Origin of the sequence: Halotalea alkalilenta DSM 17697 (assembly GCF_000621205.1) — a bacterium.
Taxonomy (GTDB): domain Bacteria; phylum Pseudomonadota; class Gammaproteobacteria; order Pseudomonadales; family Halomonadaceae; genus Halotalea; species Halotalea alkalilenta.
Genome location: NZ_JHYY01000042.1, coordinates 1 through 44386 on the forward strand (window position 1 = coordinate 1; position 44386 = coordinate 44386).

36 protein-coding genes, 2 tRNA genes and 2 rRNA genes are annotated in these 44386 nt (G+C 64.0%); 19 read left to right on the top strand and 21 right to left on the bottom strand.

Features of this window, described 5'->3' with window-relative positions; genetic code table 11:
* The 6 genes from Q376_RS0108460 to sdhC form a co-directional block, all read right to left on the bottom strand.
* A partial coding sequence (locus Q376_RS0108460) for a biotin/lipoyl-containing protein (protein ID WP_027349958.1) occupies window positions 1-1004 on the bottom strand: 1004 nt, incomplete at its 3' end.
* A 141-nt stretch (window positions 1005-1145) separates the two neighbouring features.
* Window positions 1146-3977: a 2-oxoglutarate dehydrogenase E1 component gene (locus tag Q376_RS0108465; protein ID WP_043446937.1), complete on the bottom strand. Its 2832-nt coding sequence runs from the start codon at window positions 3975-3977 to the stop codon at window positions 1146-1148.
* 296 nt (window positions 3978-4273) lie between these two features.
* The gene (locus tag Q376_RS0108470; RefSeq protein ID WP_027349960.1) at window positions 4274-4984 is read right to left on the bottom strand and encodes a succinate dehydrogenase iron-sulfur subunit; all 711 of its coding nucleotides are present in this window, start codon (window positions 4982-4984) and stop codon (window positions 4274-4276) included.
* 16 nt (window positions 4985-5000) lie between these two features.
* On the bottom strand, window positions 5001-6773 hold the full coding sequence (sdhA, locus tag Q376_RS0108475; protein WP_027349961.1) for a succinate dehydrogenase flavoprotein subunit: 1773 nt from the start codon (window positions 6771-6773) through the stop codon (window positions 5001-5003).
* A gap of 4 nt (window positions 6774-6777) precedes the next feature.
* Entirely contained in the window at window positions 6778-7125 is a 348-nt protein-coding gene (sdhD, locus tag Q376_RS0108480; protein WP_027349962.1) for a succinate dehydrogenase, hydrophobic membrane anchor protein, read from the bottom strand.
* The gene (sdhC, locus tag Q376_RS0108485; protein ID WP_027349963.1) at window positions 7119-7517 is read right to left on the bottom strand and encodes a succinate dehydrogenase, cytochrome b556 subunit; all 399 of its coding nucleotides are present in this window, start codon (window positions 7515-7517) and stop codon (window positions 7119-7121) included. Before sdhC ends, sdhD begins: the two co-directional genes overlap by 7 nt.
* Before the next feature lie 608 nt (window positions 7518-8125).
* Here sdhC and gltA point away from each other — a divergent pair.
* The 7 genes from gltA to hemN all read left to right on the top strand — a co-directional run bounded on the left by gltA (window position 8126) and on the right by hemN (window position 16797).
* On the top strand, window positions 8126-9418 hold the full coding sequence (gene gltA / locus Q376_RS0108495) for a citrate synthase (protein WP_027349964.1): 1293 nt from the start codon (window positions 8126-8128) through the stop codon (window positions 9416-9418).
* 161 nt (window positions 9419-9579) lie between these two features.
* Complete coding sequence (gene gltX / locus Q376_RS0108500) at window positions 9580-11064, top strand: glutamate--tRNA ligase (protein WP_027349965.1); 1485 nt, start codon at window positions 9580-9582, stop codon at window positions 11062-11064.
* A gap of 97 nt (window positions 11065-11161) precedes the next feature.
* Window positions 11162-11237: transfer RNA gene (locus Q376_RS0108505), tRNA-Ala, on the top strand.
* Window positions 11238-11245: 8 nt separating this feature from the next.
* Window positions 11246-11321 (top strand) — tRNA-Glu (locus tag Q376_RS0108510).
* 449 nt (window positions 11322-11770) lie between these two features.
* Entirely contained in the window at window positions 11771-13597 is a 1827-nt protein-coding gene (cydD, locus tag Q376_RS21925) for a thiol reductant ABC exporter subunit CydD (protein ID WP_081803456.1), read from the top strand.
* Window positions 13590-15362: a thiol reductant ABC exporter subunit CydC gene (gene cydC / locus Q376_RS21930; protein ID WP_052365081.1), complete on the top strand. Its 1773-nt coding sequence runs from the start codon at window positions 13590-13592 to the stop codon at window positions 15360-15362. Before cydD ends, cydC begins: the two co-directional genes overlap by 8 nt.
* A gap of 49 nt (window positions 15363-15411) precedes the next feature.
* Entirely contained in the window at window positions 15412-16797 is a 1386-nt protein-coding gene (hemN, locus tag Q376_RS0108525; RefSeq protein ID WP_027349966.1) for an oxygen-independent coproporphyrinogen III oxidase, read from the top strand.
* A gap of 470 nt (window positions 16798-17267) precedes the next feature.
* Here the strand turns inward: hemN and Q376_RS0108535 are convergent, their stop codons facing one another.
* From Q376_RS0108535 to Q376_RS0108560, 6 genes are all read right to left on the bottom strand, one after another.
* A complete protein-coding gene (locus Q376_RS0108535; RefSeq protein WP_027349967.1) occupies window positions 17268-18557 on the bottom strand; it encodes a carbohydrate porin in 1290 nt (429 codons plus the stop codon).
* A 185-nt stretch (window positions 18558-18742) separates the two neighbouring features.
* Complete coding sequence (locus Q376_RS0108540) at window positions 18743-19345, bottom strand: hypothetical protein (protein ID WP_027349968.1); 603 nt, start codon at window positions 19343-19345, stop codon at window positions 18743-18745.
* 41 nt (window positions 19346-19386) lie between these two features.
* Complete coding sequence (locus Q376_RS0108545; protein WP_027349969.1) at window positions 19387-20664, bottom strand: MFS transporter; 1278 nt, start codon at window positions 20662-20664, stop codon at window positions 19387-19389.
* A 61-nt stretch (window positions 20665-20725) separates the two neighbouring features.
* Complete coding sequence (locus tag Q376_RS21935; protein WP_052365082.1) at window positions 20726-21817, bottom strand: lactonase family protein; 1092 nt, start codon at window positions 21815-21817, stop codon at window positions 20726-20728.
* Window positions 21814-22542 carry a deoxyribonuclease V gene (nfi, locus tag Q376_RS0108555; RefSeq protein WP_027349970.1) on the bottom strand — a complete coding sequence of 243 codons (729 nt, stop codon included), beginning with the start codon at window positions 22540-22542 and terminating at the stop codon, window positions 21814-21816. The genes Q376_RS21935 and nfi overlap by 4 nt, the downstream gene beginning before the upstream one ends.
* A gap of 622 nt (window positions 22543-23164) precedes the next feature.
* Window positions 23165-24910, bottom strand: a complete 1746-nt coding sequence (locus Q376_RS0108560) for a DEAD/DEAH box helicase (RefSeq protein ID WP_081803457.1) — start codon at window positions 24908-24910, stop codon at window positions 23165-23167.
* 495 nt (window positions 24911-25405) lie between these two features.
* On the opposite strand from Q376_RS0108560, the gene Q376_RS0108565 reads away from it, so the two are divergent.
* Window positions 25406-25867, top strand: a complete 462-nt coding sequence (locus Q376_RS0108565) for a YaiI/YqxD family protein (protein WP_027349972.1) — start codon at window positions 25406-25408, stop codon at window positions 25865-25867.
* A gap of 26 nt (window positions 25868-25893) precedes the next feature.
* Here Q376_RS0108565 and Q376_RS0108570 read toward each other — a convergent pair whose 3' ends face one another.
* Complete coding sequence (locus Q376_RS0108570; protein ID WP_027349973.1) at window positions 25894-26916, bottom strand: glutathione S-transferase family protein; 1023 nt, start codon at window positions 26914-26916, stop codon at window positions 25894-25896.
* Window positions 26917-26976: 60 nt separating this feature from the next.
* Window positions 26977-27882 (bottom strand): LysR family transcriptional regulator, encoded by a 906-nt coding sequence (locus tag Q376_RS0108575; RefSeq protein WP_027349974.1) that lies wholly within the window; start codon window positions 27880-27882, stop codon window positions 26977-26979.
* A 455-nt stretch (window positions 27883-28337) separates the two neighbouring features.
* Here Q376_RS0108575 and Q376_RS0108580 point away from each other — a divergent pair, with 455 nt between their 5' ends.
* Window positions 28338-29816 carry a peptidoglycan DD-metalloendopeptidase family protein gene (locus Q376_RS0108580; protein WP_052365083.1) on the top strand — a complete coding sequence of 493 codons (1479 nt, stop codon included), beginning with the start codon at window positions 28338-28340 and terminating at the stop codon, window positions 29814-29816.
* An 86-nt stretch (window positions 29817-29902) separates the two neighbouring features.
* Here the strand turns inward: Q376_RS0108580 and Q376_RS0108585 are convergent, their stop codons facing one another.
* The 3 genes from Q376_RS0108585 to Q376_RS25030 all read right to left on the bottom strand — a co-directional run bounded on the left by Q376_RS0108585 (window position 29903) and on the right by Q376_RS25030 (window position 31193).
* Entirely contained in the window at window positions 29903-30319 is a 417-nt protein-coding gene (locus Q376_RS0108585) for a CoA-binding protein (protein WP_211266627.1), read from the bottom strand.
* Window positions 30312-30644: a hypothetical protein gene (locus Q376_RS0108590; RefSeq protein WP_027349977.1), complete on the bottom strand. Its 333-nt coding sequence runs from the start codon at window positions 30642-30644 to the stop codon at window positions 30312-30314. Before Q376_RS0108590 ends, Q376_RS0108585 begins: the two co-directional genes overlap by 8 nt.
* 120 nt (window positions 30645-30764) lie before the next feature.
* Window positions 30765-31193 carry a copper resistance protein NlpE N-terminal domain-containing protein gene (locus Q376_RS25030; protein ID WP_162177895.1) on the bottom strand — a complete coding sequence of 143 codons (429 nt, stop codon included), beginning with the start codon at window positions 31191-31193 and terminating at the stop codon, window positions 30765-30767.
* A gap of 262 nt (window positions 31194-31455) precedes the next feature.
* On the opposite strand from Q376_RS25030, the gene Q376_RS25035 reads away from it, so the two are divergent.
* From Q376_RS25035 to Q376_RS0108640, 9 genes are all read left to right on the top strand, one after another.
* Entirely contained in the window at window positions 31456-31809 is a 354-nt protein-coding gene (locus tag Q376_RS25035; RefSeq protein ID WP_162177896.1) for a hypothetical protein, read from the top strand.
* Window positions 31809-31961 (top strand): GNAT family protein, encoded by a 153-nt coding sequence (locus Q376_RS24730; protein ID WP_155834230.1) that lies wholly within the window; start codon window positions 31809-31811, stop codon window positions 31959-31961. The genes Q376_RS25035 and Q376_RS24730 overlap by 1 nt, the downstream gene beginning before the upstream one ends.
* A 956-nt stretch (window positions 31962-32917) precedes the next feature.
* Window positions 32918-34264 (top strand): MFS transporter, encoded by a 1347-nt coding sequence (locus Q376_RS0108610; RefSeq protein WP_211266628.1) that lies wholly within the window; start codon window positions 32918-32920, stop codon window positions 34262-34264.
* A 313-nt stretch (window positions 34265-34577) separates the two neighbouring features.
* The gene (locus Q376_RS0108615; protein ID WP_027349979.1) at window positions 34578-34958 is read left to right on the top strand and encodes a DUF6152 family protein; all 381 of its coding nucleotides are present in this window, start codon (window positions 34578-34580) and stop codon (window positions 34956-34958) included.
* Between the two features lie 7 nt (window positions 34959-34965).
* Window positions 34966-35469 (top strand): hypothetical protein, encoded by a 504-nt coding sequence (locus tag Q376_RS21945; RefSeq protein WP_211266629.1) that lies wholly within the window; start codon window positions 34966-34968, stop codon window positions 35467-35469.
* A 372-nt stretch (window positions 35470-35841) separates the two neighbouring features.
* Window positions 35842-36429: a hypothetical protein gene (locus Q376_RS21950; RefSeq protein WP_155834232.1), complete on the top strand. Its 588-nt coding sequence runs from the start codon at window positions 35842-35844 to the stop codon at window positions 36427-36429.
* Window positions 36430-36581: 152 nt separating this feature from the next.
* On the top strand, window positions 36582-37502 hold the full coding sequence (gene lpxO, locus Q376_RS0108630; protein WP_043446951.1) for a lipid A hydroxylase LpxO: 921 nt from the start codon (window positions 36582-36584) through the stop codon (window positions 37500-37502).
* Between the two features lies 1 nt (window position 37503).
* The gene (locus Q376_RS0108635) at window positions 37504-38265 is read left to right on the top strand and encodes a 4'-phosphopantetheinyl transferase family protein (protein WP_052365085.1); all 762 of its coding nucleotides are present in this window, start codon (window positions 37504-37506) and stop codon (window positions 38263-38265) included.
* Window positions 38266-38299: 34 nt separating this feature from the next.
* The gene (locus Q376_RS0108640; RefSeq protein ID WP_027349982.1) at window positions 38300-40306 is read left to right on the top strand and encodes a RecQ family ATP-dependent DNA helicase; all 2007 of its coding nucleotides are present in this window, start codon (window positions 38300-38302) and stop codon (window positions 40304-40306) included.
* Window positions 40307-40314: 8 nt separating this feature from the next.
* On the opposite strand, the gene Q376_RS0108645 is transcribed toward Q376_RS0108640, so the two are convergent.
* On the bottom strand, window positions 40315-40983 hold the full coding sequence (locus Q376_RS0108645) for a DedA family protein (protein ID WP_027349983.1): 669 nt from the start codon (window positions 40981-40983) through the stop codon (window positions 40315-40317).
* Window positions 40984-41437: 454 nt separating this feature from the next.
* Here Q376_RS0108645 and Q376_RS0108650 point away from each other — a divergent pair, with 454 nt between their 5' ends.
* Entirely contained in the window at window positions 41438-43129 is a 1692-nt protein-coding gene (locus Q376_RS0108650) for an NAD-dependent malic enzyme (protein ID WP_027349984.1), read from the top strand.
* Window positions 43130-43198: 69 nt separating this feature from the next.
* Here the strand turns inward: Q376_RS0108650 and Q376_RS0108655 are convergent, their stop codons facing one another.
* The 3 genes from Q376_RS0108655 to Q376_RS0108665 form a co-directional block, all read right to left on the bottom strand.
* Complete coding sequence (locus tag Q376_RS0108655) at window positions 43199-43843, bottom strand: Bax inhibitor-1/YccA family protein (protein WP_342665963.1); 645 nt, start codon at window positions 43841-43843, stop codon at window positions 43199-43201.
* Window positions 43844-44060: 217 nt separating this feature from the next.
* Window positions 44061-44176: ribosomal RNA gene (rrf, locus tag Q376_RS0108660) — 5S ribosomal RNA — on the bottom strand.
* A gap of 122 nt (window positions 44177-44298) precedes the next feature.
* Window positions 44299-44386: ribosomal RNA gene (locus Q376_RS0108665) — 23S ribosomal RNA — on the bottom strand; the annotation flags it as partial.

A 44386-nucleotide genomic window follows, 5' to 3' on the forward strand; every position in this document is an offset into this window, starting at 1 on the left:
ACGTCGCGGTACTGCGCGCGCAGCGCCATCACCGCGCTCATGTCCACCTCGTTGTAGGTGGTCAGCATCGCCGCGGTCTGCTGCGCCTGGACCAGGCGCTTGGCGATGGTCTGGCGCAGCCGGCTCATCGGCACGCGCTGCTCCGGACGTGCGCCCTCGAACACCGGCGCGGCAGGCGCCGCCGCGGGCTTGGCCGCCACAGGCGCAGCCCCCTTCTTCGCCGAGCCGGATTCCACCGCGGCGAGCACGTCCTGCTTCAGTACCACGCCGCTCTTGCCGCTGCCGTGGAGCTTCTCGATGTCGAGATCGTGCTCGGCGGCCAGCTTGCGCGCGGCCGGCGAGAGCCACTTGCTGCCGACCTGCTGGGCCTCGTCTTCCTCGGCCGCGGCCGGCTCGTCGCCGGCGGCCTGGGCGGGAGCCGCTGCCGCCCCGCCTTCTGAGAACAGTGCCAGCACCTCTTCCGAGGCGACCTGGGCGCCCTCCTCGACCTTGATCTCGCTGAGCGTGCCGTCGGCGGGAGCGACGACCTCGAGCACTACCTTGTCGGTTTCGATATCGACCAGCAGCTCGTCACGCTTGACCGGCTCTCCCGGCTTCTTGTGCCAGGTGGAGACGGTGCCCTCGGCGACCGACTCAGGGAACGAGGGTGCCTTAACCTCATGCACCTTGCCGCTCGCCGCGGGGGCGTCGACCGGCCGCTGCTGCGGCTCTTCGGTAGCGGTCTCGGTAACGGGCGCCGGCGGTGCACTGCTCTCGAGCTGCGCACCGGCCTCCCCGAGCACGCCGAGCACCTGTTCCGAATCGCAGGTTTCGCCTTCGTTGACCTTGATCTCGCTGAGTACGCCATCGCTCGGCGCGACGACTTCGAGTACCACTTTGTCGGTTTCGATCTCGACGATCAGTTCATCGCGCTTGACCGCATCGCCCGGCTGCTTGTGCCACGCGGCCACGGTGCCCTCGGCCACGGACTCGGGAAAGCTGGGCGCTTTGATATCGGTTGCCATGTAGGTTCCTTAAGTATCTCTTCTCTCGATAGCCGGCCTGTGGGGTGCCACCCATGACACGTGACGGTGCCGCGATGCGAAGGCGCCGTCCACCGGCGCAAGGCGGTGCGGTCATGCTGCCGCCCGCCTTGCGCCAGTGCTTCACGCCTTGAAGGCGTTCTCGACCAGCGACTTCTGCTGCTCGACGTGAACCGCCATGTATCCCGCCGCCGGAGCCGCTGAAGCGGCCCGTCCGGAGTAGCCGAGCCGCGCGCCCAGGCCGGGCCGGTGGGCCTCGACGACGCTTCTCAGATCGCTCTGGGTCGAGTACCAGGCACCTTGGTTGCGCGGCTCTTCCTGGCACCAGCAGACCGACTCCAGCTGCTCGAAGGGCGCCAAGGCCGCAGCCAGGCTCTCCTCCGGGAAAGGATAGAGCTGCTCGATGCGGATGATCGCCACGTCGTCGCGCCCCTGCTCCTCGCGATAGGTGGCAAGGTCGTAGTAGACCTTGCCGGAGCAGAGGATCACGTGCTTGACCGCGGAGGGATCGCGCTCCCCTTGGTCCTCGATGACCTGCTGGAAGCGCCCGGTCGCGAGCTCCTCCATGGTCGAGGTCGCATCCTTGTGGCGCAGCAGGCTCTTCGGCTGCATCACCACCAGCGGCTTGCGCAGCGGGCGCACCACCTGGCGGCGCAGCAGGTGGAACATCTGCGCCGGGGTGGTCGGCATCACCACCTGCATGTTCTGCTCAGCGCACATCTGCAGGAAGCGCTCGGGGCGTGCGGAGGAGTGCTCCGGCCCTTGGCCCTCGTAGCCATGCGGCAGCAGCAGGGTCAGACCGCAAAGACGTCCCCACTTGGTCTCGCCGGAGGAGATGAACTGGTCGATCACCACCTGGGCGCCGTTGGCGAAGTCGCCGAACTGCGCCTCCCAGGCGATCAGCGCATTGGGCGTGGTGGTGGCGTAGCCGTACTCGAATGCCAGCACCGCCTCCTCCGACAGGAAGGAGTCGTAGATCTCGAAGCTGGGCTGGCCTTCCTTGAGGTGCTGCAGCGGAATCCAGGTGCTGCCATCGGTCTGGCTATGGATCACCGCGTGGCGGTGGGAGAAGGTGCCGCGGCCGCTGTCCTGGCCGGTGATCCTGACCGGATGGCCCTGGTCGATCAGCGTGGCGTACGCCAGCGTCTCGGCGAAGCCCCAGTTGATCGGCGCCTGCCCGGTGATCATCTTGCGCCGGTCGTCGTAGATCTTGGCGACCTGGCGCTGGGTGCTGATGCGCTCGGGAATCAGGCACATCGCAGTGGCCAGTTCACCCAGGCGCTTGGCATCGAACGAGGTGTCGTAGTCGCCCGACCACTCGTGGCCCAGATAGGGCTTCCAGTCGACGAACAGCGATGGATTCGGCTGCTGGACCAGTGAGTTGACCACATGGCTGCCGCTGTCCAGGTGGCCTCGATAGTCGTCGATCAGCCCCTGCGCGTCGGCTTCGGAGATCACCCCGTCGTCGATCAGCCGGGCGGCATAGAGCTCGCGGGTGGTCTTGTGCTTCTTGATCTCGGCATACATCAGCGGCTGGGTGCCGGAAGGCTCATCCGCTTCGTTGTGTCCACGACGGCGGTAGCAGATCAGGTCGATCACTACGTCCTTGTGGAACTGCTGGCGATAGTCGATCGCCACCTGGGTGACGTGCTGCACCGCCTCCGGGTCGTCGCCGTTGACGTGGAAGATCGGCGCCTGGACCATCTTGGCGATGTCGGTGCAGTACTCGGTGGAGCGTGCATCGTCGGGGCGCGAGGTGGTGAAGCCGACCTGGTTGTTGATCACGATGTGCACGGTGCCGCCGGTCTTGAACGCCCGCGTCTGCGACATCTGGAAGGTTTCCATCACCACGCCCTGGCCGGCAAAGGCGGCGTCGCCATGCACCGCGATCGGCAGCACCTGGTCGCCGCTCAGGTCACCGCGCCGCTCCTGGCGGGCGCGCACCGATCCCTCCACCACCGGCGAGACGATCTCGAGGTGCGAGGGGTTGAAGGCGAGCGCGAGGTGGATCTCGCCCCCCGGGGTCATCACGTTGGAGCTGAAGCCCTGGTGGTACTTCACGTCGCCCGAGCCGCGCTCGATCATCTTCTTGCCGTCGAACTCGTCGATCAGCTCGGAGGGGCTCTTGCCGAGGATGTTGACCAGCAGGTTGAGGCGGCCGCGGTGGGCCATGCCGATCACCACTTCCTTGGTGCCGTAGCCACCGACACGCTGGATCATCTCGTCGAGCATGGGAATGAACGACTCGCCGCCCTCGAGGCCGAAGCGCTTGGTGCCCGGGTACTTGCTCGCCAGATAGTTCTCCAGCCCCTCGGCGGCCGAGAGCCGCTCGAGGATGTGCAGGCGCACGTCGGCGGAGTAGTTCGGCTTGCCGCGCACCGACTCGAAGCGCTGCTGCAGCCAGCGTTTCTCCTCGGTGTTGACGATGTGCATGAACTCGCAGCCGATCGAGCGGCAGTAGGTCTGCTCGAGCGCCTCGACGATCTCCGAGAGCTTGGCCTTGTCCTTGCCGATGAACAGCGAGCCGGTCTGGAACTCGGTGTCCATGTCCGCTTTCGACAGCTGGTGGAAGGAGAGATCGAGATCGGGCACCGACTCCGGCACCCGAAGGCCGAGCGGGTCGATGTCGGCGCGCTGGTGGCCGCGGAAGCGGTAGGCGTTGATCAGCTGGAGCACCCGCACCTGCTGCTTGCCTTCGTCGCTCTCGCTGCCCGCGGCGATCACGCGCTGACCCTGGCGGCCGAGCTGCTCGAACTGATTTCGTACCGGAGCGAGGGGGACGTCTTGGGCCGGGCTGCCCTCGTAGCTGGGAAGGGAATCGAAATACTCGCGCCATTCGGCGGGGATCGAGGCGGGGTCGGCGAGATACTGCTCGTAGAGCTCCTCGACGTAGTGAACGTTGCCCCCACTCATGTGGGAGGTGCGCCACATCAAATCCATTGTGCCTTCTTGCATATCTCATCACCCTACATTTTGAGGGGTGGATCCGCGTCACGGCGGGCAGGCCGCTGCGACGCCTCTCTCGAACAGCCTAGCATCGTGCCAGCCACGGGGTGTGATCCGTATCACGCGCCGATGCCAGTGCGTTTCACTACGAGCGAACCGGCAATTGCCCTTTATCCTGACGGGCGAAAACGGAACTCGCCATATGCCGCTTTGCCGCAGTCGGGTGTCGATCCGCTCGACACCTCGCTGCGGCAAATTGTCGCACTCGCCAACGACCCCCATGGTACCAAAGGTCACGCTGCGACTTAAGTGGCGTTGCTCATCAACATCTCGCGGATCTTGCCGATCGCCCGGGTGGGATTGAGCCCCTTCGGACATACGTTGACGCAGTTCATGATCCCACGGCAGCGGAACACGCTGAACGGATCGTCGAGACCGGCGAGACGCTCACTGGTCGCGTCGTCGCGGCTATCGGCGAGGAAGCGATAGGCCTGCAGCAGCCCGGCGGGACCGACGAACTTGTCCGGGTTCCACCAGAACGAGGGGCACGAGGTCGAGCAGCAGGCACAGAGGATGCACTCGTAGAGCCCATCGAGCTTGTCGCGCTCCTCCGGTGACTGCAGCCGCTCGATCGCAGGCGCTGGACCAGTGGTCTGCAGATAGGGCTGGATCCGCTCGTACTGGTGGTAGAACAGCGCCATGTCGACCACCAGGTCGCGAATCACCGGCAGGCCGGGCAGCGGCCGCAGCGTGAGCTTGCCGTTCTTGGTCACTTCGGAGACCGCGGTCACGCAGGTCAGCCCATTCTTGCCGTTCATGTTCAGCCCGTCGGAGCCGCACACGCCTTCGCGGCAGCTGCGCCGGAACGCGAGGCTCGGGTCCTGCTCCTGGATCAGCTGGATGACGTTGAGCACCATCAGGTCGCGCCCGTGGGTATCGACCTGGAAGTCCTGCATGTAGGGTTTGTCGTCCGTTTCCGGGTTGTAGCGATAAACCGATACGTTGAGCATTGACATCTGACTCGCCTCCCCCTCAGTAGGTCCGGATCTTGGGCTCGAAACGTTCGACCGTCTTCGGCGCGAAGTTGACCTCGCGCTGACCGAGTCTCTTCTCGGTCGGGAAGTAGACCGAATGCTTCAGCCAGTTCTCATCGTCGCGATCGGGATAGTCTTCGCGGGAGTGCGCGCCACGGCTCTCGCGGCGGTTGAGCGCGGCGATCGCGGTGGCTTCGGCGACCTCGAACAGGTTGTCCAGCTCGAGCGCTTCGACGCGCGCGGTGTTGAACACCTCGGACTTGTCGCTGAGATGCGCCTCGGCGATGCGCCCGCGCAGCTCGGCGAGCGCCTGGACGCCCTGCTGCATGGTCTCTTCCTTGCGAAACACGCCGAAGTTGTTCTGCATGATGGTCTGCAGCTCGCGCTTGAGCTCGGCGACCGACTCACCGCCGCTCGACTCGTTCCAGCGGCTCAGCCGCTTCATCGAAGTCTCGACGTCGGAATCGCTCGGCTCGAGGGCTTCGACCCCGTCGTTGAGCGCGTTCTCGATGTACATCCCCGCCGCGCGGCCGAACACCACCAGGTCGAGCAGCGAGTTGCCACCCAGGCGGTTGGCGCCGTGGACCGATACGCAGGCGGCTTCGCCGCAGGCGAACAGCCCGTTGATCACCCGGTCGTTGCCGTCCGCATCCACGGTCAGCGCCTGGCCGTGAACGTTGGTCGGGATGCCGCCCATCATGTAGTGGCAGGTCGGCGTGACCGGAACGGGCTCCTTGACCGGGTCGACGTGAGCGAAGGTCTTGGACAGCTCGACGATACCGGGCAGGCGCTTCATCAGCACGTCCTCGCCGAGGTGGTCGAGCTTGAGCAGCACGTGGTCGCCATTCGGACCGCAGCCGCGCCCTTCGAGCACTTCGAGCACCATCGAGCGAGCGACCACGTCCCGACCGGCAAGGTCCTTGGCGTTCGGCGCATAGCGCTCCATGAAGCGCTCGCCGTCTTTGTTGATCAGGTAGCCGCCCTCACCACGACAGCCTTCCGTGACCAGCACCCCGGCACCATGGATACCGGTCGGGTGGAACTGCCACATCTCGATGTCCTGGACCGGAAAGCCCGCGCGCAGCGCCATGCCGATGCCGTCGCCGGTATTGATCAGCGCGTTGGTGGTGGAGGCGTAGATACGGCCCGCGCCACCGGTCGCCAGCACCGTGGCCTTGGACTTGATCATCACGGTCTCGCCGGTCTCGATGCAGATCGCGATCACGCCGACCACGTCGTTCTTGGCATTCTTGACCAGATCCACCGCGTACCACTCGTCGAGGAACACGGTGTGGTTCTTCAGGTTGTTCTGGTACAGGGTGTGCAGCAGCGCATGGCCGGTACGGTCGGCCGCCGCGCAGGTGCGAGCCGCCTGGCCGCCCTTGCCGAAGTCCTTCGACTGCCCGCCGAACGGGCGCTGGTAGATGCGACCGTTGTCGAAGCGCGAGAACGGCAGGCCCATGTGCTCGAGCTCGAACACCGCCTTCGGCCCCTCCTGGCACATGTACTCGATCGCGTCCTGGTCGCCGATGTAGTCGGAGCCCTTGACGGTATCGTACATGTGCCAGCGCCAGTCATCGTTCGGGTCGGCGCTGGCGATCGCACAGGTGATCCCGCCCTGGGCGGACACGGTGTGGGAACGGGTGGGAAAGACCTTGGACAGTACCGCTGTATTCTTGCCCGACTTGGCCAGTTCAAGGGCCGCACGAAGGCCCGCTCCGCCGCCACCGATGATGATCGCGTCGAAATTCATGCTACGCATTTGTGCCATCGAATCAGGCTCCCCAGAGAACTTGTACGGACCACACCACGAAGACGAAAAGCGCCAGGATCACGAACGCCTGGAGCGCCAGGCGCAGATTGGTCCACTTGATGTAGTCGGTGACCACCGTCCACAGGCCGATCCAGGCGTGAGCCGCGATGGAGAGCAATGCGAGCAGGGTGAAGACGCGCATCGAGGTACGCTCGAAAAGCCCAGACCAGGTGAGGTAGTCAAGCTGGGGATGGAGCAACAGGTAGCCAACGATGAAGACGGTGTAGAGCGCCAGGATCACTGCGGAGGCGCGCTGGACCAGCCAGTCGGAGAGGCCGCTGCGCCCGAGGTTGGTGACGTTGGTTACCATACCCATACCCCCGCGAGCAGGATCAGCACGGCACTCGCGATGATCACGATCTTCGAGGTGCGGATGCCGCCCTCGCGGTCGTCGGCGAAGTGCAGGTCCATCGCCATGTGGCGGATGCCGGCGACGAAGTGCAGCGACAGCGCGGAGAGCAGACCCCAGGCGACCAGCTTGGCGAAGAAGTTGTGCGCCAGGGCATCACGCACCGCCTCGAAGCCGCGCTCGGAGGAGAGCGATGCATCGAAGGCCCAGAGCGCGAAGACGAGCCCAACGAACAGCATGACGCCGGTGATGCGGTGGGAGATCGAAACGAGGGCGGGGAGCGGCTGCTTTATCGTACTCAAGTCCAGGTTGACCGGACGCTTTGCAGTCTGTAGCGGCTTTTGGGTAGTCACGGTTTTCTTTCACTCTCTCGACCCGACCTGCGCATGACTGCGACGCCGGGGTTGGTTTTGGAAAGCCTTTTACGGAATCCGCATCCAACGCCCCCGTATCGCTGCGCCTAGCTTCGCCAACAAACGCTGAACGCCAGTGAAATAGGGAACCTGGCACGGCTCCTTTGTCTTGATTTAACGGGCAAAAATTATAGTCCCGAGAAAGCAAGATGACAAATTGACGCACTTTCGCGCACACTACCGCGGAGCTTGACAACACTCCGTGTACGCGACGCCGTATTCGCCATGCGCATCCTACGCCCGTGATGCCGACCGCGCCACCGCCCGAGCCGCCTTCCGGCCCCGAAAGCGGCGAGGTGGAACACGACGCCTGCGCAACGACGCATACGCGTTCGAAGCCTTGCGAGCGAGGCGGCCGGCCGGGCGCTAGACTTGCGTCACCAGGCGATGATCGATCGATGTGGAGTGGCACGATCGAACCGGCTGCGCTGCCAGCGGCGAGATGATCCGGGCACGGTCAGCGCGCAGCATCGACGCGACGCTCCCCGGCACCGGCATGGAAGACACTCCCTAACAAGGACCTAGCATCCGCAAAGAGGAGGCCTTGAATGGCTGACAAGAAGGCACGCTTGACCATCGATGGCTCGGACGAGTCCATCGAACTGCCGATCTACTCCGGCACCCTGGGCCCGGACGTCATCGATGTGCGCGCTCTGGGCGGCTCCGGCTACTTCACCTACGACCCGGGCTTCGTCTCTACCGCCTCCTGCAATTCAGAGATCACTTACATCGACGGCCAGAAAGGGGTGCTGCTGCACCGCGGCTATCCGATCGAGGAGCTGGCCCAGCATTCCAACTACCTGGAACTCAGTTTCCTGCTGCTCAACGGCCATCTGCCGAGCCCGCAGGAGTACGATGAATTCTCCAAGACGATTCGTTACCACACCATGGTCCACGAACAGTTGGTGAATTTCTTCAAAGGCTTTCGCCGCGACGCCCACCCGATGGCGGTGATGTGCGGCACCGTAGGCGCCCTCGCCGCCTTCTACCACGACAGCCTGGACATCACCGCGGAGCGCGACCGGCAGATCTCCGCGCATCGGCTGATCGCCAAGATGCCGACGCTGGCGGCGATGTGCCACAAGTACTGCATCGGCCAACCGTTCGTCTATCCACGCAACGACCTGAGCTTCGCCGAGAACTTCCTTTACATGATGTTCAGCACGCCGTGCGAGGAGTACGTGCCGAACCCGATCTTCGCCAAGGCGATGGACCGGATATTCATGCTCCATGCCGATCATGAACAGAACGCCTCCACCTCGACGGTGCGCCTGGTCGGCTCCACTGGCGCCAACCCGTTCGCCTGCATCAGCGCCGGGATCGCCGCGCTCTGGGGCCCCGCCCACGGCGGCGCCAACGAAGCGGTGCTGACCATGCTCGAGGAGATCGGCGACGACTCCGAGGAGAACATCCAGCGCTTCGTCGACCGCGCCAAGGACAAAGACGATCCGTTCCGGCTGATGGGCTTCGGCCACCGCGTCTATCGCAACTTCGACCCACGCGCCAAGGTGATGAAGGAGACCTGCGACGAGGTGCTCAGCGAGCTCGGCCTCGGCGACGATCCGCAGCTCAAGATCGCCAAGCGGCTCGAGCAGATCGCCCTGGAAGACGAATACTTCGTCGAGCGCAAGCTCTATCCCAACGTCGATTTCTACTCCGGGATCATCCTCCGCGCGATCGGCATCCCGACCAACATGTTCACGGTGATCTTCGCCATGGCCCGCACCATCGGCTGGGTTTCGCACTGGAACGAGATGATCGCCAACGGCACCAAGATCGGCCGTCCCCGCCAGCTCTACACCGGTCCCGAGCTGCGCCACTACCCGGCGAAACAGGACTGACCCCTTCACCGGCGCCGCACGGGCGCTGAGTGCAGAGCGCCGGCGAACCACGCCGGCGCCCAGACTTCCCTCCAGACATACCGCCGCAAAGCGATATACTATTCGCCGTTACCGCGGCACCCCCGCCGATACCGTCACCGTAAGACAAGGCGCACCCTGCAATGACCGTACGCACCCGCATCGCCCCCTCTCCCACCGGCGACCCCCACGTCGGCACCGCCTACGTGGCGCTGTTCAATCTCTGCTTCGCCAAGCAGCACGGGGGCGAATTCATCCTGCGCATCGAGGACACCGACCAGACCCGTTCGACCCGTGCCTCCGAACAGGTGATCTTCGATTCTCTGCACTGGCTCGGCATCGAGTGGAGCGAAGGACCCGACGTCGGCGGACCGCACGCGCCTTACCGCCAGAGCGAGCGCGGCGACATCTACGTCGAGCACGTCCAGCGCCTGCTCAACGCAGGCCACGCCTTCAAGTGCTACCGCACCACTGAAGAACTGGAAGCACTGCGTGAGGCGCGCCGCGCCGAAGGCAACTTCAGCGCCCTGAAGCAGGACGATCTCGCCCTGCCCAGCGACGAAGTCGCCCGCCGCGAGGCGAGGGGCGAGCCCTACGTGGTGCGGATGAAGGTGCCGAGCGAAGGGGTCTGCGTGGTCGAGGACCTGCTGCGTGGGCCGATCGAGCTCGATTGGACCCAGGTCGACGCCCAGATCCTGATGAAGTCGGACGGCATGCCGACCTATCACCTCGCCAATGTGGTCGATGACCACCTGATGGGCATCACCCACGTGCTGCGCGGCGAAGAGTGGATCAACTCCGCCTCCAAGCACAAGCTGCTCTACCAGTACTTCGGATGGGAAATGCCGGTGCTCTGCCACCTGCCGCTGCTGCGCAATCCGGACAAGACCAAGCTGTCGAAGCGCAAGAATCCGACGTCGATCAACTACTACCGCAAGATGGGCTATCTCCCCCAGGCGCTGCTCAACTACCTCGGCAGGATGGGCTGGTCGATGCCGGACGAGCGCGAGAAGTTCAGCCTCGAACAGATGCAGGCCCATTTCGACATCCAGCGCGTCTCGCTGGGCGGCCCGGTGTTCGATCTCGACAAGCTGACCTGGTTGAACGGCGTCTACCTGCGCGAGGATCTGAGCGACGAGCAGTTCATCCAGGCCATGCGCGAGTGGGCGTTCAACGATGACTACATCGCCAAGCTACTTCCCGAAGTCCGCCCCCGGGTGCAGACGCTCTCGGAGGTCATCCCCCTCGCCGGCCATTTCTTCTCCGGGGTGCCCAAGCTCGAGGCGGACGACTTCCAGGCGATCGCGATCGACCAGGAGCGCCAGGTCGCACTGCTGCAGTTCTTGGCCTGGCGGCTAGAAACGCTCGATGAGTGGAGCAAGGATGCGCTAATGGCCCAGGCCAGGACGCTTGCCGAGCACTTCGAGCTGAAAATGAAGGTGTTCCTCGCGCCGGTGTTCGTCGCCATAACCGGCAGCCTCACCTCCACCTCGGTGCTCGATGCGATGGCGATCATCGGCTCCGATCTGACCCGGGCGCGGCTGCGCAACGCGATCGAGGTGCTGGGAGGGGTGTCGAAGAAGCGGGCCAAAGCGTTGGAGAAGGAGTATCGCTCGATCACCCCCTGAGGGGTTGACGAGCCGCGGGGTGCTGCGTATCATGCGCCCCGTTCTCGAGCGACTCTCGTTCGAAACTCCTTTCTCGGTCGATAGTTAGTTCGACTCTGGGGCCTTAGCTCAGCTGGGAGAGCGCAACGCTGGCAGCGTTGAGGTCATCGGTTCGATCCCGATAGGCTCCACCATCCATTACGTCCCGTTCGTCTAGTGGTCCAGGACACCGCCCTTTCACGGCGGTAACAAGGGTTCGAACCCCTTACGGGACGCCATTTCCCGCCTAGTCGTCGCCTTGCGATGGTCATTTTTCGCCCTGAGCGGATTAACGGACCCTTGACTTTTCCACCGCGTCTTCACTGTTACTGTTTTTTTCCTCACGCATCGACGCGGCAGCAGCACGACCCCATTCCCTGGGAATATATTCTTAAAAATCAATATGTTATACGTGGTCAAAAAACAGACAATCTGTCTTCAGCCCTTGTCTTTCGGCGATTAGCGGGCTTCCAGGACAGCTTTTTCACAAGGTTATCCACAGAAAGTGTGGACAACGGCATCCGTCTTCGCGAATACAGCTTCGACGTCATTCGTCAAGCTTGGCGTCAGTCACCTTGGTCCAACGGGCTGACTGAAAAACGTCCCACCAGGGTGAGCGTGCGACAGTTGGTCGCCTGCTCTACATCACCGTGATCGCCTACCATGTCGGCGACGCATTGGAGTACCCATGGCCTCCGTTAACCCGAGTTCACCCGCCGCGCCCATCGGCTCGCCCTCTTCCGCCTCCCCCACGCCGGCACAATGGCTGCGGGCCAATGCTGCTCGCTCGGGCTACTGGCCCCGCGTGGCGATCCTGGCGGGAGCCTTGTCCACGCTGCTGCTGCTGGTCCAGGCCTGGGCGATCGCCACCATCGCCCAGCGAATGGTGATCGACGCGGCCGACTTCTCCACGCTGCTGGTGCCGCTGCTGGTGCTGCCCTGCGCTTTCATCGCCCGCGGCCTCTGCGCGCGGTTGAAGACCCTGGCCGGCACCCGAGCAGGCATCCTGGTACGCCAGTCGATCCGCGCCGAACTGCTCCAGCGCCTGGGCGAGCGCGGCCCGCTGTGGGCACGACGCCAGCACAGCGCGACGCTGGGCAACCGGATCTGGGACCAGGTCGACGCGCTGCACGGCTACTACGCAGACTACCGCCCACAGATGATGCTCTGTGCGCTGATTCCTCTGATCATCCTGGTCGCGGTGTTCCCGCTCAACTGGGCGGCCGGCATGATCCTGCTGATCACCGGTCCGATGATCCCGCTGAACATGGCGATGATCGGCTGGGGAGCGAAGAGCCTGCAGGAGGCTCAGTTCCGTGAAATGAATCGGCTCGGCCGCCATTTCCTCGACACTGTGCGCGGGCTGCCGACGCTCAAGCTCTTCGGCATCGGCCGCGCCCAGGCGGCCAGCGTCGAGCGGGTCTCGGAGGACTTCCGTCGCCGCACGATGAAGGTGCTGCGGCTCGCCTTCCTCTCCTCCACCGCGCTCGAATTCTTCGCCTCGGTATCGATCGCGCTGCTGGCGATCTACATCGGCTTCAGCTACCTCGGCCACTTCAGCTTCGGTACCTGGGATCATGGCCTGAGCCTGTTCATCGGGCTGTTCATCCTGGTGCTCGCACCCGAGTACTACCAGCCGCTACGCGACCTCGGCACCCACTATCACGCCAAGGCCGAGGCCGAGGCCGCGGCCGAGGACCTGATTTCGCTGCTCGCCCGGGACGCCGCCGACGGCGAGAATCCGCCCGCCCGCGGCTGGCGCCCGCCCGAGCGCCTTGGCCTGCGTCTGCACCAGGTAGTGGCACGCTATCCCGGCCAGCAGCGCCCGGCGCTCGATGGCCTCGATCTCGAACTCCGTCCCGGCGAGACGCTCGCGGTGATCGGGCCCAGCGGGGCCGGCAAGAGCACCCTGCTCAACGTGCTGCTCGGCTTTCTTCCGATCGAGTCGGGAAGCCTTGCGAGCGATGCCGGCGAGCCACTCGCCGACCTCGCCCGCGAGGAGTGGCAGCGGGGTCTTGGCTGGGTGGGTCAGCGCCCGGCACTGATCAAGGGCAGCCTCGCCGACAATCTGCGCCTGGCCGCGAACCGCGAGGTGGACGACGCCGCGCTCTGGGCGGCCCTCGAGCAGGCCCAGCTCGAGCCCTGGGCACGGGCGCTGCCCTGGGGACTCGATACCGCGATCGGCGAAGGTGGCCAGCCGGTCTCCGGCGGCCAGGCGCGGCGCATCGCGCTGGCCCGCGCGTTCCTGCGCGATGCGCCGCTCACCCTGCTCGACGAGCCGACCGCGAGCCTCGACGTCGAAAGCGAAGAGCTGGTGATCGACGCGCTCGACCGTCTGCGGCGAGGACGCACGCTGGTGATGCTCACCCACCGGCTGGAGCTGCTGCGCCTCGCCGACCGTATCCTGGTGCTCGAGAACGGCCGCGCCTCGGCGTGCGCCGATTTCGCCACCCTCAGCGCGCCGGACGGCCCGCTCGCCTACCTAGCGCAGCCAAGAGGGCTCCAGCATGTCTGAATCGCGCCCGTCCCCCACTCGCGGCACGCTGGCCGAACTCGCCCCCTATCTCGCCGAGATGCGCCCCCACCTGCTGCTGCTCGCCACTGGGCTTGCGCTCAACCTGGTCGCGGTCGCCTCGAGCATCGGGCTGATCGCGCTCTCGGGCTGGTTCCTCAGTGCTTCGGCCTTCGCCGGCCTGAGCGTGGCTACCGCCACCGTCTTCAACTACATGCTGCCTTCGGCAGGCGTGCGACTGTTCGCCACCACCCGCACCCTCGGACGCTACGGTGAGCGGGTCGCCACCCATGAAGGCACCCTGCGGCTGCTGTCGCGGCTGCGCCGCAAGGTGTACCTGGCGATCGAACCGCTCTCCCCGGCCGCCCTGCAGCGCATCGGCAGCAGCGAGCTGAGCACCCGGCTGACCGCCGACGTCGACGCCCTCGATGCCCTCTACGTCCGCGTCCTGGTGCCTTCGCTGGTAGCGGCGCTGGCGATCGTCGGCTGCGCGGTACTGGTCGGCGTTTTCGCGCCGATGATCGGTCTGTTCGTCGCCGTCGCCCTGTCGATCTCGGCACTGCTCGGCCCCTGGCTCGCCTGGCGACGTGGCAGCCGCCACGCCGACCGCTGGCAGCGCCTCGACACGAATCTCAGGGCACGCTTGCTCGAGCGCCTGGAGACCTTCGCCGAGCTGAGTCTCTATGGCCGCTGGGGAGCCGAGCGCGACGAGCTGTTAAGCCGCCAGCGCGAAAGGGACGACGAGCAGCTGACCCTTGCCCGCCGCTGGGGGGACGCGCAGCTGCTCTCGCAGCTGCTGCTGGGCGTGAGCGTCACCGGCGCCCTGGCGCTGGCGGCCTGGTGGTCGATTCACTACGGTCTGAATGCAAGCCTGGTAGCACTGATCGGCCTCGGCGTACTCGCCGCCTTCGAAGCGCTGATGATGCTGCCACAGGCTTGGCAAGAGCTCGGCAAGGTCAACCGCGCCGCCCGCCGGCTCAACCAGCTGAGCGAATCGGTACCGACGATAGATTTTCCCGACCATGATCTCGCCGAACCCAGCGACCAGCGCCTCAGCCTGCGCGGCGTCGAGCTCGCCTACGACGGCCACCCTGTCCTCCGGGGCGTGGACCTGGAACTCGCCGTTGGCGAGCACCTCGCCCTGATCGGCCCTTCCGGCGGCGGCAAGACCACGCTTTTCAACCTGCTCACCCGGTTCATCGACCCCGATGCGGGCAGCCTGCGGATCGGCGGCGTACCGCTCGCCTCGCTGAGCGAAGCGAGCCTGCGCAAACGCTTCGCCGTCGCTCCTCAGGAAGTGCAGATTTTCAGCGCCACCTATCGCGACAATCTGCGCCTCGGTGCCCGGGACATTGACGACAGGGCCTTGGTCGAGATGCTCGAGGCGCTCGGCCTCGGCGGCTGGCTGCGCGACCAGCCGGAGGGCCTCGACAGCTGGCCCGACGAGGGCGGAAGCTCGCTGTCGGGTGGCCAGCTGCGCCGTTTCGGTCTCGCCCGAGCGCTACTGAGCAAGGCACCGATCGTACTGCTCGACGAACCCACCGAAGGGCTCGACCGGGTCACCCAGGCGCAGGTGATGGCGCACGTCCATGCCTGCTGCCGGAATCGCTCGCTGATCGCGATCACCCATCGCCTGCAGGATCTCGATGCCTTCGACCGCTGCGTGATCGTCGATCAGGGCAGGATCATCGAAGCCGGTGCACCGCGTGCGCTGATGCTCGACCCGGATAGCCGCCTCAGCGCGCTGTACCGGGAGCTGCGGCTTTGAGTCGGTGCCGCGCGCGATGCGCGCGGCGACAATGGCAAGGAGCATCGAGATGCAGTCGTCCAACGCCCCATCGGAAGCCGCACTGATCGCCAAGTACGACAGTCCCGGCCCGCGCTACACCTCATACCCGACCGCGCTCAACTTCACCGCCGAGCATGGTGAACCGCTGCTGGCCAGCGAGGCGCGGCGCCACCCTTCGCGCCCGCTCTCGCTCTACGTCCACCTGCCGTTCTGTCGCAAGCTCTGCTACTACTGCGGCTGCAACAAACTGATCAGCCACGATCCAACTCGCGCGGATCGCTATCTGGATCTGATCGAGCGCGAGGTCACCACCCGGGCGCTACAGTTCGCCGGGCGGCAAGTGGTCCAGCTGCACTGGGGCGGCGGCACGCCGACCTATCTCGACGATCGCCAGGTCGCCCGGCTGATGGCGCTGCTGCGCGAGCGCTTCGACTTCGCCGCCGGCGCCGAGCGCTCGATCGAGATCGATCCACGCGGTTTCGCCGTCGAGCGGCTGGAAGCGCTGCGCGCGCAGGGTTTCAATCGGATCAGCATCGGCGTCCAGGACTTCGACCCGCTGGTCCAGCGCACGATCAACCGCGTCCAGGATGAGGCGCTGATCGAGGCGCTGATCGATCGGGCCCGCGCACTGGCCTTCGATTCGATCAATCTGGACCTGATCTACGGCCTGCCGATGCAGCGTCGCGAGGGCTTCGCCAATACCGTCGCCCGGGTGATCGCGCTCGCTCCCGATCGGCTGAGCGTGTTCGGCTATGCCCACCTGCCCTCGCGCTTTCCAGCCCAGCGGCTGTTCTCCGCCGAGAGCCTCCCCGACGCCGCCGCGCGGCTCGAGATGCTCACCGATACCGGGGCCGCGCTCGAGCGAGCCGGCTATCGCCATATCGGCATGGACCACTTCGCCCGCCCCAGCGACGAGCTGGCGATCGCCCAGCGCGAAGGGAGGCTGCATCGCAACTTCCAGGGCTACACCACCTTCGGCGACTGCGACCTGCTCGGCCTGGGGAGCTCCTCGATCAGCACCGTCGGCCACGCCATCGTCCAGAACCACAAGTCGCTCAAGGCCTACCGAACGATGATCGAACGCGATGGCCACGCGCTGTGGGGTGGCATCGCCCTCGATCGCGACGACTTGCTCCGCGGGGCAGCGATCCGCGCGTTGATCTGCAACCTGGGCGTGAACGTGGGCGAGTTCGAGACCAGCCAGCGAGCGCTGCTCCAAGGCGCAGGTTTCGTCGACTACTTCGCCGAGGCCCTCGACCAGCTCTCGCCGCTGATCGAGGATGGCCTGGTGAGCTGGGACGGCACCCGACTTGCGGTCGAGGAGCGCGGGCGACGTTTGGTAAGACGCGTATGCATGGCGTTCGACCGCTATCTGAGCCCCGAACGAAACCTGCGCTACTCGAAGGTGATCTGAGCGACGACGGCCGATTCGGCGCCGAAACGATACGGGCCGCCCGGCTCTGGGCGGCCCGTATCGTTCAGATTAATGACAAACCCCTTTTGACCCAGCGACGCTCTCGATCCTGGTGAGTCGAGAACCGTTTGGGTCCTAACGCGCCTCTTGCTCGCTTAGATGCGAGGGGCGGACCCCTCGCGCTCCCCCTTCAGGGGGACGCGCCGCCACAAGAGCGCGAAACCCTGGCCGATCAATCGCTTGCCCTCGGGTCGGCGCGCATGGACGTCCCTGTCCGGGCGCGCCTTTTGCGACATCCATGTCGCAAACCCCGGTGCAATCGATTGCCGGCCAGCGCCCTCTTGGAGGCGGCTACAAAGTATCGTGCCATCTTCAAAGACTTTGTCAGCAGTATGAAACGACGCGGGCCGCCCGGCTCTGGGCGGCCCGTATCGTTTGGCATGAAGCGCTCAGGACGGAGAAGCAAGGCGTTAGAAATGCGCCTGGACCATGGTACCCACCACCCAAGCATTCTCGACCGAGTCGACCGCCGAGGGATTCTTCACGTACTGCAGGTTGGGCCGGATGGTCAGGTAATTGGTCAGGTGGAAACCGTAGTAGAGCTCGACATCGATCTCGTGGCCCTGCTCCGGCAGCGGCGTCACTCGACCAGGCTGGGTGTCGTTGTAGTAGCGTACGTACTCGTTGACGTCGTCATTGACGTGCAGGTAGGCCACGCCGATCCCGAGATCATCCTGCGGACGGGCGTCGAACGGCCCTTTGTAGGTCGCGCCGACAGAGAGATAGCGATCGATCCCGGCGGTGTCGCCGTGGTTCACGTTGCCCATGCTGAACAGGGTAAGCCCGCGATCCGGGTTGCCGTCGTGCGCGGTGACCTGCTGCTGGGCCACGTAGTAGAGCCCTGAGTTGGTATCGTTGACGCTCTGCTCGCGGCCACCCCAGGACACACTGTCGACGTTGTTGTAGTAATAGCCAAGCTTGTAGGCGCCCGGCAGCCCATTGACCTGCGGGGTATAGCCGACTTCGATCGGAAACAGCGTGCCGTCGGTGCCGCTGGTGCGCAGGTCGAAGCCGTTGTCGTTGTCGAGGTTGCTGTCGTTGACGTTGAATGCGCCGACCTGGGCATAGACCTGGTCGGTGAAATTGACCCGCGCCACTGCGGCCCACTGGGCGATCGGCCAATTATAGATGTGGTTGCCCCAGTTGCCGGGCTGGCCACTGCCGAAAGCAAGGTTCTGGAAATTGCTATCGATGGTGGCGAAATCATCCCCGACCGGAATGCGCCCGAGCTTGAGTACCAGAGCGTCGTCGAAGAAGCGCTGGCGATACCAGAACTGGGTGAGACGAGTGACCGGTCCACGCCCCTGGACCTCCTGCACCGAGGATCCACCGACCGACGCACCCGGATGGTTGATCCGATCGTTGACGCTATGGCCATTGCGGTTGGTGACAGTGATCTGGAACTCGGCGTCGGGAATGCCTACCAGTTTGTCGAGGTCGAACAGTGCACCGACCGCGAACTGGTCGGCGTACTTGGTGGTGTTCGAGCTGTTGTACCCACCACCGACGTTGCTCGCTGCCTCGCCGACGTAGTCGAAGTCGAACGAGATGCCGGCTTGCTCGAGCGCGGTACGATTACCACCCCAATCGCCGAACATGTAGGGGGAGGCAGGATCGAACGCCGAGTATGCCTGGGCCTGCCCCGCCAGCGCGCAAGCGCCGAGCGTGGCGATGCAATAACCAATCTCTCTTTTCTTCATGCACGTTCCCTCACCGATGAATCGATCCTGCTCAAGAAATGCGTAGGACCCATACTGTATTCAAGCTGAGGGAATTTACGCCGCTGCTCGAGCGAGGTAAACCACGAGCACGCGGGCGAGCGACGGTTTACGACCAAAGAACGACCGAAAAAGCGGCGGACGAAGGCCGCCGCCCCAGAGAATGCTCACATCGCAAGCCAAGCGACCAGTGCCAGCAGCACGCAGAGCAGCAGGTAGATACCCACCCGCCACAGCGGACGATATTCGAGTCGAGGAATGGAGAGCAGACTGAGCCCAGTGCAGCGCAGGATGAACAACAGCGCACCGAGCACCACCAGGATGATCACGAACAGCGGCAGGCTACCGATGAACAGCTGCTGCCAAAGCGTGGCGTGCTCGATCGGCAAGACCGAACTAGAGAACGCATCGCGCAGCACGTAGAAGAGATAGCCGCCGAAGCCGAACAGGCCGATATCGAAAGTAGTGGCAAGCACCCGGGTGGCGATGAGACGCAACGCCTTGGCGAGCGGATTGGTGGCTGCCAAGTCACGAAGCATGAAAGCGAGCACGGTGAAGAACAGCGCCACCAGCCCCAGCGCACTCCAAAACGATCCACCCACCACCCCGGCAGCGGCGTCCAGCGGCAAGGTCGCGCTCGCCGGCATCAGCCACTGCACCAATATCCCGATCACAAGCCACAGCACGACGGTGAAGATGAACTCTCCGACCTGCCGACCGCGACCAGCCTCTCGCGGCCCGCCGGCGTAGTGCACCGATTGGCTTTCCATTTACGCTTCTCCTCGTCCATGCCTATCGTGGGTCACTGACTTCACTTTATTGCATTGCGATCGTTCGTGGTCACCTGTTCGAAACGATCGACCTCGCGCAGCGCCGGGAAGCGCCACATCCATAGCCCGACCACCGCCAAGGTGGTCACGCCCCCGAGCAGCGCCGCGCTCACCCCGCCCAGCCAGGCAGCGCTCATTCCTGCCCGGAACTCGCCGAGCTCGTTGCTCGAGCCGATGAACAGCATGTTCACCGCGTTGACCCGGCCACGCATTTCATCCGGGGTCGCGAGCTGAATCAAGGTGGTACGAACATAGACGCTGATCATATCGGCGGCACCGGCGATCAGCAGCGCCAGCCAGGAGAGCCAGAACAGCGTCGACAGCGCGAATACCAAGTTGCAGAGCCCGAACAGCGCCACCGCAGCGAACATCACCCGTCCGACCCGATGGTCGAGCGATCGCGCCCCCAGGTACAGCCCCATGCCCAGGGCGCCGATCGCCGAGGCGCTGCGCAAGGCGCCCAGCCCGGCGGGACCTACCTCGAGCACTTCTTGAGCGTAGATCGGCAGCAGCGCAACCACACCCCCGAGCAGCACGGCGAACAGATCGAGCGAGATCGCGCCGAGAATGATCGGCCGCGAGCGCATATAGCGCAGTCCGGCGGCGAAGCGTCCCCAAGCGGACGCTTCCTGCGCCTTCGCACCGCTGGCATGGCGAACCGGCACCCGTGCGAGCAGCGCGATCGCACCCAGGGTGCAGCCGAAGCAGACCGCGTAGGCCGCAGCCCCCCCAAAGGCATAGAGCAATCCTCCGAGCACCGGGCCACCGATCACTGCGACCTTCATGATCGAGGCATTGACCGCGATCGCGCGTGCCAGCTGGTCGCGCGGTACGATCTGCGGCAGCAGGCTTTGCAAGGTCGGCCCGGCAAAGGCCCGCGAGCAGCCGAACAGCACCAGCACCGCGTAGAAACCGAGAAGCGGCGGCGCCTGCTGGATCGACAGCCACCAAAGCAGCGCACTGCAGAGCACTTGCAGCGCCCAGTTGAGGATCAGGATCCGCTTGCGGTTGAACCGGTCGATCAAATCGCCCGCCGGCAACAGCAGCACGACCATCGGCAGAAACTGGGCGAGCCCGGCATAGGCCAGGGCGAGCGGATCACGGGTCAGGTCGTAGACCTGCCAAGCGACCACCACCGCCTGGATCTGCATCGAGAACACGGCGGCCAGGCGCGCGCCGAGGAAGGCGGCGAAGCCAGGCAGCGACACCACCCTCGGTCTGCGGTCAGTGGGCGCGGGGGAGGATCTATCGGCGGACATGGATTTCCAGCATGGCTTTCAGGCCCCGGGACCAGGCGGATACCGACACGCGACGCAATCTTCAGCGCAGCGGCAGGCTGAGGATGAAGGCCGGCTGGTCGACGGCGATGCTCGCACTGGGCGCCGCGAGCCGGCCGCTGGCCACCGAGCGCTCGAGCAGCACCACGCTGCCGCTGTCCTGGTTGCCGACCAGCAGCCCGCCCCCCTCCTCGATGAAGTTGAAGTGGCGCGGCGTACGCCCCCCGCTCGCCTGGTGGCCGACGAAAGTGAGCAGGCCACTCGAGGCATCGATCGCGAACACCACGATCTCATCGCGCGAGCCGCGGTTGGAGGCGTAGAGGAAGCGCCCATCGGGGGACAGCGCCAGCTCCGCCGCGCCGTGGACGATCTCCTCATCGTCGAGCACGGGAGGGGCCAGCGATATCCGCTGCAGCGACTCGAGTTCGCCTTCGGCGTAGCGGAAGACTTCGACCACCCCGTCGAGCTCGCCGATCACATAGGCGAAGCGGCCGTCGGCGCCGAAGCGCATCATCCTCGGCCCGCTGCCGGGCGCGAGAGGCAGTCGGGCGAAGCCACGCTGGTCCAGCGGTGCGTTGTCGCCGGGCTCGATAAGTTCGTCGAGGGGGTAGCGGTAGAGACAGTCGTTGCCCAGGTCGCAGGCGTAGAGAAAACGCCCGTCACGAGAGATCTCGCAGGAGTGTGGATGCGCCGCCTGCTGGCGCTCGGGGTCCACCCCACTGCCACCGCCGAAGCCGAATACCTGCACGGCATCGTTAAGCCCGCCGTCCTGGCGACGCTCGAACACGGCAAGCGATCCCCCGGAATAGTTGGCGACGAAAAGATAGCGCTCGGTGGGAGAAAGCAATAGATGGCAGGGATCGGCGCCCTGGCTCGAGACCCGACCGAGCAGCGTGAACTCTCCGCTGGCCGCATCGAAGCGCAAGGCGCTCACCTCGCCGGGGCGCTCAGCGCCGATCTCGTTGGCGGCATAGAGGTAACGACCATCACGAGTCGCCACCAGATAGGAAGGGCTTTCGCTCTCGATCACTCCATCGGCCTGCCATTTCGCACCATCGGTGTCGAAGCGATAGAGATGAATACCCTGGCTGGAGCCATGGGTATAGGTTCCGATCAATAGCCGTCGTTCGCTCACGTTGGCTCCGTATCGCTAGGGTTGAGAGAGAGCGCACGCTGTCCCGCGCGCTCGGCGAGCGTACGCCGCGATGCCAGCCGGTCGGCCTGCCGGGTCGGCTCGGGCAGCTTGTAGCGGGTCAGACAGGCGACCACCCAGCCTAATGAGCTTTCGAGTCCCAGCCGATGACCGATCGACACATAGAGCGGCTTGACCCCTTCACGAGAGCGCAGCACCGCGCCGATGACCTCGCCGCGGTCGATGAGCTCGGTCCAGGCGCCACGCTGCGCAGGCGGCTCGTCATGTTGGCCGCAAAGCCGGCTTTTGCCCACACCGATGGTGGGCAGGTCGAGCCAAAGGCCCAGATGGGAGGCGATTCCGAGCCTGCGCGGATGAGCGATTCCCTGGCCATCGACCATGACCAGGTCAGGTCGTCGCTCGAGCTGTGCAAACGCCTCGAGCACCGCCGGCAGCTCACGAAAGGAGAGCAGGCCCGGCACATAGGGCATGGTGGTGGGGGCGCGATGGAGCACCCGCTCGACCAACGTCAACGTCGGGTACTCGAGCACCACTACCGCCGCGCGGGTAAGGATGTTTTCGGGCTCGACCGGGTCACGCTCGAACCCAACGTCGACGCCGGCCACGAGGCGTACCTCACCGATCCGATCCCGGCGTTCCACCCGGCCGGCGAGACGCTTTTGCAGCGCGATCGCCTCGCTGGGTTCCTGCGTCCATTGATGCAGCATGCCCTCTCCCTGGTCTCGCCGGTGCGTCGATCCATCGATGCTCATCTTAGCAAGCTTAGCGCTCGTGCGCGGTGAATCGCGACCGCCCCGCCAATCTGCACCGGGCCCAGCGAATGACCGAATGCCCACGCATCGACCAGGATGGCGATGATCGGATAGACGAACGAAAGAACACCCACCAGCGAGGTCGATACCTTCTGGATCCTGCCATTATGCGAGCTATTCGGCCGACGAGGCGCATATCTTCGAGGCCCTCGAAGCAGGAACCACCGCCGTCATGCTGATCGAACACACCTGAGGCTCGAAGCGCCATCCGCTGAGCACTCGTCATCGAAAAGTAGGGCTCTACCTGCTCATCTGGCCTTCGAAGCATTCTTCAGCCAGCCATGCCACATGGGAACATCGCCCGGGCTCAGCGTCCGCACCAAGCTTCACGGCTCATCGCAACAGGTCAGTGATCACTACATGAAAACGGTATAAATGCGACGATGACAGCACCTGCGAGGCGAAGAACGCGGGAGGATGGATGACAGCTAACCGCTGATGACTTGGGGAAAGCAGAAAAGAGCGCGCCCCCGCCGCCGGGAGGCGACGGGGGCGCGTGGCCCTGCGGGATGCGGGATCAGCCGACGCGGCGACCTTCCGGCTCGTCGCGGCGACGCTCGGGCCGACTGCTATCCTCGCTGATCTCGAGCGGGCGCCCAGCGACGCGGGCGCGGGCCATCTTGCCGAGGATGGTGGCAGGCAGGCTTGCCGGCAGCTCGACGATGCTGTGCGACTGGCGGATGTCGATGCGACCGATCCGGGTGCCTTCGATACCGCCTTCGTTGGCCAGCGCACCGACCAACTGCCCCGGTTTCACCCCATCACGATGGCCGACCGCAACGCGGTAGCGGGTCATCCCTTCGCGAGGAGCGGTGGACATGCCACCTTCCCGGCCGCGACGCGGTGCGCGAGCACCCTCGCGCTCACGCTCTCGCGGAGTGCGCTCGCGGCGGGAGTCGCCGCGCGGCAGCGCGTGGATCGGCGCTTCGTCGGCGCGCGCCAGCTGGGCGAACACGATGGCGAGCTCGAGCGGGTCGTGACCCTGCTCGACCAGCGATTCGACCAGCGCACGCTGGCGTTCGTCGCTCTCGGCGAGCGCCGCTTCGGCGCGGGCGATGAATAGCTGGTCGCGATGGGCACGCAGTGCCTGCTCATCGGGCAGCTCCATCTGTTCGATACGCTGGCCGGTGGCACGTTCGAGCCACTGGATCTTGCGCATCTCGCGGCCGCCGACGAAGGTGATCGCAGTACCGGCACGGCCCGCGCGACCGGTACGACCGATGCGGTGGACATAGGCTTCGGTGTCGTGCGGCAGGTCGTAGTTGATCACGTGGGTGATCCGCGGCACGTCGAGACCACGGGCGGCCACGTCGGTGGCGATCAGCACATCGACCTTGCCACGCTTGAGCCTCGCCACGGTACGTTCGCGCAGGCTCTGATCGAGATCACCGGAGAGCGCGGCGGCGGAGACGCCGCGCGCGGTGAGCTGTTCGACCAGACTGGTGCAAGCGGCACGGGTACGAACGAAAACGATCGCCGCGTCGACTTCCTCGACCTCGAGGATCCTCGACAGCGCTTCGAGCTTAGCGCCCCCCTCTACCCGGCACAGGCGCTGGGAGATGGTGGTGGTGACCGCCTTGGCCTCGATCTGTACCTTGATCGGATCGACCAGGTAGCGATTGACGATCTTCTCGATCTCTTGCGGCAGGGTCGCGGAGAAGAACACTCGCTGAGCGCTCTTCGGCGTGTCCTTGAGCACTCGCTCGACGTCGTCGATGAACCCCATCCGCAGCATTTCGTCGGCTTCGTCGAGGACCAGCGCCTGCAGCCCTTCGAGGTGCAGCGAGCCGCGCTCGAGGTGATCGATCACCCGGCCCGGGGTGCCGACCACGACTTGGGCACCGCCGCGCAGGCCGCGCAGCTGGTCGCGATACTCCTGACCACCGGTGATGGTGAGGACTTCGAGACCAGCCATGTGCTGGCCATAGCGGCCGAAGTTGACGGCGACCTGCTGAGCGAGCTCGCGGGTCGGCGCGAGCACCAGCACCTGGGTCTGGCGCTTGGCGACATCGATGCGGGTCAGCAGCGGCAGCGCGAACGCTGCGGTCTTGCCGGTGCCGGTCTGAGCCTGACCGAGCAGGTCACGACCTTCGAGCAGCGGCGGGATGGTCTGCGCCTGGATCGGCGAAGGGGTTTCGTAGCCAAGGCCATCGAGCGCCTTGAGCAGATCGGGGAGCAGCTCCAGTTCGCTGAAGCTCTCGATCTGAGTGCTGGGCTGAATTTCGGACTGAACCTTGGAAGAGACGTCGGAGATCGAAGTCATTTCACACCTTAAGTGAGCCGTGCTATCCGCGTCATCGCGCCTGGCCACAATAAGGCGGCGCGAACGGACGGGGCGGCATTCACGGCGATACGGAGAGTCTTCGCAGGGGTGGTATTCCACCGCGGCGAACGGGTCGCACCTGGTGTCGGGGGAAGCGGCGCCTCACGGCGTCCCCTGCCGACACACACACCTGTGGCGACCATCACGCAACCGGTGCCTGAGGCCCGGAAGCATCCATCGTTGCCTGTCGGCACACGTCGGGAGTCGTCCCCGAGCGCTTGGCGTCGCCCGGCATACACCGAAGCCTCGGAGGCATTCGGAGCAGCTACGGGCCGCCGTGGCGATTCCTGACACAACATTTGAGTCAGTGAATCCAATACGAGGGGGCGAATCAGCTGAGATGGAAGGGTCTTCACATGCGAGGAGTGCGCATTCTATCAGCTAATCCGTTAGCATGCATGCCCTATTTCATTTACCTCAATGATCGAGGCCGCTATGTCCGTCGTCTGGGTCGACGCCGATGCCTGCCCCAAGAGCATTCGCGAGATCATCCTGCGCGCCGCCGAGCGCACCAAGACCCAAACGCGCCTGGTCGCCAACCACGCGCTGCCGGTCCCGCGTTCCCCATTCGTCGCCACCATCACCGTGCCCAGCGGCGCCGACGCCGCCGACGCGCTGATCCACGAGCGCATCGAGGCGGGCGAGCTCTTGATCACTTCCGATATACCGCTGGCCGACCTGGTGCTGGCCAAGGGGGCGGTGGTCCTGACCCCTAGGGGCGAAAGCCTCGACGCCGAGAACATCCGCGGCAGACTCAACATGCGTGACTTCATGGAAACCCTGCGCGCCAGCGGCGAGCACGGCGGCGGACCGAAACCTCTGGGCGAGCGGGAAGTGCGCGCCTTCGCCAACGCCTTCGACCGCGCCCTGGCTCGAATGCTCCGCTCGCGCAGCTGAGCGGCTGAGCGCTCACGCGCCCCGAATCACTGCGTCCCGCCACCCTCACCGCGAATGCAGATGCCGCGCCCGGGCAGGTGGTCGCGGCCATGGGGGCGATCGAGATCGAGCAGTGGCCCCAGCGGCACGATGCGGTTCGGGTTGATCGATGGATGGCTGCCATAGTAGTGGCGCTTGATGTGGTCGAAATCGACCGTCTGCGCGATTCCCGGCCATTGGTACAGCTCGCGCAGGTAGGGCGCCAGCTGGGGATAATCGGCGATTCGCCTGAGGTTGCACTTGAAGTGGCCGAAGTAGACCGCATCGAAGCGCACCAGCGTGGTGAAGAGTCGGATGTCGGCCTCGGTCAGGTACTCCCCGGTGAGATAGCGCCGCTCCTCGAGACGCGCATCGAGGGTATCGAGGGTCTCGAACAAAGCCTCGACGTGACGCGCATAGACTTCCTGCTCGGTGGCGAAACCGCTCTTGTAGACACCGTTGTTGACGGTGTCGTAGATCCAGGCATTGAGCTCGTCGATCGTGCCCGCCAGCGCGCTCGGATAGAGATCGAGTCGGTTGCCGGTGAGCGAATCGAAGGCGCGATTGAACATCCGCATGAGCTCTGCGGACTCGTTGTTGACGATCTTGCCGCGCGCTTTGTCCCACAGCACCGGCACGGTCACCCGTCCGGTGTAGTGCGCATCGTCGAGCGTATAGAGTTCGTGATGGAACTCGACCCCATTGATCGGATCGCCGCTCGAGCCGGTCGAGGTGTCGTAGCTCCACCCCTGCTCGAGCATCAAAGGGCTGGTGACCGACACCCCGATGTGGTTATCCAGCCCCTTGAGCCTGCGCATGATCAGCACGCGGTGCGCCCACGGGCAGGCCAGCGAGACGTACAGATGATAGCGTCCGGACTGCGCCGGCCAACTGTCGCCACCCTCGAGGTCGACCTCCCCCGGTGGCACGACCCAGTCCCGGCGCTGCGCGCGCTCGCGTTCGAACTCACCGCCCGTCGAGGCGGTGTCGTACCACTCATCGCTCCAACGCCCATTAACCAGCATGCCCATGGCTATCTCCTCGAGCCCGCACCGATCGGTGCGATGACATCAAAGCTTAGTACAGCGGGCTCAATGGACCTCGCCCGACTCCATGCAACCCGCGACCGTTTCGGTCAAAAGCTCGGCCATTGCGCGGGTCGCAGGCCCGGCACCGTCGAACTCCTTGAAATAGAGCTGCATCGGCACCTCGCGTCGCGCTCCCTCGGTGAGCGGTAGCGCCAGTAGTTCACCCCGCGTACTCAGCTCGTTGAGCCGTGGCCGGGTCACCCAGGCGAAGCCCAGTCCGCGACGAAGCATCTCCAGGCCGGTGGAGGCATGGCCGACCGTCCAGCGCTGCTCGGCGCCGAGCCAGCCGGAATCGAGCGGCTCACGGCGGGCCGAGTCACGAATCACGATCTGGCGGTAGGCGCGCAGGTCGCGCAGATCCAGCGGACGCCCGAGCGCATGCAGCGGGTGCGCGGGATGGGCAGCAGCAATGAATTCGATGCTCGCCAGCGGCGTGCCGAGAAAGCCCTGCACGGTGATGCCGGTGACCAGCAGATCGATACGCCCCTGCAACAGTAGTTCAGGACCACCGTTGAGCACGCACTCATAGAGCTGGACGCGGGTCTGCGGAAACCGCTGGGAGAAAGCATCGAGTGCCCGGGCCAGCGCCTCCACTGGGAATATCTGGTCGATCCCCACGGCGATCTCGGCCTCCGTACCGGCGGAGAAATCGACCGCCAGCGCTTCCAATGCCCGCGCGCCCTCGAGCAGCTGACGCGCCCGCCGCAGCAGCGTCGAGCCCGCCTCGGTGAGGCGCACTTGACGACCGTTGGTGACCAGCAGTCGTACCCCGAGCTGCTGCTCTAGCTTGTGCACCGCATGGTTGATCGTCGAGGGACTCTTGTGGATGGCTTCCGCCGCCTTGGCGAAGCCGCCGTGGTCGGCGACGGCGGCGAGCATCTGCCATTGCGCGAGGGTGATACGTGACATGAATTTCTGCTTCCGGGACGGTTTGAGAAGGAAAGAAAGCGACCACTAACGTCGCGATACGCGACCCAGAGCGGGCGGGTGCAGCATTCCTTTTTATTTGCACTTTTTTTACATTTCTTAAAACACCCCTCCACAGCCCCCGCGAAACGTGGAAACGATCTTGAAAAATGGCTCAACCATGCGCTTCGGCGGCCGATAAGGCAGTCATGGACGCGCTAGGCACCCGAAGTCTTATAGGGTAATGTTGCCGAGCCAATCTTTACCCTTACAACTTTTTCATTTTACGGCCTTTACTCAATATGTTGCGAATCTTCAGTTCGCTCCCACGCAGCCATAAGTTCCTGCTGCTACCGGTGACCACCATGGTCACGGTCCTGGGAGCCCACGAATTGCTCAAGACAGAGGAATCTCCCTCTTCCCCGGAAGTTTCTTCCATCGTTCAAACCAGTAGCCTCATGCCCATCCGGTCCGCCGAGGCGGAAGGCCCCGAGATCGCTCCGGCACAGGGCTACAGTGTCGATGTAGCCAGCGCTCTCGCGCTCCAGGCGGCGCTGGCCCAACGCCAGCCGAAGCAGAACGAACAAATACCTCCGCCCAACTTGGTCGCATCGGCCAATGCCGGCCCTTCCAGCCAGGAAGAATCCCAGGCGCGCAGCGACATTCGCAAACGCCTGTTCGCTTCTCTGGGGAGGGTCGGCGAAGACGATCCACACTACGATGATGGCTTCTCAGCCGACCCACTCTATCTCTCCGAGATGGACAGCTACCCCGGCCTGAGCGAAGAGATCGACTCCCATTCGGCCTATGTCGCTGAATGGCAGACCTACGCCGTGCAGCCTGGGGATTCGTTCACCAGTATCGCGAGCCAAAGCCTGGGACTCGGCTACTCCGAGGTGATGAATCTGCTCGATGCCGCGCCGGATGCCGAGACCCGCCGCCTGCTGGTCAATATGCGCGTCGGCTCGACGCTCGATTACAAGCTCGATGAAGACGGCCATCTCGTCGGTCTCAAGATGATGCGCAACCTTCGCGAAGGGGTGCAGCTCACCCGCAAGGCCGAAGGCAACGGCTTCGACTACGCCAACATCGCGCGCGACGTGGAATCCACCCAGAGGCTGTTCGCCGGTACCGTGCAGGGCAGCTTCAGCCAATCGGCGCAGGCGACGGGGCTTTCGAGCGGCGAGGTCGCCGAGCTGACCCGCACGCTGTCGAAGAAGATCAACTTCCGCCGCCAGGCGCACGATGGCGATCATTTCCAGGTCCTGGTCGAATCCGACGTGATCGACGGCAAGCCGATGAGCTCGCGCATCCTCGCCGCCCAGTACCAGGGCTCGCAGACCGAGATCTCAGTGATCCGCTATAACGACCAGTTCTACACCCCGGACGGCAAGGGGCTCGATCCCGCCTTCGAACGATACCCGTTCGCCGGCAACCATCGGCTCAGCTCACCGTTCGACCTCAACCGTCGCCACCCGGTCACCGGGCGGGTCGCGCCCCACCATGGCACCGACTTCGCGATGCCGACCGGGACGCCGATCAAAGCACCGGCGAATGGACGAGTGGTCCAGGTAGGCAGCAACCGCTTCGCCGGACGCTATGTGGTCATCGATCACGGAAACGGAATGAAGACTCGCTATCTGCATCTGTCGCGGGCGCTGGTGAGCAATGGACAGCAGATCACCATGAACGATCGCATCGCGCTCTCCGGCAGCACTGGTCGAGTCACCGGCCCCCACCTGCACTACGAGATCCTGGTCAACAATCGCCCGGTCGACGCAATGCGCCTGAAACTACCCGGCGGCCAGAGCCTGAGCGGTCAGCAGCTGGCCAATTTCCGCGAACGCAGTGGCGAGATGCTGGCCAAGCTCAATGACGCCCGCCAGGGTCGCGCCTATGCCAACCTTCAGCGCAGCGGCGCCAGCGACGACAGCTGAACGTGACGCATGACATGCCACCGCCGCGGCCCCTGGGCCGCGGCGGTGGCGTATCCGCTCGACTACGCTGGGCTCTTCCTCTTCCTTCAGAGCGCTAGACGGGTGATCTCGATCGCCGGGCAGCGATCTACGATCACCGTCACTCCCGCCTGACGCGCCCGCTGCTCGGCCACCGGATCGCGCACTCCCAGCTGTAGCCATAGCGCCTCCGGCAGCGGCGACAGCATGAGCATTTCGTTGACCAGGGCGGCGACCGCATCGCTGCGCCGGAAGACATCGACGATATCGATCGGCTGCTGGATGTCGGCCAGGCTCGCCACCACCTCGCAGCCCAGAATCATTCGCCCTGCCCCGGATGGATTGACCGGGTACAGCCGGTGTCCGTGGGCCAGCAATCGCTGCATGACCTGATGACTTGGACGCACTGGGTCATCGCTGGCACCAACCAATGCTATGCTGCGCGGTCGACCAAGCAGCGCACGAACGATCGCGTCATCATTCACCACTCCTCTCCTCCATGCGCTTGATGATCAGCGCCTCCACCATGCTGCGCCATTCACCGTCCAAGTCATCTTCCACAGGATCACGACCCGCGCGCCGATACCAATAGCCCGCGTTGCCGAGGTCTCCCTCGCGACGATGCAGGTGCGCATGAACCCAGGCGGCATCGCGCGAGGCTTCGGCCTCGACCTCGTCATGCGCGGCCTGCCAGTCTCCACGGCCGACCCACCACAGCGCGCGCAACGGCGCGGATAGCCCCGGTGGCGCCTGGTCCATTCTCAGTGAAGCTTCGAACCCCTCGAGGCTGGCGTTCTCACTCTGGTCCATCGAATCCATCCTCCTTTGTCATGAGCTCGACGCTGCCGACGAAAAAGCCCGGCTGGAAGCCGGGCCCTACGATGGTGAGCCAGATACCGGCCACCATATCGATCTTTGCCGGGAGGAGACTCAGCGGCGTTTGAGGGTCATGTCAGCACCGGTCTGGGAAGTACGCATCTCGTTATCGAGGACCAGCAGGTTACCATCGTCCAGCGGGCGCAGATTGTAGATGGTATTGCCGTCAGCGCCCTTGAGCTGATAAACGAGCGGCAGCTGCTGCGGACCTGCGTTCTCGAGGACGAGGAAGTTACCACGGGTGACCAAGACCTGATCGCTCTTGCCTTCGCGTACGCTACGAAGCTCGTAGGTGCCCGCGACATCGTCGTCGTTACGCATTTGCAGCTGGGTACTGATGCCCGAGCAATCCGCGCAAGGCAATACCCCTGCGTAATCGCCCGCGACCTTTCCGTAGGGCGTCTGGGGCGAACTGGCGCAGCCGGCCAGTGCAGTCAAAGCGGCGAGAGCGCCAGCGGAAGCCAACACTTTGAGTCGCATCATGAATCTCCTTTTTCTGGACCCGAAGCTAAACATAGTCAATGGATGCGAACTCGGCAATTTGTGCTGCGCACGAAGACCCGCCACCCGGCTCCAGCCCACCGTTCTGGCGCGGTGACAGGGCGAAAGGGCGCCACATGTAAAGCATAGGCCCGAAACGCCTTCCCAGCAGCCAATACGCACCGAAGCGGCTATAGTGAGCGGCATGCACGCTCGAACGGCGTGAAGGAAACACAGGGATGAAAGAACGAACGGGGGGCTGCCAGTGACAAATCTTCTCTGGATGGCGGTCATCGTCGCTTTGCTGGGGGGACACGGCTTGCTGCGAGGGTATTCGCCCACGGTATGCAAGACCGTCGTCCTTGCCGCCCTCGGGGTGGTCATTGCCTGCTTGGCGACGATCGGTGGCTGGTGGGCGTGGACGGTCAATGCGGTGGCGATGCTCGCCTGCGTATTGCTCGCCTTTCACGACGAAGGACGACAACGCGATGCCACCCGCTCGAGCCGCCGAGCGAGTGCCTCGCGCATCACCGGACTTCGCCAGGCGACACCGCGTGCGGCGACCCCGGCTCGGCGACGCAGGCAAACGCCGCCGAGTAATCTGCGTCGAGGCGCATGATGCTAAGCTTCAGGGAGGCCGGCTGCTACAAGGTCATGCTGATGACCGGCGCCCAAGACGCGGGCACTCTGCGCTTTTACCAACGCTGCGGCTTCATCAGTCAAAAGACTGCGTTCGAGCGCAGGCGCCAGCCGATGCGCGACGAGCGCTAGAGCGCTTTCGCGCATTTCGAACCCATCGCCTGATCAGGCCGGAGCCTAGATCTGCGAGAGAAAGGTCATTCCCCCCACCAAGCCGCATGCGGAGGCGAAAAGAAACAGTGCCGCAGCGAACCGAGAGAGCTTGGAATGAGTAGAGCGACGAGGGGAAAGAGGTCTATCGACGAGCATGTATGACTCTCCTGTACCGCCATAGTGGAGCCCCATCCTCGCACTAGCGCCGGCCGGATGAATTAGCGAATCCTTAGCATGCATTAATGAACAGCGTTTTGACTTCCAAGGGAAAATTTCGCCACTCGTTGCGGCGAGACGCCGTCAGCGAGCGGGGCGGCGAGGCAGACGAAAAGAGGCCCGATCCCGCCAGCGGTACGGTTCGAACCACCGAACGAGGCGATTCGACTGGAGTCCAAAAAGCGAACCCTCCTGTCGGCCGCTGGAAGCGCAGCCGTTCAGGAGGGTCACGGTATGGGGATGGTGGGCCGTGTTGGGCTCGAACCAACGACCAAAGGATTATGCTTACCACTTCGGCTTTCGCCGCCCGTTTCCGGTTCGTGGTCTGGACTCTGTCTTGCCTTTCGGCCTTCCCGTCGAGTCTCTACACGTTCCCCCTCGCAGGGGCTTCGCTCGGCGTTGGCATAGCGCTACGAAGGCGCCTTAGCGTTCACCGAATTTGAGAAGTTCTACTTCAAGGCAGAGCGAACTTACCTTGAGCAACCCATGCAGGTCCACCCCGTGCCTCGCGCTATACGAGGGGTAGGGATGCCCCCAGTCAAGTCCTCTGCTCTAACCAACTGAGCTAACGGCCCACACAGATCGAGATTGTCGCACATTGAACATGTGCCAGCAACGAGCGAACTGAATTTCATCTACGGCGACTTCTCTACCCGCTGGCGAACTCATCCGGATCCATCAAAGCCCGGCTTTCGGTCTCTCGACGCACAATGTCTTGTTTGGCAAACCGTCTGTTTGCTAGCATGGCCGGCAGACATGGCGCCACCTCGGCATCATGCGTAAGCGTTAACGTCAGCCAACGCAAACAACGGGACTTTCGCGTCCCCTCGTCAGGCGTTGCGTTCATGACGTTCTCCCCTACGGCCGCCGGTGCCGAAAAATCCTTTTGGCGCTCTTCCCTGCTTCTCGGCATCGTTCTGATCGCCGCCAACCTGCGTGCCCCCATCACAGCGCTTGGGCCAGTGCTATCGGAACTGCAACTGCATTTCGCCATGACCCCGGCGGTGGCCGGTCTGCTTAATGCGCTACCTTTGTTGATCTTCGCTTGCGGCTCACCGATGGCTCCCTGGCTGACACGGCGCCTGGGACTCGAGCGCGCGCTGTTCGGCGCGCTTTGCCTGATCGCCATGGGGTGCCTGCTGCGCTCCAGCGGCCTTTATCCCGGCCTGTGGCTGGGCACGGTGCTGATCGGCGGTGGTATCGCTGTGGCAAATGTGCTCGTGGTACCGCTGGTCAAGCGGGATTTCCCTGACCATACGGCGCTATGCGTCGGCCTCTACGCTGCGACCATGGCGCTGGTCGCGGCTCTGGCGAGCGGGCTCGCCGCGCCGCTGTCGGATCTCACGAGCTATGCCTGGAGATTGCCGCTAGGTATCTGGTTCGTGCTCGCAATCCTGGCGGCTGTTTGCTGGTGGCCCCAGCTCAAAGAGGCTCCCGCCCCTACCCCGGCCATGTCGGGAACCCATGCGAGCCACGCACCGGCACCGGTATGGCGAAGCGCGATCGCCTGGCAGGTATCGATGTTCATGGCCCTGCAAACGCTGGTGTTCTACACCCTGATCGACTGGTTCCCTTCCATGGTCAGCGGCGTAGGCATCGGCGCGGCTCAGGCGGGTACCTATCTGTTCGCCTACCAAGCCATCGCCGTGGTCGCGAACCTTGTGACGTCGGTTGCGATCAGGCGCCTGCACGACCAGCGGTTGCTCGGGTTCATTTGCTCGCTGTGCATTTGCTGCGGTGTCGCCGGCCTTCTATGGGCACCGACCTGGGCGCTTCTTTGGCTTCTGTTCGCAGGCGTCGGCGCTGGAATGTCGATGGTCACCTGCCTGACGCTTTTCGGCCTGCGTACCCGTGACCATCACCAGGCGAGCTCACTGTCGGGAATGGCCCAATGCGTAGGCTATGGCCTCGGCGCTACCGGGCCTTTCCTCGCAGGATGGCTGCACGACCTGAGTGGAGGGTGGCACGCACCGCTGTTGGTGCTGCTGGCGTCAGCATGCGCACAGATCGTATTCGCGGTCCTGGCGGGCCGTAATCGGTATGTGGGGCATTCACAACCAAGCTGATCACTGCCTGACACGGCTTCGAGTAGAAATGGCCTGCGCCCATTCGGCGCAGGCGTCGCTATTCGACGATCCAGGCTATGTCCGCCCGCTCCAAGAGCGAAAGCCGCTTTGGCGATCCCTGGGCATGGATGATGGTGACCCTTATCGCCTGCGTCCCGGACGAAAGGACGAATGACCTTGTTCGAGCGCCCAGCTTAATCGAACCAAGTGTCCAAAGACGCCGCGTTGCAATCACGAAACCATGCGACCACCCTGAAACGGCGGCGTTGAGCCGTGCGGTATCTACCCCTCCCCTGAGCAGAGGAGAAGATTCATGAGGATCGAGAAACCAAGTGCCATCCTTGCCGGTCTCTGTGTCTGCGCCCTGCTCGCGACGAAAGCCGCGGCCCACCATGGCTGGAGCTGGGCCGAAGGCGAATTGAGCGAGCTGACCGGGACGATCAGGGAAGTTTCCTTCGCGCCGCCGCATCCTTCCCTCGAGGTGGAGATAGAGGGCGAAGTCTGGCAGGTCGACCTTGGTAATCCCAACCAGACACAGCGCTCCGGATTCGCCCAAGGGTCGGCGGAGGTCGGCGACGAGGTCACGATCCTCGGCAACCGTTCGCTCGACGAGAGCGAGAACCTGATCAAGGCGGTTCGCATTACGATCGACGGCCAGAACTACGACATGTACCCAGGACGGATCGAAGGCTGAGCTCGGCGTGACGAGCCTGCTCGAATGGCTTTCAGGCGGCACTGTCTCGCGCGCGCTGACGGTGTATCCCGTGCTCTACATGCTCGTAAATGCCGCGCACATCCTGTCGATCGGGCTACTCGTGGGGACGATCCTGCCACTCGACCTTCGACTCCTCGGGCTATTCAAACGCACTCCGCTCCAGCTGCTCGGGCCATTTCTTTCCCGGACTGCAGCGACCGGTGCCGTACTCGCGATCCTCACTGGCATGCTGCTCTTCACCGTCAGGGCGAGCGAATACGTCGCCAACCCGGCCTTTCTGACCAAGATGGGGCTGCTTGCTTGTCGCCGGCATCGCCAACGTCGTGCTGCTGCGTATCGCGTCGCCTTGGCGGCGTGCGCTTTCCGAGGGCAGGGCCCCCTGGTCGATCAAACTCATGGCCGCGCTGTCGTTCGCGATCTGGATCGCGGCGGTCATCGCTGGCCGCTGGATCGGCTTCATTTGACCCGCAGGCGAAACGAACGCCATTGAGACCAGCGTCATACCGGGCGTCCGGACTCAGCGCTGGTTGCCGTAGCGGCAAGGAACGCGTGAGCTAGGGCATCTTGGACTATCCTGGGCTACATGGCGCCTTCCAACCCAGGTGTAGGGGCGGGCCGACACGGACCGATCGTATCCGTAAAGCCCGGCAGGCTGTGAATGTTGGCGAAAACCGCCAAGTATCAGTCTATTACTAGCGAGATCAAGCGCATGCCCTCGCACCAAGGGGGCTTGCGACATACCGCTCCGGGAACCTCGAGCGCCGCACTCGAGTCAATTGAGCTATAGCGGCCAATGATGGGAGGCGTATGATAATCAAAGCCTTTTCCAGGGCTACCCAGTTTTCGCTGCAAAGGGATTTCCATGCGTAGAAACGGACTAGTAGCGGGACTCCTCGGCATCGGCTTCAGCTTGGCATTCAGCGCCCATGCAGAGGCTGCGTGGCGCTTCGATCCCATGCACAGCTATATCGATGCGACGCTCACTGACCAACGTACGAGCGGCGATGTGGTCCAACAGCACAGGGTCGAGCGTCTGGCCGGCACGATCGACGAACAGGGGCAGTTGACCCTCCCGCTCGCCCTCGACCAGCTCGATCTGATCAGCCAGCTTCCTTCTTGGCTCAGCGGCTTGGCGACGGGACAGGTGGCGACCATCACCGCGCAGGTCGATCCAGGATGGTTCAATGCGCTCGGCATTGGCGAGTCCGCTACACGGCGGTTGCCGCTGACCATCCAGGGAGAGCGCTTCACTCGTCATGAAGAGGTGGCGCTGGCGCTCACCCGGGTAGGGGAAACCGAGTACCGCGTACGTACCGCGGAGCCGGTCTCGATCGATACCCGCGAATTGATGCAGCTCGACAACGCCCAGACCATTCTCGCCGCGCTGGGCTTCCAGCGTCTGTCGGATACGATTCCGATCAGCTTCGACGCTCGTCTGCTCAGCGACTGACCCTCGCGCGGGCGCAGGCCCGCGCACCAGGATCGACACTGAAACGGTGAGATGCGAGACTGGAGCGCTGAATTTCGACCGTGTCGACCGTCGCGCGCCATCGTAGATGCCCGTGCGATACGACGCATGCACCATCCCGCCAGGACTCTTCCATGATCAAGTGGACCCTCGTCGGCCTCGTACTGGCCTATATCGCTTTCAGTATCATCTATGTGCATTACCGCGGTAAGAAACGCCATCGAATGACCCGCCAGCTTTCGGATCATTCGACCTTCATGGCGCCGATCAATACCTTCATGTACCTGTTTTCGCGACTCCCGGACCGTCCCTACCATCGCGAGCAGGACTTTCCCGAACTCGAGGCGCTGACCAGCCGCTGGCAGGAAATTCGCGCCGAGGCCGAGGCGCTCGAAAACCACATCAAGGGCTCCGACAAACGCGACGATGCGGGCTTCAACTCGTTCTTCCGCCGCGGCTGGAAGCGCTTCTATCTCAAGTGGTACGGCGAGAGCCATGCATCCGCCAAGACTCTGTGTCCGAAAACGACCGAGATCCTGGCGGGCATTCCATCGATCAAGGCCGCGATGTTCGCCGAGCTGCCGGTCGGCAGCAAGCTGATGAAACACCGCGATCCCTACGCAGGATCGATCCGCTACCACCTGGGACTGCGCACGCCCAACGACGATCGCTGCTTCATCGATGTCGACGGCGTTCCCTACAGCTGGCGCGATGGTGAAGCGGTACTGTTCGACGAAACCTACATCCACTACGCCGAGAATGGCAGTGAGAGCGATCGTCTGATCCTGTTCTGCGACGTCGAACGCCCGATGAAGTACCGCTGGGCCGCCGCGGTCAATCATTGGTTCAGCCGCAAGGTGATGGCGGCGGCAGCCTCGCCCAACGACGATAACGATCGCACGGGTGGACTCAACCGGGCGTTCAAGTACCTTTACGCGATCCGCGGCAAAGGCAAGCAGCTCAAGCAGTTCAACCAGCCGCTCTATCAGCTGGTAAAGTGGACGGTATTCCTGTTCATCCCCGCGGTCCTGCTGTTCCTGATCTGGCTGATCTGAAATGTCGGGCAGCGCAGTCTCGCCGTCGATCGTCGGTGCGGAGCAGTTCCTCCAACCCCTCGCTCCTTCGCAACTCCTGCGTATCGAAGGCGAGCTGATCGGAGAATTGCCGCTGGCGATCGCGGCGCTGCGCTTCACCCCCGGTCACTTCGACGCGAAAGCGTTCGAGCGGCTGCGTATACCAGCACCCGACGCCCTGGCCAAGGCCATCGACAAACGACGCGCCGAATACCTCGCCGCGCGCCTGTGCGCGCGGCGAGCGCTGGCCGCGCACGCGATCGAGGGCCTGCCCTGGACGGCCGAGGGAGAACGCTGCCCGCAGTGGCCGGGAGGCTGCATCGGCGCGCTGACCCATAGCCAGGGTTTCGCTGCGGCAGCGGTGGCTGCGGGGTCCCAAATCAGTGCGTTGGGAATCGATGCGGAGGGATGGATCCACAGTGCGCGTGCAGATCGACTCGCCGAGATGATCCTTTGCGACTCGGAGCTCGACCGCTGGCGCGAGCTGCCCGAGCTGGCGCGAGGCGCTTGGCTCACCCGAGTGTTCTCGGCCAAGGAAAGTCTCTACAAAGCGCTTTATCCACGGGTCAAACGGCCGTTCTACATCCATGACGCCATCGCCGACTTCGACCCGACTCGACCGAGCCGCTTCACCCTCGGACTGGTCAAGTCGCTGGATGCGCACCACCCGGACGGCTTCAGCGTCGAGGTACGCGCACTCGATTTCGATCGGGGCGTGCTGACCTTGATCGCCCTACCCGCCTGAACTGCGTTAATTCGCCTTTCGAGGAGATCCATCGATGAGCTCTGAGACGCTCGATCACGCCCTCGCTCGTCACTTCGGCTTCGAGGGCCTCCGACCGGGGCAGCGAGCGGTGATCGAGCGGCTGCTGGAAGGCCGGTCCGCGGCGGCGATCTTTCCCACCGGCGCAGGCAAGTCGCTGTGCTACCAACTGCCGGCGCTGATGCTGCCGCACCTGACCCTGGTGATATCGCCGCTTCTCGCCCTGATCAAGGATCAGCTCGCCTTCCTGCATGCCCACGGCATCTCAGCGGCGAGCATCGACTCGAGCCAATCCCCGGACGAGAGCCGCGACGTGATGCGTCGGGTCCAGGCCGGAGAGCTCAAGATCCTGATGATCTCGGTGGAAAGGCTGCGCAACGAGCGCTTTCGCAGATTCATCTCGCAGGTACCGATCTCGCTTTTGGTGGTCGATGAAGCCCACTGCATTTCCGAATGGGGTCACAACTTCCGTCCGGACTACCTGAAGCTGCCGGAGGAGCGCGAACGCCTCGGCATGCCACGTACGCTGCTGCTCACCGCCACGGCGACCCCGCCGGTGGTCGAGCAGATGCGCGAGCGCTTCTCGATCACCGCCGATGACGTAATCACCACCGGCTTCTACCGTCCCAATCTCGAACTCGAAGTGCTGCCCACCGCACAGGCACAGCGCCCGCAGCGCTTGGTCGAATGGCTCGCTCCGCGAGCCGGTCGCCAGGCTGCCGTGCCACAGCCGAGCATCGTCTACGTCACTCAGCAGCGCAGCGCCGAAGAGGTCGCCAAGCTACTGGCCAGCAACGGCATCGAGGCTCGCGCATACCATGCGGGGCTGGATAGCGATGAGCGGCAAAGGATCCAAGCGGCCTTCAAGCAAGGGGAGCTGAACTGCATCGTCGCCACCATCGCGTTCGGCATGGGCATCGATAAAAGCGACATTCGCCAAGTGATCCATTTCGATCCACCCAAGTCGATCGAGAATTACAGCCAGGAGATCGGTCGCGCCGGACGCGACGGAGCACCCTCCACTTGCCTGACGCTGGCGAGCCGGGAGGGCCTGGGGGTGCTCGAGAACTTCATCTACGGCGACACGCCGGAGCGCAGCGGCATCCGCTGCCTGCTGGAAGAACTGGACGCGCTGCCGCGTGCAAGCAGTGGAGAGCGTGACTGGCGCTTCACCCTGAGCGCGCTTTCACAGCGCACCGACATCCGCCCCCTGCCGCTCAAGACCTTGCTGGTGCAGCTGGAGCTGCTCGGAGTGGCGACGCCGCGCTTCTCCCACTTCGCCGACTACCGCTTCGCCCAGTACGAGGACGACGCGACGCTGGCGGGACATTTCCACGGTGAGCGGCGCGATTTCGTCGCCCTGCTGCTGAAGAACGTGCAGCGTGCGCGACGCTGGGCCAGCGTCGACTTCGCTAGGATCGACGAAGCCGGCCGGGCGGCAGGCCTGGATGCGGGACGGGGGCGGGTAATCGCGGCGCTTGAATTCTTTGCCCAGCGCGGCTGGATCGAACTCGAGGCGAAGCAGCTGACGGAGGTATACGCCGTGCATGCCGGGTCGCTGGACGTCGAAGGTCTCAGCCTGCGGCTGCACGACTATTTCACTCAACGCGAACATGCAGAGCTCGAGCGGCTCCGCGCAGTACCTGCGCTACTGGAAAGCGAGCACTGCCTCAGCCATCGGCTGGCGGCGTATTTCGGCGACCCACGTGCACCACAGCATTGCGGCCACTGCTCGGTGTGCCACGGCAGGATCGCCCGTCTGCCCAGCCCTCGACCGCAGCCGTTGCCGGATCGATCGGAGCTCTCGGCGCTATGCGCGCCGTTGCATGCCCGACTGGCCGAGCGCGGCAGCGGGCGCCCACCCAGCGCAACCCTGCTGGCCCGCTTTCTCTGCGGCCTGAGCTCGCCCCTTCTGACCCAGCTCAAGGCCCGCACCCTGCCCGGGTACGGCGCGCTGGCGACATCGCCCTATGCGGCCCTGCATGCCCACATCACCACCCTGGCACTCGGTCGCGACGAATGAATGCAGGCTCAGTCGCGCCCGCTGCCGAAGCGACGCTTGGCGAAATAGAAAAGCGAGGTCACCAGCCCGATCGTCAGCAGCAGGATCGGCAGCAGCAGCATGCAGGTAGTGAGGATCTCTTGGTGACGGGAGAAGAAGGCGGTATTGCTGATCAGGTAGCCAAGCGAGGTGAGAAGCCCCACCCACAGCGTCGCGCTGAGCACGTTGAACATCTGGAAGCGGGCGGTGGACAGCGGCGATATCCCGACCACCAGCGGCATCAGCGTACGCACGAAGGGCATGAAGCGCCCGGCGAGCAGCGCGAGTAGCCCGTGGCGGTGGAGCAGCGCATGGGTCTGCTCCACTCGATGCGGTGGCAGGTGATTGGCCATCCAGCGCTTTATCAATGGCGTGTCGCTCAGCCATCGTCCCTGGATGAAGCCCAGCCATGACCCCACGCTCGCAGCCACGATCAGCACCAGATTGATTCCCCAGAAGGAGAAAGCGCCCTGGCTTGCCATCACACCGACCAGGATCAGCAAGGAATCCCCAGGGAAGAACGCAGCGGGCAGCACGCCATTTTCGAGCGATATGATCAAAAACAGGATCAGCGGCAGCATCCAAAGATAGCGAGCGGAGCGGATCATTTCATAATCCTGACTCAGGATCGCCATGAAGATGTTATAGAAGGTTTCCATCGAGTCTCACGCCTTTCACTTACGCATGCACGACGACATCGCCATTGACCATCGCCCGTAGTTGTCGCCACTTTACTCTAGATCACCAGCGCTGACCGCCGCCCAGAGCTTATTTCACTCAAAGCGATGCGACTACTTCAAGCCAGCGCAAGCCAAGCATGGAGACCGAGGCGCCTTCAAAAGCGCGCAGCGCCCCGCCCAGGGCTAGGACTAGGGGGGTCCGGCTTGCAAGCCACGACCGGAAGCCTGCCCGGATCGCTATGGCGTCAGTGCAACGTACAAAGGACGATCACACGCCTAGGGTAGAATGTTCGCCGCTCGAGGATGAGTGCTATGTTGGGGAGATCGCGCACTCTCGGGGGGCAAGGTCGCGGCAGGACGCGCTCGTCGGTCTTGCTCGTCGGTCTCGTTCATTCCGGCGCGGTATCTTCCAGTCAGCAGATGCGAGTCCCAGATGACCGAAGCCACGCAGCGCCCTCTGTACATCATTCATTCCGGACCGACCCTGCTCGAGACCCCGCTGCTCAACAAAGACAGCGCCTTCTCTCTCGATGAGCGGGTAGCGTTCAACCTCGTCGGCCTGCTGCCGCAGAACATCGAGACGATCGAGGAGCAGGTCGAACGCGCCTATCGGCAGTACTCGGACCAGCAAAGCGACCTCGACCGCCATATCTACCTGCGTGCCCTGCAGGACAGCAACGAAACGATGTTCTTCCGTCTGCTCGAGGAGCATCTCGAAGAGATGCTGCCGATCATCTATACCCCGACGGTCGGCGAAGCCTGCCAGGCTTTCTCGCAGATCTACCGCTCCCACCGCGGCATATTCATCTCCTATCCCCACCGGGAGCACATCGACGACATCCTCAACAGCGCCACCAAGGACAACGTCAAGGTAGTGGTCGTGACCGACAGCGAGCGCATCCTCGGCCTCGGCGACCAAGGTATCGGCGGCATGGGTATCCCGATCGGCAAGCTGTCGCTGTACACCGCCTGCGGGGGAATAAGCCCCGCCTATACCTTGCCAGTGGTACTCGATGTCGGCACCAACAACCCCGACCTGCTCGACGACCCGATGTACATGGGGTGGCGGCACGAACGGATCACCGGTGAGGCGTACTATGAGTTCGTCGACCTGTGCATACGTGCAATCATTCGTCGCTGGCCCAACGTACTGCTGCAATTCGAGGATTTCGCCCAACACTCCGCGCTGCCGCTGCTCGAGAAGTACAAAGATGCATTGTGCTGCTTCAACGACGACATCCAGGGTACCGCGGCTGTGGCGCTGGGCACGCTCTATTCGGCCTGCAAGGCGAAGAACGAGAAGATCTCGGACCAGCGCGTGGCCTTCGTCGGCGCGGGCTCGGCGGGCTGCGGCATCGCCGAACGGATCGTCACGGCGATGATCGAGGAGGGCCTCGATGAGGCCGAGGCCCGGGCAAGAATATTCATGGTCGACCGTTACGGCCTGATCACCGACGACATGACCAACGTCCCGGACTTCCAACGGCGGCTGGCCCAGAAACGAGCCGACCTGGCGCATTGGCAGGGAAACGAGAAGGACCTGGCTCTGATCGATGTGGTACACGGCGCCAAGCCGACCATCCTGGTCGGTGTCTCGGGACAGCGGGGCCTGTTCACCGAGGAGGTGATCAGGGCGATGCACGGCTACTGCCCTTCCCCGCTGATCATGCCGCTCTCCAATCCCACTTCCCGGATAGAGGCGACTCCCCAGGAGATTCTCACCTGGACCAACGGAGAAGCGCTGGTCGCTACGGGCAGTCCTTTTCGGCCGGTCAAACTGGGTGACCATGAGATTCCCATCGCTCAGTGCAACAACGCTTATATCTTTCCCGGCATCGGCCTCGGCGCCCTGGCGGCGTCAGCCCGGCGCATCACCGACGGCATGCTGATGGCGGCTGCCCGTGCGCTGGCCGACTGCTCGCCGGTGGCGCTGGAGGGTGAAGGTGCGGTGCTCCCGCCACTGCGCGAGATCCAGAGCGTGAGCCGCAAGATCGCCTTCGCAGTGGCCAAGCGAGCACAGGAGGACGGGGTGGCACTGCAGATCAGCGATGACGAGATCGAAGCGCGGATCGAGCAGAATTTCTGGCTACCGCGCTATCGCAGCTATCGCCGCGCCTCCTACTAGCGAGGCGGCGGTTCGAGAAGAGCGTGGAGCGTCCGACGACGCTCCGCGTGCTTTGCCGGCCTCGTTCTGTCAGCGGCGGGAGCCGAAGATCCGCAGCAGCATCAAGAACAGGTTGATGAAATCAAGGTAGAGCGTGAGCGCCCCCAGGATCGATGATCTACGCAATTGGGCGTGCCCGCTGCCCTCGAGCTGTGCGCCGATCAGCTTGAGCCGCTGAGTGTCGTAGGCGGTAAGACCGACGAAGACCACGACGCCGATATAGCTCACCGCCCACATCAGCGCTTCGCTCTGCAGCCATAGGTTGAGCAGCGAAGCGAGCACTATCCCGATCAGCCCCATGAACAGCATGTTGCCAAGCCCGCTGAGATCACGCTTGGTGGTAAAACCATAAAGACTCATCACCGCGAACATGCCGGCGGCGGCGACGAAGGTGGCTGCGATCGACGAGTAGGTGTAGACGATGAAGATGCTCGATATCGTCAGCCCCGTGAGCGCCGCATAGAGCATGAATAGCGCCGTCGCAACATTCGGACTCATTTTGGACACTGCCGCCGAGAGGGCGATCACCAGCCCCAGCTGGACGATGATCAGGCCGAAAAACACCCACTGGTTGGAAAAGATGATCTCCAGCACCGCTGGCGAATTGGCGGTGTACCAAGCGACGAATGCGGTGAGCAACAGTCCGCAGGCCATCCAGCCGTATACTTGGGCCATGAAGGTTTGCGTGATGGCAGAAGCCGAACTGCTCGCCGCCTGGTCAATCGGGCGAGATCGTGGCATGGAATCGCTCCTGTGGCTGGCGTCCGCGCCGCAATAGCGGGACTCTTCGTTTCAGCTTAAGACAATGGCGACAGCGTTTCGATCCCGGAATTTCGTCCCCCCATAAGTGAAAACCCCCGCACCAGTCGGTGCGGGGGTCCTCGGGATGAATGCTTGACGATGACCTACTCTCACATGGGGAGACCCCACACTACCATCGGCGCTGAGCGGTTTCACTGCTGAGTTCGGCATGGGGTCAGGTGGGACCCGCTCGCTATGGTCGTCAAGCATATTCTGGCGCAAAGCCCGCCTATCCAGGCAAACTTCACTGATTCGTGGATCATGCTGGCCGAGATCGTCTCGTCGTATCCGTTGCTTCGTCTTTCGATGACCTGACCACTTGGGGTTATATGGTCAAGCCTCACGGACCATTAGTACACGTTAGCTCAAAGCGTTGACCGCTCTTCTACACCGTGCCTATCAACCTCGTCGTCTTCG

Bases quoted from the DNA above. Each gene is read 5' to 3' on its own strand.
- Q376_RS0108465 (WP_043446937.1), bottom strand. From the start codon at position 3,977: ATGCAAGAAGGCACAATGGATTTGATGTGGCGCACCTCCCACATGAGT.
- Q376_RS0108470 (WP_027349960.1), bottom strand. From the start codon at position 4,984: ATGTCAATGCTCAACGTATCGGTTTATCGCTACAACCCGGAAACGGAC.
- sdhA (WP_027349961.1), bottom strand. From the start codon at position 6,773: ATGGCACAAATGCGTAGCATGAATTTCGACGCGATCATCATCGGTGGC.
- sdhD (WP_027349962.1), bottom strand. From the start codon at position 7,125: ATGGTAACCAACGTCACCAACCTCGGGCGCAGCGGCCTCTCCGACTGG.
- gltA (WP_027349964.1), top strand. From the start codon at position 8,126: ATGGCTGACAAGAAGGCACGCTTGACCATCGATGGCTCGGACGAGTCC.
- gltX (WP_027349965.1), top strand. From the start codon at position 9,580: ATGACCGTACGCACCCGCATCGCCCCCTCTCCCACCGGCGACCCCCAC.
- cydD (WP_081803456.1), top strand. From the start codon at position 11,771: ATGGCCTCCGTTAACCCGAGTTCACCCGCCGCGCCCATCGGCTCGCCC.
- cydC (WP_052365081.1), top strand. From the start codon at position 13,590: ATGTCTGAATCGCGCCCGTCCCCCACTCGCGGCACGCTGGCCGAACTC.
- hemN (WP_027349966.1), top strand. From the start codon at position 15,412: ATGCAGTCGTCCAACGCCCCATCGGAAGCCGCACTGATCGCCAAGTAC.
- Q376_RS0108535 (WP_027349967.1), bottom strand. From the start codon at position 18,557: ATGAAGAAAAGAGAGATTGGTTATTGCATCGCCACGCTCGGCGCTTGC.
- Q376_RS0108540 (WP_027349968.1), bottom strand. From the start codon at position 19,345: ATGGAAAGCCAATCGGTGCACTACGCCGGCGGGCCGCGAGAGGCTGGT.
- Q376_RS0108545 (WP_027349969.1), bottom strand. From the start codon at position 20,664: ATGTCCGCCGATAGATCCTCCCCCGCGCCCACTGACCGCAGACCGAGG.
- nfi (WP_027349970.1), bottom strand. From the start codon at position 22,542: ATGCTGCATCAATGGACGCAGGAACCCAGCGAGGCGATCGCGCTGCAA.
- Q376_RS0108560 (WP_081803457.1), bottom strand. From the start codon at position 24,910: ATGACTTCGATCTCCGACGTCTCTTCCAAGGTTCAGTCCGAAATTCAG.
- Q376_RS0108565 (WP_027349972.1), top strand. From the start codon at position 25,406: ATGTCCGTCGTCTGGGTCGACGCCGATGCCTGCCCCAAGAGCATTCGC.
- Q376_RS0108570 (WP_027349973.1), bottom strand. From the start codon at position 26,916: ATGGGCATGCTGGTTAATGGGCGTTGGAGCGATGAGTGGTACGACACC.
- Q376_RS0108575 (WP_027349974.1), bottom strand. From the start codon at position 27,882: ATGTCACGTATCACCCTCGCGCAATGGCAGATGCTCGCCGCCGTCGCC.
- Q376_RS0108580 (WP_052365083.1), top strand. From the start codon at position 28,338: ATGCCCATCCGGTCCGCCGAGGCGGAAGGCCCCGAGATCGCTCCGGCA.
- Q376_RS0108590 (WP_027349977.1), bottom strand. From the start codon at position 30,644: ATGGACCAGAGTGAGAACGCCAGCCTCGAGGGGTTCGAAGCTTCACTG.
- Q376_RS25030 (WP_162177895.1), bottom strand. From the start codon at position 31,193: ATGATGCGACTCAAAGTGTTGGCTTCCGCTGGCGCTCTCGCCGCTTTG.
- Q376_RS24730 (WP_155834230.1), top strand. From the start codon at position 31,809: ATGCTAAGCTTCAGGGAGGCCGGCTGCTACAAGGTCATGCTGATGACC.
- Q376_RS0108615 (WP_027349979.1), top strand. From the start codon at position 34,578: ATGAGGATCGAGAAACCAAGTGCCATCCTTGCCGGTCTCTGTGTCTGC.
- Q376_RS21950 (WP_155834232.1), top strand. From the start codon at position 35,842: ATGCGTAGAAACGGACTAGTAGCGGGACTCCTCGGCATCGGCTTCAGC.
- lpxO (WP_043446951.1), top strand. From the start codon at position 36,582: ATGATCAAGTGGACCCTCGTCGGCCTCGTACTGGCCTATATCGCTTTC.
- Q376_RS0108635 (WP_052365085.1), top strand. From the start codon at position 37,504: ATGTCGGGCAGCGCAGTCTCGCCGTCGATCGTCGGTGCGGAGCAGTTC.
- Q376_RS0108640 (WP_027349982.1), top strand. From the start codon at position 38,300: ATGAGCTCTGAGACGCTCGATCACGCCCTCGCTCGTCACTTCGGCTTC.
- Q376_RS0108645 (WP_027349983.1), bottom strand. From the start codon at position 40,983: ATGGAAACCTTCTATAACATCTTCATGGCGATCCTGAGTCAGGATTAT.
- Q376_RS0108650 (WP_027349984.1), top strand. From the start codon at position 41,438: ATGACCGAAGCCACGCAGCGCCCTCTGTACATCATTCATTCCGGACCG.
- Q376_RS0108655 (WP_342665963.1), bottom strand. From the start codon at position 43,843: ATGGCCCAAGTATACGGCTGGATGGCCTGCGGACTGTTGCTCACCGCA.